The sequence below is a fragment of the Anabaena sp. 54 genome, from assembly GCF_017355725.1.
Taxonomy (GTDB): Bacteria; Cyanobacteriota; Cyanobacteriia; order Cyanobacteriales; family Nostocaceae; genus Dolichospermum; species Dolichospermum heterosporum.
The window spans coordinates 172,287-229,957 of record NZ_JAAVWA010000002.1; the positions used below are offsets into that span (position 1 = coordinate 172,287).

A 57,671-nucleotide genomic window follows, 5' to 3' on the forward strand; every position below is an offset into this window, starting at 1 on the left:
AATAGTGTTACAAGAGTAACCTAAAAGACATTATTCCTCAAAAACCTCAAAGATTATCAGTTAATAACACGATTCTTTGAGCGATAAAATGGGCGTTTCACAACCACCGCAGGGTAAGCTTTACCGCGAATTTCCACATCTAGCTGCTGCTTAAGCTTTGCTAATTGGGTGGGAACGTAAGCTAAGGCTATGGGATAACCGAGTGTCAGGGAGATAGTACCACTTGTCACTTCTCCTACGACTTGTTTAGATGATAATACGGGGTAGCCATGACGAGGAATATTGCGTCCTTGTGTTTGCAAACCGACCAGTTTACGAGATATTCCTTGGGCTTGCTGCTGGATTAAAACCTCTCTGCCAATAAAATCACTTTTGGTATCTAAATGTACCAACCAACCTAAGCCAGCTTCTAGCGGTGTGGTGGTATCGTCAATATCTTGCCCATAAAGTGCCATTGCAGCTTCTAAGCGAAGGGTATCTCTACAACCAAGTCCGCAGGGAATAACACCAGCATTATATAAACTTTGCCACAAATCTATCCCAACGGAGGCATCCACCATCACTTCAAAACCATCTTCGCCAGTGTAACCTGTGCGGGCGAGGAATGCGTGTTTGCCAAAAATGGTCGTTTCTAAATGCCCAAAAGCCTTAATGGGTGATAAGTCTGTTGTGACTAGGGATTGCAGATGATGAGTTGCTGTTGGTCCTTGAACGGCAATTAAGATTTTATCCCGTGATAGGTCTTGAAATTGGACTACATCAAGATCAAGATGTGCCAATAGCCATTTTTTGTCTTTGTCGGTAGTTGAGGCGTTGACGATGATGACTAAATTTTGCGTACCAGTGCTGTCTATATCTTGGTAATAAATAATGATGTCGTCAATGATTCCGCCTTGGGGGTTAAGCAATACGGTATATTGTGCTTGTCCAGGTTGTAACCGACTTAAATCGGAGGGAACTAAATACTCCAGTTGGGAAATCAGGTTTTTACCTTGGAGGGTAAATTTGCCCATGTGAGAAATATCGAACATTCCAGCGGTATTCCTAACGGCATGGTGTTCTTGGGTGATACTGCTATATTGTATGGGCATTTCCCAGCCCCCAAAGCTGGTAAATCTGGCTTTGAGTTCTACACTCATTTGATATAAAGGGGTTCGTGTCAGAGATTGGGAAGCAGGGAAATTTTGGGGGGTTTCCCCATGAGCAACTGGCAACGAGGTAATATTTTCTTGATTAGCCACAGGTAGTTATTTATATTGACGTTTACGTGCGATCGCATCTCAACATTTATCTATCCTACGAGATCGTTGTTAATTTAGCAGAAAATCACTTCTGCATCCTTCCTGCGGTTTAATGATTAATGGTGGAATTGTTGAGATTTATTAAGCAAAAATTATGAAGTATCGCTCAATCTTGGCTAGTGTGATTTTAGCTCTAGTGTTGTTTGTGTTTCCCTTATCAGCGCAAGCAGCAAGTTCTTCTAGTGTTACTAATTCTCTTGTAAATAAGGGAGTCGGGGGGAAGGACTTTTCTGGACAAAGTTTAATTGGGATTGAGTTTACAAGCGTGAAATTAGAAAATACTAATTTTAGCACTGCTGATTTACGTGGTGCTGTATTTAACGGTGTTTTATTGGATACTGTAAATTTTCATGGTGTGGATTTTAGTCAAGGAATTGCTTATTTATCAAGATTCAAAGATGCCGATTTAAGTGATGCAGTTTTTACAGAGGCGATGATGTTGCGTTCTACTTTTGATGCAGTTGATGTCACTGGTGCTGATTTTACCAATGCAATTTTAGATATGCTACAGGTGAAAAAGCTCTGTGTTAATGCCAGTGGTGTAAATTCTAAAACTGGTGTAGATACTCGTCAATCTTTAGGATGTAAGTAAAAACCCCATATCCCCTTCATTAATCAGAAGGGGCGTTAAGAATAATTGAGTAATTCTTAAATTCTTGTATCTATGCTAAAAGGATATTTTACAATTTTTATACCTTCTAGTCTGTGGATAATCCACATAAAATTCCATGTCTAAAAAAGCTGTATTATCTTATGTCGTAGATCGGAATACAGGTCTATGGAAAGCCTTAAGCGGTTGCAGTGCTTCCCAACAACAAATTTCCGGTTCTCAAGTTTACGGGATAGATCGGAAAGTTTGAAAGCCCCTGAGAAACAGGAACGAAGTTCCGTCTTTCGTGCTTTAGACAGGGGATGAAAAACGGCACGGGCGGTTTTAACCGCCTTCAATATTTCACCATCAATCACCTTGACAATCTTAATGCACGAAATGTAAGTAGGTAAACAGAAAAATTTAAAGGTATATAACGGTATGTAAAGTTGTCTCAATGCGAGATTCTGATTGAGTTTCAGCCATTTTAAAAAATGCAATACCCCTCATTTTTATTTTGTTTACCTACTTAGGTAGTCCTACTCTCAATAATCCTGGTTTAGTGGCTGGGAGTACAGGAGTTAAATTTGACGGTGTTAATGATGGAATTGCTATTCCCGATCATAATAATATTAACCTTCTAGCCACCACCGCCCGGAGTATTGAACTTTGGTTTAAAGCCGATGATCTCACAGGTAAACAGGTTATCTATGAAGAAGGTGGCACAGGAAGTGGTCTCAATATTTATCTCGATGGTGATCAATTAAAACTCAGTGCATGGTCTGGAAATGCAGGAGAATGGTTAGCGACTCAAGTAGTTAAAGACAATAAATATCACGTTGTCTTGAGTTTTGATCAAGGTAACTTAACAGGTTATCTCAATGGGGCATCATTTGGGACTGTCACCACCAACTTTACCAGCATACCTGTCCATAGTGAGGATATTGGTATTGGTTACATGAAACAAGATACCCGTTTATCCGATACTGTGAGGCTTACGGGTGATGGTAATTATTTTAATGGCGTAATTGATGAAGTAGCCCTCTATAATGTGGGGTTATCTCCTGAAAGAGCGATCGCTAATTATGCAAGCGGATTTACCCAAGGCTTAAAAGTTGAAACTTTTAATAATATTAATTTAGCAGGTGATCATCCTCAAGGATTAAAAACCATTGTGGATCAAAGTTCTAATCACAACAATGGTTATTTTCGAGGTGTTGTATCTCCTGATCAATCTCAAGTAAATTCTTGGAGTAGTAAACTTGTAGCTTACAAAAATGACTATAGCAGTGTTTTCACTCCTACTACCCAATCAGGTACAAATACCATTGATTTAGTAGCTGGAAAACTCTATAAAGTTGAATTAGATGCACAAAGTTTAAATGGAGTTAGCACACCTCAACTGCAATGGAATTATACTGGAGTAAGTAATCAAATTATTCCTACTTCTGCTTTATTTACCGATGCTCAAGTAGAGACAGATTGGAAAGTTAGTGGTGGTAAAATCGGGACTAGCTTTCTTAATACTGATGCAGATGGAGCGTTAGAATTTTTCAATACCACAGGCGATCGCTATGCCATTTCACAGCCTTATGATCTTAGTCAAGGTGGAAACCTAAGTTTTAGTTTAATTTTAGGTGGTAACAGCACCATTAATAACGTAAGTGGTGTTCAGTCAGTTGCCAATGGTTCAACCAATGGAGATACTGTAGACGACAATAAGGCCATTAAACTGGAATATTCTATTGATAATGGCAATACCTGGGTATTGTTGGATAGCTTTACTTCTAAGTCAGAGGGCGGAAACTGGCATAATGTCGTTATAGACTTACCGACGAAAGCGCAAACTCAATCTACTCGGTTTAAATGGTCACAACCTAGTTATGTCCTAGATAATTGGGCAATTGATAATGTTGGTGTAGTCACCAACTCCAATAATGTATGGGCGGATATCAAAGGTGCAGACGTATTAAAAGCACAAAAAGATAATGGAACTACCATCGGTAATGGCGAAGCCCTTTATTTTACTGGTAAACCCTTTGCAATTGTCACTCCTCTGCCAGATGTATCTCTATCTCTATTAAAAGATTCCTTTGCTAACTTGATTACGGGAGACTTTAATGGTGATGGTAAAACAGATTTTCTTCGTCAACAAAAATTCCAATGGAGTTATGATAACCAATTAGTTACGACTTATCTTTCTCAAGGTGATGGTACTTTTAATACTGTAAATACTAATTACCCGTCCTCTGTTGCTAATGACTTTTCAGCTATAATTCAAACAGGGGATTTTAATGGAGATCCCTATCAAGATTCTTTACGGTCTGATCCAGGCGTAAATATCATTACCGGATATTGTAGGAGACTACAACGGCGATGGTGCAGGTGACTTTCTCCGTCAAGAAAGAGGGACTTGGGGTGATGACTATGCTAATACTTACCAAACCTATCTTTCTAAGCTAAATCAAACAAATCAGCGTTATGCTACTACCCAATCTTTAAATACCACTGACACAAAAGCGTTACAGTTTGACTTTGTTTTTGGACAAAAATATACAGCGGGAAATCCTTTCAGTTACGAAGGCTCTACCTATGGTGATGAAGATGTAATATCAACCACAGGAGATGCACCAGAAGCAGGGGAAGATGTGTTAGTTTCCTATTCCACCAATGGCGGTCAAACTTGGACGACTTTAACCACCTTATTAGCTAGTAATTACGCCACTAAATACACTAATTGGACTCCCCAAGCGATCGCTTTACCCGATGCAGCTAAAACTGATCATACTCAATTCCGTTGGCAACAAACTAATTTTACCAATACGGGTGATGATACTTGGGCGATTGATAATATTACCCTAGTGGTCTGTCATTTTTCTATTTGTGGATAAAGACGCTTAAGACGGATACGGGCATCTGCGGTTGTGAACAATCAGGAAAAACCTATATTTGTAGGGGTAAAGCAAGAGCTTCATTGGTGTCAACTTAAGCTCAAATCCCTACCACATCTCGTTCCTAGTCTCTGACTAGGAATGCAGTTGATGAGGCTCTGCCTCTAGGTAATTTTGGCGATCGCTCAAATTAGATCATTTCTGAGTAGGTGAACACAATAAAACCAATCTATGTAAAGAAAAGTAAAATCGCCCAAACCCTCTTCACTCTTGCATGATTGCCTCTTGCCTTGCCATAACGACGATTTTCAATGCTAACCTACTTATAGCAACCTCGTTGATAAATAGAAAAGATTATCAATTAATTATTAAGAAAATCTAAAGGCAATTGCTAAAACTTATAAATATCAAAAGTATTATTAATTTTATATAATTCAAGCTTATCATATAGCCATTATGAATAATCTATCTGATAAATAGCATCTAGGATAAAACTAAGAGCATATTATTAGATTATAGTTGTGCGATAGCGAAGCTATCCAATCTTGTGGGATGTGGGATGATGGGCATACTATGGCTAACGCCACGCTACGCTAACGACAAGCTCAGTACAAGTCTTGCCGGTCCTCACGTGAGTTCGACATAACGATAATTTGTGGAAAACTCACCCCACGTAGGAGTCTCAAGCCCTTATTCTCTCGTTGAAAAAATCATAACTCCGTTCGCGTAGCGTCTCCGAAGGAGAAACTCCGAACTCCTAACTCACGTGTCCTCGTATTATTAGCGGGCAAGATGCCCGCACCACAAGAAATTTTGGGATATTTTTTTAATTGGAAGTCTCTAATAGCCATTATACTATATATTAATACTTAAGTTTATTGGTAATTTGTGTTATTTATTTAACTATTGTTAATGAGATTTTAGAACCTTACGCATATTACATAATGAAGTACGGAAAGTCAGGGTAAAAAAATTTTGCTTATTGACTTTTATTCTTAAAAAGTTTATAGTTTTTGATGGAGTTAATTGCAAGTAATTTGCAAAAGTATTGAACATAATTCTTAGTGGGGTAAAAAAATGGTAGTGGGTAAAAAAAGCTTTTGGGGTGTTGGTGGCGGATTGTTAGCATTGACAGGAATAGTGTTGAGCGGTTTGGATTCTCCGCATCTAGCCATAGCTAACCCTTTGCAAAATCAACCAGCACCACGCTTAATTGCTCAGAAAATCAACCCTTTAACTATAGTTTTTCCCACTCGCTCTGATTCTACTGACTTGCAAAATAAAGCTAATAATGTAGCTGCCTTTTTGTCTAAGGAATTAGGCATACCCGTTAAAGCGCAAGTAGGTGATGAGACAGCCGCAGTAGAAGCTTTAAGAGCGAATCGGGCTGATGTAGCATTTTTAAGTAGTCGTCCGGCTTTAAAGGCTGAACAATTAGCAAATTCTCGGTTATATTTGGCAGAAGTTCGCAAAAATTACTCTGGTAGATATACTTATAATTCTATTTTTGTTGTTCCTAGTAACAGCCAATTGAAAAGTAAAAATTCTCCAAAAGCAACTTTAGAACAACTCAGAGGAAAAACTATTGCTTTTACTTCTCCTACATCTGGTTCCGGGTTTCTTTTTCCAGTGAGTGAGTTAGTAAAACAGGGTTTCGTGCCTAACCGCGATCGCTTGGAAAGCTTCTTTGGTAAAGTTAGTTATGGTGGAAATTATAGTAAAGCTTTAGATGCTGTAATTAGAGGTCAAGCGGATGTAGCTGTAGTCTCAGAATATGCTCTTTTCCCTCCCTATTTGGCGGCTGAAAATAGAGATAAAGTCAGGATATTACATAAAATTTCCGGTGTTCCGGCTCATGGTATTGCCATTGATGATGATGTTCCAGTTGTTACAAGAGAAAAGCTAATTAATGCTTTGTTGAAGTTAAATAAATCAGAAAATAATCAATTACTAAGCAGTTTATATAATTCCACAGAATTGGTAAGAGTTGATCATAATCGTCATCTTCAACCAGTGCGAGAAGCACTAAAAAATGCGGGAATGGAATAATACTTTAGAGGTCAGCATTAAGAATTAGGAATTAGGAATATTGCCAATAAAATTCTTAATTCTGACGAAATTATGATTTTTTGATGAAACTTTCACAAAACTAGCTATGACTCTTGACTCTCAAGTAATTACAAATTATCATTTATCCACAAGTAACGTGAATTTTATTGAATGTTGTCATTTGCAAACAGGTTATATTTCATCTCTACAGCGACCAATTTTAAATAATATTAATTGCCAAATTGATCAAGGTGAATTTGTAGTCTTGCTAGGATTGAATGGGGCAGGTAAATCAACATTATTAAAATCACTTGTGGGTTTAGTTCCCTTGATTAAGGGGGAAATTAAAATTAATGGTGTGTCTGTAAGTGAGCAAAACTTACCGCAAATCCGTCGAGATGTGGGAATGCTATTTCAGGGAGGGGGGTTAATTCGCCAATTATCAGCAATTGATAATGTTTTGTGTGGCAGGTTGGGGGTGAGAAAAACGAGGCAAACTTTATGGGGATTTGGGCAACGCGATCGCCCATTAGCCTTAGAATTATTAACACAACTAGGTTTGCAAGAACAAGCATATCAAAAAACTAGTAAATTAAGCGGTGGACAACAACAAAAAGTAGCGATCGCTAGAGCATTAATGCAATCTCCACAAATACTTTTAGCCGATGAACCCACCACAGGTTTAGATGTGGTAGCCTCACAACAAGTCATGGCAACTTTATCAGAATTGCATCAACAAGGATTAACTATAATTACCGTTTTACATGACTTAGCTCTAGCTAAAGAATACGCTCAAAGAGCGATTATTTTAGATAATGGAAAAGTAGTTTATGATGGCAAATGTGAAAATTTACAACAGCGATTTTTATCAACTAAGTAGGTTGGCGTTGAAAATTGTCGTTATGGCAAGGCAAAAGGCAAGAGGCAAGAGGCAAGAGTGAAGAGGTTTTGGGCGATTTTACGTTTCTTTACACAGTTTGGTTTTATTGTGTTCACCTACTTATCTAAATAGGGTTTGCTGAAAACCCACATTCAGCAGGTGTTTTTTGAATTTTCGGAATTATCCATAACCCAATGATAACAAGGCTTTCAGACAATGACACGCAATTCTATATTAGGGCGATGCCTTCGGCGCGGCGTAGCCATCGCCGATATACTTAAAGTTAGAATCAAGTTTATTGAGAATAATGTCAATAAATTAGTTGGTTTGAGATTAAATTCATTGAATACCTCCATGTATGGCAAAAAGCATAAAGTGGTTATTATGATTGGGTTTTAGCTGTTTTATGAAATTCTTTTTTTGACAAAATAACCTGCTGGGGAAAATATTTTGAGTATATTTACTCATGCTGAATGTGGGTTTCAAACATCCTCTAAGGGACTTCCAATTAAAAAAATACCCAAAAATTTCTTGTGGTGCGGGCATCTTGCCTGCTAATCATCAAGGACAGGCAGGATGCCCATCCCACAAAATTGGGTAATTTATTTTTTGGTGTTCCCTAACGCCACGCTGCGCTATCAGCAAACCCTAAATAAAATAATTAAAATTATATGGAGTAATTTAAAAAATGAAAAAATTTTCTAATTCACAAATTTTTCATCGTTATCCTTGGTTTATGCCTTCACTTGTCTTCCTATTAATGATAGGAGTTTACACTTGGGCATTACAAGGATTAAAAGTTGATCTGAAATTATTAAAAGATAGCTGGCCTTTTATCACAGACTTCATTTCTCGGTTATTTCCTCCCAACTTGCAAGTTTTAGACATTGCCATTAAAGGATTAATTGAAACCGTGCAGATGTCCGTCTGGGGAACATCCATAGGTGCAGTTTTATCCTTACCAATTGCCATAGCCAGTTCTAATAATATCGCCCCTTTATGGTTAAGATGGATAGCAAACTTACTGCAAAATGCTGTGCGTTCCGTACCTTCAATTATCTTAGGTTTAATCTTTGTAGCTGCTACAGGTTTAGGCGCACCCGCTGGAACATTGGCATTATCAATATATACTATTGGCTATCTTGCTAAATTTTATCAACAAGCGATAGAATCAGTAGATTATCATTCCTTAGAGTCTTTACAGGTAATTGGAGCATCAAAAATACAAATTGCTCAGTATGGGATATTGCCGCAAATATTACCTTTAGGATTAGGTTATACCCTATGGATGTTTGAATATAACATTCGTGCTGCTTCAGTTTTAGGAGTAGTTGGTGCTGGGGGAATAGGATTTCAATTAAAAAGCTATATAGATGGTTTTGAATATACCAAAGCCACAACCATGATGTTAGTGCTATTAGTAGTAGTCACAGTTATTGATTGGTTTAGTAGTAAATTACGCCGATACTTAGAGTCAATTTAGTATTTATCTGCGTTTATCTGCGTTTATCTGCGTTCAATTATTCCAAAAATCGGCGTTGCTGAATTAGGGTATGAAATTGAAAAATCAATGATTTCAAACTCTTACTCTCTGCGACTGGAGCGCCTCTGCGTGAAACAAAATCATACTCTTAACCAGCAACGCCCAAAAATCTTACCAATTCTTCCTTCTTCCTCCTGACTCCTGACTCCTGACTACTGATTAATAAAATCCCAAATAGCTTCAGCGACAACACTGGCACAAGTTTCTGGTAAATTACTTTCTCCATGAGCAATATTATGTAACTGAACTTCGGGAATTAATCGGGCATAAGTATTACTTTTTGATATAGCAGATTGTGTATCTTGACCACCTTGCAAAATCAAACAGGGAACATTGATTTCCGGTAAGCGTTTTTCTAATAATTCTGCTGCTATTTCTGGTTGCTGGCGATTAAAAAGTAATTGACAAGCTGTGGAAGATTGTAACAATGTTTGTCTTAATTCTAAATCTCTAGCAATTTTTCCCTCCCAACCAATCAATTTGATAAAAGGCATAATTAAGCGTAAAAATTTAATTATTAAGGGTGAACAATTAAATAACCGCCGTTTTTTTTGCCATTCCTCTTTTTTATCTTCCGCTGCAACACCCTCTGGTGATAACAATATTAAGCCAGATATTTGTTCTGGATATTTTAAAGCATAACTAGCCGCAATCCAACCTCCTAGAGAATTACCAGCTAAATAGACCTTTTCTAATTTTAAAGCTTTTAAAAAATCAGCTAAACACTCGACTTGTAAATCTATGGAATGGTGAATTTTAGGATTTGCTGATTCACCAAAACCTAACAAATCAGGTGAAAAGCAATGGATGTTTTCAGCTAATAATTCCATTGTGGATACCCATTCGCTACCATCATTCCATGCACCATGTAGAAAAACTACGGGTATTCCTGTACCAACTTCACGCCAAAACAATACCCCTTGACTAAGTTTTATTCGGGAGTTACGAAATAAAATATTCATTTATTTTAACTTACTAATTTAGGTGTCTAAGTTGTGCAATTTCCAATTATAGACTTTAGAGTTAATTTCCCAACCCAGAATTTTAAATTTTCCATCTTTTACGCAAGTGTTGTTAAACCATTTAAGTAGTCTTGTAACTGACGAAAATGATCATGAGACATATCTGGTTTTGGCAAAGAACTAGGAGGAAAAGCTTGAATTTCCATAACTTCTAAAGTATCTTTGACTGCCATTTCTCCTTGAACTTCAGCTTCAACAGTAATACAGATAGAATGAATCCGAGGATCACGATCTGGTGAAGAGTAAACCCCCACTAAACGGCGGATTTTAACTACTTCTAACCCTGTTTCCTCTATCAATTCCCGACGGACTGCATGAGGAACATCTTCTCCCCAATCCACCATACCACCAGGTAATGACCAACGACCATCATCCTTTCTCCTAATGAGGACAATCTGACCATCAGGTAAAATAGGAATAATACTTGTACCAGTAATGGGGTGGCGGAATATAATACCCAGTACCGTTTGTCCAAAATGCCATAAACTTCGTGTGGACTGAATCATTGGTGTAAAAAAAGCAAGAATGTTCAAGTTGAAAATTACTTTGTTGTATTCTAAGTAGGTTAACATTGAAAATTGTCGTTATGACAAGGCAAAAGGCAAGAGGCAAGAGGGTTTGGGCGATTTTACGTTTCTTTACACAGTTTGGTTTTATTGTGTTCACCTACTTACGAATTACGAATTCCGGCGTTGCTGATTAAGGGTATGAATTTTAGTCTCACGCAAAGGCGCAATCACGCTTCGTGATCTCGAAGAGTAGACGCAAAGGTAAGATTTTTAAAGGTTCAATTTGGAAATTTCATACCTCGATTCAGCAACGCCCGAATTCCAAATTACGAATTACGAATTAATGTTGTTTCTGCAATCTGGAAAATTATTTCTTCTAATGTCCGTAATAATTCTTGCTCATTGTACGGTTTAGAAAAATAAGCTTTTGCTCCTAATTGCATAGCTAACTGACGATGCTTACTACTACTACGGGAGGTTAACATAGCGACAGGAATATTTCTCAACTCTGTATTGTTGTTGATTCGCTCTAAAAAGCTATAACCGTCAATACGAGGCATTTCAATATCACAGATCACTGCTTGGACTTGCAAACCACTTTCTAGCTTTTCTAAAGCTTCTTGACCATCTTTAGCCTGTTCTACTTGATATCCACCTTTTTCCAGGGTTAGTGCTAGATAACGACGGACATTAATGGAATCATCAACAATCAAAATTATGCCTTTTTGGCGACTAGGTTGATTGATAGTGGGTACTTTTGGCGGTTTGAGGAATGCAGTTTGTAGTCTTGTTGTTGGTAATTTATTACTGATGTGGGGACGTTCATTTTTTGTAATCCATGATATTAAATCATTAGTGTTAATGAGGGGAACTACTCGACCATCACCCAGAATTGTACAGTTGTTAAAACCACTGGGAAGGGGAATATTACCTTCTACTTGACGAATAGCTACTTCTTGTTCACCCCAGCAACGTTCTACTTGAACTGCGACTTGTTGATGATCATGTTTGACTATCAATACACTTATAGCATTAATGATCGGCAGAGTTTCTAATTCCAGGTTATTGTAGCGGGAGCAATTAAATTCAAAGTAACTATTGAGACGCAGTAATGGTAATTGATTGTTTTGCCAGTTAATAAATTCTTTCCCGTTTTGGGAGAAGATTTGTTCCTGTTCTAGCAAGAAAATTTCCTCAATTACGTCTGTAAAAAATGCTAACACCAAGCGATCGCTCTCAACCAATAAAACCCGCGCAACTGACAAGGTAAATGGGACTGATAGGGTAAACTTCGTCCCCACTCCAGCTTGGGTGTCAACATTCACATCTCCTCGCGCTAATTTCAGGTTATTACGGACTACATCCATGCCTACACCCCGACCAGACAACGCTGTTACCTGTTCTGAGGTGCTAAATCCTGGTTCAAAAATTAATGATAGTAGATCTTCATCACTAGCGCTCGCTAATAAAGAATCGTCCAAACCCATTTTTAAGGCGCGGTGACGAATTTTTTCTAAAGAAATACCTTGACCATCATCACGAATAGTAATAATCGTGCGGTTACTATGGTAGACAGCTTTCATTTCAATCAAACCTTGTTCACTTTTTCCTTGCTTTTTCCGAGTAATAGGATCTTCAATTCCATGATCAAAAGCATTGCGTAACAAGTGCATTAAAGGCTCATTTAAAGCCTCCAAAATACCTCTTTCAATTAAAGTATTTCCACCCTCAATTTTTAATTGCACATTTTTTCCATACTCAACGTTTAAATCCCTAATAGCTCTAGGAAAACGTTCTACTAAATCGGAAAAAGGACGCATTCTCACCTGGGTTAATTGTCTTTGTAATTGTTTAGAAGTTTTATTTAGTTTTCTTGCTATTTGGTCTGTATCGTCCACACTTAATTGGATATCACTGGTAACTTCTGCAACTTGGACAATAGTTTCCATCACATTTTGAGATAATAAATTCAATTTTTGATAGCTATCTTGTTCTATAAAATTATTTTCTACTTCTTGATTACCATGATTATGAGTTATTATTTTTGCGTAAGCTGTTCGCAGTTCTTGATTTTCTTGATCAAGAATTTGGACTCTTTGACTGAGATTACGCACCAATTTACGTAATCTTTCCATTTGCACATTTAACCCATTACGTTGAATAATAACTTCTCCAAATAAATCATTAATTTTTTCTAAATGTTTACTAGGAACTCTAACTGTATTTTCCTGGTTTTCCCTTTCTTTAGGCGGTGAATTAATATCACTTTTACGTTCAGTATATTTATAATCTATGGGGATATTTTCTGAGGTTGATACTCTATCAGCACTTTCTGGAGATAATTCAACATTTTCTAATAAATCAAAATCAGAAATAGCTGATTTATACAATAAATGATCTTGCTGATTTGCTAAAATCAGAGGACGATCATGAATAACTTCACCAAAATCAATTCTAGTTGGTAAATTATCTCGTTGATTACTTAATACTAAATTTTGAGATTGTCGCCATGCTTTTAATGCTAAATTAGCAATTTCTAAACAACTATCAGGGTAAGTTTCTAAATAATGGCTAACTGATTGACATAGTTGGGTAAAAGCTGTTAATTGCAGCATTTCTCCTAACCCACCTAACTCAGTTGCCATCATTACCAACTCTGCTCTTAATCCCGATTTATTACTATTTTTTAATCTAGCTTCTAGGTGTTGTAAATACTCTTCAACTTCAGTTTCAAATAATAAAGGGATAATTTCTGTATCATCTTCGGATGATAGCAAAGTTGTGATATTTTCTGGAGTCGGTTCACCTAAACGCTCATAAAGTTCGTCAAAAACGGGATAACAAAATTTTCTTAACCAACTATCATCCAGATTATTACCCTTTGCCAGTAACTCAACAATCTGTCGTAGCCAATCAACACTAGATAGTAATAAACTTTGTAAATGAGTATCAAGTTCCAAAGAATCTTTTTGAGTCTTTAAAACTTTAAAGGCATCTTCCAATTTATGAGCTAAATCACTTAATACGCGAAATCCCATCATTGCTGCTCCACCTTTAATAGAATGGGCGGCTCGCATTGCAGCGTTGATATGTTCTAATTCAATACGTTTGCTGATGTCAATTTCCAGTAATACCCCTTCTAAAGTATTGAGATAATCAGTTGCTTCTTCCAGAAATTGCATCTGGATTTCCAATTCTTTATCTTTAGTCATTAGTCATTAGTCCTTAGTCATTATTTATTAATTCAGAACAAATGAGAATATCAATTAGGTGGGAAAGTCTCAATAGTATCTTTTAACTCTTGAGAAATATCTACTGCTTTTTGTAAAGATTGGGAAACTTGACGCGAATTATGAATATTACGTGCTGATACAAGGGTAATATCTTTAATAGTTTGACTCACAATTTGTGATGTTTGAACTTGAGATTGAGTAGAACTTAAAATTGACTGAACTAAGGTATATATTTGCTGAGATACATCAACGATTTGTTGTAAATTATGCTTGGCATTTTCAATAATATTGCTGCTTTGGGTAACTTGATTAGTTCCCATTGACATAGTTTTTAATACTTCACCTGTTTCTTGTTGAATTTTGGCAATTATTTCCTCAATTTCTTGAGTAGCGGCTGCACTTCTGGCGGCTAATTCGCCAACTTCTTCAGCTACCACTGCAAAACCTTGACCTTCTTCTCCGGCTCTTGCAGCTTCAATTCCCGCATTAATTGCTAATAAATTAGTTTGCATGGAAATTTGATTAATTATGGAAACCACACGAGAAATTTGTTGAGAGGAGTCCCCTAAACGTCTTACTTTTTTAGTTATTTCATCAACCGTTTCTTGGACATAGCCAATATTTTGCAGTGTTAAATCCATCTCTGCTCCAGTTTTAGTAGCTGTATGGTTAGCATCATTAACAATGATTGCAGCTTGCTGTGCTATATCAGCGATAGATTGAATAGCAATGGTCATATTTTCAATAGTTTCTAAGCTTTGGTGCATTTTTTCAGGTTCTATGATTGCCTCTGTGGTGAATTTTTCTAAATAACCATTTACTTCACTAACAGCTTGTTGAATTTGGTTAACAATTGGCTGAATACTATCCTGAAAATTCTGAAGTTCTAGAGAGTCTTGATTAATATTTGTTTGACTATTAGCTTTCAATTTTCTAATCTCTACTAACAGATGAGATTGTTCTAAAGCATAGCCGACTTGGGTAGCAATTTGGGTTAAAAAATTAATTTCTTCAACTTGCCAAACATGAGGATGATGACAATGATGAGCAATCAAGAATCCTTGAATTTCTCCATGACTTAAAATTGGTGCTGTTAAACTACTTTGTACAGAAAACTTCTTTAACCACTCGATATAACTATTAGTTAAATTTACCTCTTGTTCAACGTCTGATATGGCCTCAAATTGATGATTTTTGCCAAGTTCTCGCCAGTGGGAATCATTGTTATATACACCGAGCATTTTTTGACAATCATCAATTACCGATTCAGCAATTACTTTGACAGCTTGAGTTTTCCGGTGGAGTTTATAAATGATAACTCTATCTGTTTTTAGAATATGACTAACTTCAGAAATTGCTGTTTGATAAATAGCTTCAGACTGAAGATTTAGCCGAATTTTTCTAGTTACCTCTAGCAGTAATTTTAACCATTCAATTTCTCTTGCTTGATCTTCTTGTTTGTTAAATACACTTAGATTTATTTGCTCCTGAATTGCCTCACCTTCTGTAATGGATGTATTAGCAATCTTAGCATTAATCCGCTGACTTAACCAAGCTACAAGCAACGTCATTAATAATGCGATTAATGGTGTTGTACTAGCAGTTAATGTCAAAAATTCTCTTTGTTGCTTAAATGCGATCGCTATATCTTTTTCTACGATTAATTGCCACTTAATATCCGGTAAACCTGATATTTGGGAAAATGGTATGTAACTAATAAGTTGCTGTTTTTGATTATTTTTGGCAATGGCTGTAAATGTATCAATATTTTTTGCATTCAAAACATTAGTTAAACTCGGATATATATTGACCAATTTTTCATCTAATACATCCTCATAAGAACTAATTAAAATTTTTCCTGTTGCATCTAAAAAATAATATTGATGAGTCTCATCTATATAACCTTTGATTACTTTTTTTAAAGCCTTTATAGGCAAACGGGTTCTGACTATACCAATAGTATTACCCGCCACTGCATCCTTAATTGGTGCAGCTATGTAAATCACTGTGCCGATATTTTTAACTATTTCTGGTTGACTAATAATAGGAATATTCTGTTTAATTACCTCTTGAAAATAGGTCAGTTTTTTTTCTGGAGTTAAAGATTCTCCTGATGATTGCATCATCACTTGTCCATTAAGATCAAATATGGCTACACTATCATAAACATTACTATTTTTGATCAAGCTATCTAAGGAGGCTTTTGTTTCTATATTAATTGTGCTGGTATCAACTTTCGATATTTGCCTAGATTTTTCTGTTCCTGCTTTTTTGCGAGCTTTCATCGGACTTGAAAAAGATATATTAGATAGGATCTGAATATCTCCATAGCGTTGTCCAATAAAGTTATTAACTTTATCACTTAAATTAATTGCTGTATTTTCTTGGGATGTAATAATTTGCTTTGTAATTAACTTACTACCAAACATATAAGCGATCGCACCAATTCCCAAAACTGGTAAAGTACCAATAGCGATAGACAAAATTATAGATTTGGTACTCAAATTAAATTGTCGCAAATATTCTAATCCCTCATACCAAAACCTCTGATAGCTGGAACTTTTTCCTCTATTATCAACAACTTTAGCTGGAGAAATTAAAGATGCTTTATTTTGAGAATTGCTACTTTGTTTGATATCAGTCTTATTCAACATATATTCCTCACACCACAACTATAAAATAAAAAATTACCACTTTTTTCGAGTATTAATTATTAGTTAATACAAAAAACATCTGAACTTAAAATATGTACTGCATTTAATACCAATAAAATTTCTTCTTGTTGTACCACACAACCACATAAGTAAGGTACTAAACTAGATGCTACTTGTCCCACAGGGGAACGGATATCATCAGCAATAAACTTGGTTGTACCTTTAATTTCTTGGACAACTAAACCTAAAATCATTGATTCTATTTGAATAACAATAATATTATACTGATGCAACCGGTGATCAAGACATTCTAGATTAAACATCTTCGGTAAATCAACTACCCAAATTATATGACTGCGCCAATTCATCAATCCTAATATACAAGCAGGCATATTCGGAATAGCCGTAACCGATGTCACAGGTACAATAATTGCTTCCTGCGTATGAGCAATGGATAAAACAGCACCAGTTTGTTGATTAAGTTGAAATTTGAGATAGCCATCTTCTCGACTATTATGTATGGCTTGATGGTTAAAGTCAATTTGCAACTTTTTCATAAGTAAATGTAAATATAATTAAAATCAGTTTATTTTCGTTTTATGGGATAACCATAAGTTTCCATAATCCATAAGAGGATGTTTGAAAGGTTTCCGGCGATTAGAAATCGCTACTACACAAACAAAGTCCACCTGCGTGGACTAAGGAAAAATCAAGGTCTTTGAACCCACGAAGGTGGGTTTCGTCTGTGTAGCCGCGACTTCTAGTTGCCCTTGCAAGTAATAAATTAGACTTTTCAAATACCCTCTAACTTTCTCCCATACTACCTTACCTGTGCCAAGTATACGGTAGGATTGTCTCTTCCAGAACTGAACTATGGGTTACGCCACGCTACCCTATTAAGTAGGTTGGCGTTGAAAATTGTCGTTATGGCAGGGCAAGAGGCAAAAGGCAAGAGTAAAGAGGTTTTGGGCGATTTTACGTTTCTTTACACAGTTTGGTTTTATTGTGTTCACCTACTTAGTTCCGGGCGGATTATGTTTAGAATGAAACAGCCCTGGCTATTTTCTCTATTTTCTCTATCTCATATTTTGCTTTTTCTCCGCTTTGGGATCACGATTGGCTACAGCGGCTAATTCCGCATCCATTAAGGTTTTTCCGGTGGCTGCTAGGTAAACATCATCTAAACTAGGACGAGATTGAGCGATGCCAAAAATTGGTAAATTGGCATGATTTAACGCCTGTTGAATCGTGATCAAAACGTCATTTTGCGGAGTAACTACTAAATTTAGAGAGTTACCTTGGGCGCTGTTGATGATGATTTCTTGAACAAAAGGTAAGGCTGCTAACAGGTTTTTGGCGGTTTCGGCTTCTTCTAGAGGTGAAAATTCACGGATTCTTAAGGTGATGCGATCGCCCCCCACCTGATCTTTTAACTGAGAAGGTGTACCATTAGCAATAACCAAACCTCTATCAATAATTGCCACCCTGTCAGCTAAAGCATCAACTTCTTCCAAATAATGACTGGTAATTACCACAGTAGTTCCCCCAGCCCGTAATTGCCGCAGGAAATTCCAGACTACAACCCGGCTTTCAATATCCAATCCTACCGTTGGTTCATCTAATACCAACACATCAGGGGCATGAAGTAAACCAGCCGCTAAATCTAGCCGTTTGCGTAAACCACCGGAATAAGTGCCAGTTTTTTTGTCTGCGTATTCTTGTAACCCCAGCAAATCCAAAATAGTATTAATTCGCTGTTTAATCAGCGCACCAGGAAGATGATACAGTGCCGCTTGTAATTGTAGTAACTCCCGTCCAGTTAGCACCTTATCCAAAGCTACCTCTTGGGCTACATAACCCAGCTTTTGCCTAGCCAACTTGGGGTGCTTTAAGACAGAAATGCCGGAAACCTCAATTTTCCCAGTATCAGGCGTTGTTAGCGTACATAAAGCCCGGAGAGTGGTCGTTTTCCCAGCCCCGTTGGGTCCAAGTAACCCAAAAATTTCTCCAGGTTGGACTTGAAAGGAAACATCCTGGACTGCAACTAGATTACCGTAGCTTTTTTTGAGATTTTCGATGAAAACAGCGGCAGTCATGACAGCTATAATCCTTAACTATACAATTCGCAACAATCTATCTTTCATTGTACAAGTTAGGCGATCGCCATGATGAGTTGAATATTTCATTTTCAGATAATTCTCAGTACAGATTTAGCCAAATGATAAATTATAGTTGCCGATAGCGTAGCGTGGCGTTAGCCATAAACTGTTCAAACACTTTATTACTGTACTGTTAACCCTATTTTTATTTTTTGACAATTCCTAACTTAAGAATGATTGTTATATTTATTGCTCCTTATTGAGAATACATTTGAGCAATTTTTCTATCCAAAATCTATTTTTTTTGAGCCAAAGGTAATTTTTTACTCCTTTCTCATGAAGTAAATTCCGTAATAACCGATTGTGACAGTTAAGGGTGCGGAATGTGGGCTTTATCAGTTCTGGTTTTGGAGCAACATCAAACATGAGATCATAAGAATTATGAATAGTCATTAAATCTAAATTACTCATCCTCATCAAATTCATCAATTATTGGTTTTTGAGCAGCGTGTCTTACAAAAACAATCTGAACAGTATCATCTAAAATAGTAAAAAGAATCCGATAAATATTTCGTCCTTTCCCATAAATAATCTGTCGAATTTCTTGATCCAAAAAATCATTTTCAAATGCCAAAGAGCAACGAAAAGGCATTATCTCTAGTGATAAAATAACTTTATATAATCCCTCCAACCACTTTCTAGCCTGACGAGAAGAATCATTGCTAAACCAAAAATATGCTTCCTCTATTGCTTTTTGTGCTGCGGGTTGGATGACAACTTGATATTTTTGATTCATTAGTCAATATCTAACTTATCAAATAGTTCATTAAAAAAATCCTCTGCTTTTTTTCCCTTTCTTTCCTGCATCTGTTCCAAACCAAGTTTAATTCCCTTTAATGTTTCTACCAACTCAGCAGCATCTAAAAGTTCCTGGTAAGATTCGGCATCTTGAACAACTAATTCTGCTTTACCATTGACAGTTAGAACCAGAGGATGTTTTGTTTGCTTAATCCGCTGTAAAAACTCAGTCGTATTCCGTTTAAACTCTGTTAAAGAATGTATATCTTTTGAAAGATTGATCATGACTTAACATTTGATTAGCATTTAATTGAATGTTAATATATATTTGCTGTGTTTGTCAACAATCGTGAATTAAGTAGGTTAGCATTGAAAATCGTCGTTATGGCACTAGGCTTGAGGCACTCATGCAAAAGGCAAGAGTGAAGAGGGTTTGGGGGATTTTACTTTTCTTTACATAGATTGGTTTTATTGTGTTCACCTACTTAGGAACGCAAATTTAATAACCTGCAATTCTGATGTAACCTGGAATGGTGCGTTACGCTGTCGCTAACACACCCTACTTTTGCACCTTATTTAATTCACATTCCTTAGAAAAAATCAGGATAAGTAGGTTGGCGTTAAAAATTGTCGTTATGGCACTAGGCTTGAGGCACTCATGCAAGAGGCAAGAGTGAAGAGGGTTTGGGCGATTTTACTTTTCTTTAAGTAGTGAGACAGAATTAATTACACAATATTATTGCGTAAGCGTTGCGTGGCGTTAGCCATATGGAACGAAGTGAAATGAAGCAATTCCAAGGGTTGTGATTGCTTCCCTTCGCTCGCAATGACTGTAAATATTTTTGTCCAATTACTTATAATAAACGATAGGGACAAGGTCATCCCTATCGTTATTGTTGATACTTCAGCTATACAGTACGTCTATCACCTCGACTTAGTTGTTAAAAGATCAACAACTACCAGCCCAAGTTATCCATTTATGGGATAAACCTATATGCAAAATTTCTCCAGTTCTCTCCAATTCCGTGATAATTGTTGTTGTTAAATCAACGCCCATTAATTCGGCTTCATTGACATTACTATCAATTAAATTGGCATGATGGAGATTAGCACCTGTAAAGTCAGCACCACTCACTTCTGCTTGGTTGAGATTTGCGCCGACTAAGTTTGCTGAAGTTAAATTTGCAGTTCGCAAATCAGCACCACTCAGGTTAGTTTTTCTGAGGTTGACTCTAGTTAAATCAGCACCAATTAAGTTAACTTCACTTAGGTTGGCATTTTCTAAATTTGCTCTACTTAAATCAGCATTAGTGAGATTGGCTCTACTGAGGTTACACCCACTCAAATTTGCTTGAGTAAGATCCGCTCCGCTTAAATCTGCTGCTTCTAAATTTATGCCTCTCAAATCGGCACGTCCTAACATAGCTTGGTGCAGATTTATTCCTGGGAAATTCTTTTCTCCTGATTTATAAGAATTCAGAAGTTTTTGAGTATCCATATTTCCACCTCATTGTGTCTACAGGTGAGTTATTACACTTCCCAAACCACAGACAATTACTTGAGATTCTAGCGATCGCACTTTTAGGTGACATACTCCACACACTCCCTTATGCCTTGCGGCACGCTTGCGCGAACAGGTGAGTGTGGGCTTCTCGGCGACTCTTCTATGAAGACATTAACCGAGCTTTAAAGCCCTATGCCCTAGGGACTTTTTGAGATAATTTTTAACTTTTTTGATAGGCTGCTTTTGGTGCATTTAATTGAGTTACACCTACTGTTGAAAATTATATCAAATATTTGAAAAAAAAATCAAGAAAGTGTTCATTCCGCACTTCGTGCCGCTGCGCTAACATCGCCCAACAACACTGATTAAGCTGCGCTTAATTTTGCTCTTTGGGCAATTCGTCACTTACGCATATTCATCTCATCACCTCCCTATTGGGTAGGTGAGAGGCTTCTACTGTTTAAGCTAAAAACATGGAACTATACTTAATCCGTCATGGTATCGCCGAAGAACATCAACCGCAACTAAAAGACGAAGAACGACAACTCACCCCAGAAGGACGACAAAAAACCGAGAAAGTCGCTCAAAGATTAGCAAAGCTAGAATTACACTTTGATCTCATTCTTACCAGTCCCCTAGTTCGCGCTTATCAAACAGCAGAAATACTCATTGCGGCTGGATTGAGTTCCCAGTTAGAAACATCAGATCATCTGAGCTTTGATGGTAATATTCAAAATTGGTGGCAAGAATGGCTTCAACCCAGAAAATATCCCCAAAAAACCAAACTAGCATTAGTCGGTCATGAGCCTAGTTTAAGCCATTGGGCAGAAATTCTCCTGTGGGGAGCAGCAAAAGAGAGCCTCATCCTCAAAAAAGCAGGTATGATGGGAATAAAACTACCAGATGATGGTTCAGCTTGGGGTCGTAGTCAACTGTTTTGGTTAACATCACCCAAGTACCTGCTGTAATAGTTGTTACATCTGCAACTATTGTGGTGAAAATAGTCTCTAGTAGGTTAGTGTGAGCAGATATTTTACAAAGTAAATGGTGTTGCCATGACGGTATGCGAATACAAGCCTGGTTTAGAAGGCATTCCCGCAGCCCAGTCGAGCATTAGTTATGTAGACGGGCAGAAAGGAATTCTAGAATATCGTGGTATCAGGATTGAGGAATTAGCCGAGAAAAGTACATTCCTAGAAACTGCATATCTGTTAATTTGGGGTGAATTACCAAATCAAGAAGAACTAAAAGCATTTGAGCATGAAGTTCTCTTCCACAGGCGCATCAAATACCGCATTCGGGACATGATGAAATGCTTCCCTGAAAGTGGTCATCCGATGGATGCACTTCAAGCCTCGGCTGCTGCTTTAGGTTTATTCTATTCTCGTCGGGATTTACATAATCCGGTCTATATTCGGACTGCGGCTGTTCGTTTAATAGCGACGATTCCCACAATGGTAGCAGCGTTCCAGTTAATGCGAGAAGGTAATGACCCGGTTAAGCCTAGAGATGATTTAGGCTATGCGGCTAACTTCCTGTATATGCTCAACGAGAAAGAACCTGATCCTTTAGCAGCCAAAATATTTGATATCTGCTTAATTCTTCATGTTGAACATACAATGAATGCTTCAACATTTAGTGCTAGAGTCACAGCTTCTACTTTAACTGATCCCTATGCTGTCGTTGCTAGTGCGGTGGGTACTTTAGGCGGTCCATTGCACGGTGGGGCGAATGAAGAAGTAATTCAGATGTTGGAAGCAATTGGTTCTGTAGAGAATGTTGTCCCCTATGTGGATGATCTTCTCAAACGCAAAGCTAAAATTATGGGCTTTGGGCATCGTGTCTACAAAGTCAAAGATCCCCGCGCAACAATCTTACAAGGCTTGGCAGAGCAGTTGTTTGATAAATTTGGCTATGACGAATACTATGAAATAGCCGTGGAAATGGAACGGGTAGTTTCGGAAAAACTGGGTGACAGAGGGATTTATCCTAATGTTGACTTTTATTCCGGTTTAGTGTATAGGAAAATGGGAATTCCTACAGACTTGTTTACACCAGTATTTGCGATCGCTCGTGTAGCTGGTTGGTTAGCACACTGGAAAGAACAACTGGTAGAAAACCGGATTTTCCGTCCTACCCAAATTTATAACGGTCGTCATGAAATCGCCCACACTCCCATTGACCAACGTTAACTAACAAATAAATTAACTCTAGATTTTGGATGTTCAATTCAAGTCCTCTAGTGGGCAGATTGATAACTGTCCTATCTACCATTGAGGCTTGTCGTCCAAAATCAAAACCCGCTAAAATTGGCAACTTGACAACAGCAGCCAGTGTGGGAAAATCAGACAATTTGTAGACCATAGACAACCGTTACCAACTGGGAAGCGGCTAATTTGTCTTGTTTAACGACTTAATGGGGAAACTTTTGCCCATTTCCTCACCCACCAATCATCAATTCCCAATCCCAACCATAAGTAGAAGTTGTCTTGTGGAGTCTCATGGTGAAAACCATCCAAGGATATACTAGACTCATGAATTGGCAAATGTATTGAACTTCAATCGGTCATCATCTCAGCAGAGATTATTACTAAAGCTGAAGACAAAAGATGAAAATTAGAATAACTGATTTCATCCTTCACAGTTCATCAGCACGTTGACTTAAAGAGCAGCAAACATGAATCCAGGAATTGACCTCCAAGGAACTTTTATTCAATCTGTCAAGGACTTAGGCGTACCCCCAGGAGCGGCCAAAGCCCTATGGATGCCATTACCAATGGTATTGATGCTGATTGGGGCTACAGTAGGTGTCCTAGTGGCCACATGGCTAGAACGGAAAATTTCTGCGGCAGCACAGCAACGGATTGGTCCTGAATACCAAGGACCATTTGGATTGTTAGTGCCTGTGGCAGATGGTCTGAAGCTGGTATTTAAAGAAGATATCATCCCCGCTAAAGCAGATCCTTGGCTATTTACCATTGGTCCAATTATTGTCGTTTTACCAGTATTTCTGTCCTATTTAATTGTGCCATTTGGACAGAATATTATCATTGCTAACGTCGGTATGGGCGTATTCTTGTGGATTGCATTATCGAGTATTCAGCCCATTGGCTTATTAATGGCGGGTTATGCCTCCAATAATAAATATGCCTTGTTGGGAGGTTTACGGGCAGCAGCGCAGTCCATCAGTTATGAAATTCCCTTAGCATTGAGTGTACTAGCGATCGCCATGATGTCCAATAGTCTTAGTACCGTTGACATCGTTAATCAGCAATCTAACTTTGGCATTCTCGGCTGGAATATTTGGCGACAACCATTAGGTTTCGTGATCTTTTGGATAGCCGCCCTAGCAGAATGCGAGCGCCTACCCTTTGACTTACCAGAAGCAGAAGAAGAACTAGTTGCCGGGTATCAAACTGAATATTCAGGCATGAAATTCGCCCTCTTCTACCTCAGTTCCTACATTAACCTGGTACTTTCTGCCTTACTAGTAGCAATTTTGTACCTTGGTGGTTGGCATTGTCCTATACCCCTGGAGATGATCACTGGTTGGTTAGGAGTCAGCGAAAGTGACCCAGCAATTCAGGTAGTCACAGCGGTTATAGGTATTACCATGACCGTAATCAAAGCCTACTTACTAGTATTTTTCGCCATCCTCATTCGTTGGACAGTACCACGGGTACGGATTGACCAATTGCTAGACTTAGGATGGAAATTCCTCCTACCAATAGGCTTGGTAAATCTCCTATTAACTGCCGCCTTCAAACTAGCCTTTCCCTTCGCCTTCGGTGGGTAAGGCAATTTTAGATTTTAGATTTTGGATTGAATCTGAAATCTAAAATCCAAAATCCAAAATCCAAAATTGTAAAGAGAGAGACACAAAAATGCTCAAATTCCTCAAACAAGTTGGTGATTACGCCAAAGAAGCAGTCCAAGCAGGTCGTTATATTGGTCAAGGATTATCTGTTACTTTTGACCACATGAGACGGCGACCTGTTACCGTTCAATATCCCTACGAAAAATTGATTCCTGGGGAAAGATTTCGCGGTCGCATTCACTATGAATTTGACAAGTGTATTGCTTGTGAAGTCTGTGTGCGTGTTTGTCCCATTAATCTTCCTGTCGTTGACTGGGAAATGGACAAAGGCACTAAAAAGAAAAAGCTCAAACACTACAGTATTGATTTTGGAGTTTGTATCTTCTGTGGTAACTGTGTGGAATACTGTCCCACCAACTGTTTATCCATGACAGAAGAATATGAACTAGCCACTTATGATCGCCATGAACTTAATTACGATAGTGTAGCCCTGGGACGATTACCCTATAAAGTTACAAACGATCCAATGGTGACACCACTGCGCGAACTTGTTTACCTACCTAAAGGCGTAATGGACCCTCACGGAGTCCCCGCCGATGCCCCCCGTGCAGGTTCTCGTCCAGAAGACCTAGTAGTCTGTCAACCCGAAAATGACGGGTGAAGGCAAGCAGGGGGGGTAGGGGAGGTAGGGGAGGTAGGGGAGGTAGGGGAGGTAGGGGAGGTAGGGGGGGGAGGGGAGGGAAGAACAGAAGTTTTTTCCGATCATTACCCGTCAAAATAAATTTGACGAACTACTAGTAGAAACAGAAAAATAATTAGTTATTAGTCATTAGTCATTAGTCATTAGCAAAGATAATTTACAACTGACAACTGACAACTGACAACCAACAACTGACAACTAACAACTGACTAAGGACAAAAACAGTGAATCTAGCAGAAGGAGTACAGTCTGTATCACTTGGCATTCTTGGTGTAATGATGATTGGGACAGCGCTCGGTGTAGTGTTATTCTCTAACATTGTTTATTCCGCCTTTTTGCTGGGAGGTGTATTCATCAGCATGGCGGGAATGTACCTATTGCTAAATGGTGATTTTGTCGCATCAGCACAAATACTAATTTATGTTGGTGCTATTAACGTTTTAATTCTGTTCGCCATCATGTTGGTAAACAAAAGACAGGATTTTTCACCATTACCTAGTGCTGGATTAAGAAAAGTATTTACAGCTATAGTCAGTTTTGGACTATTTGCGCTTTTAAGTACAATGGTATTAGCTACACCTTGGGCTTATACAATTAATCCCGTAGTTAATCAAAATTCCATCGTTGTCATTGGTGAGCATTTCTTCAGCGACTTTTTGCTACCCTTTGAATTAGCTTCCGTCCTCTTGCTAATAGCGATGGTAGGCGCAATTATTTTGGCGCGTCGGGAATATCTCCCTGACCAAGTACCAACCACTGAACTACAACAAACAATTTTAACCCTACCAGAACGTCCCAAAGAACTCATCTCCACTGGTAGCACCACTACAAATGCCGAATAGCAACTGGAAAGAGATATCAAGGTTAAAAAACTTCTGTCTTTTGCCTTTTAACTCTTGCCTCTTGCCTTTTGCCTCTTGCCTATTCCTTGACAACTGACAATCATGCAACTCCAATACTTTTTATTACTAGCCGCAGCTTTGTTTTGCATTGGGATTTATGGCTTAATTACCAGTCGGAACGCAGTGCGGGTACTCATGTCAATTGAGTTATTGCTAAATGCCGTTAATCTAAATTTAATGGCATTTTCCAACTTCCTGGATTCAACCTTAATTAAGGGTCAGGTTTTTACCGTTTTCGTGATTACCGTAGCAGCAGCAGAAGCAGCAGTAGGTTTAGCGATCGTTCTGACTATTTATCGCAACCGCGATACCGTTGATATGGAGCAGTTTAATCTTCTGAAGTGGTAATAGTTAGTGCAACTCAAGCAGGTAATCATTGCTTATAAAGCCCGAGATCCCCAGAGTCAACGCTGGGCTGAACTCTGTGCTAAACAACTAGAAAATCGTCAGTGCCAAGTATTGATGGGACCTAGTGGACCAAAAGATAACCCCTATCCGGTTTTTTTGGCCTCTGCTAATCAACCAATTGATTTAGCTTTGGTACTCGGTGGTGATGGTACTGTCTTAACCGGCGCTAGGCATTTAGCTCCAGCCGGCATTCCCATTCTCGGAGTCAATGTAGGCGGACATTTGGGGTTTTTAACCGAGTCAGTAGATGAGTTTCAAGATCCAGAAATAGTTTGGGACAGGCTGTTAGAAGATCGTTATGCTATCCAACGGCGGATGATGTTACAAGCAGCGGTATATGAAGGAACTGGCTCAAATTTAGAACCCGTGACTGAAAGTTACTTGGCTTTAAATGAGTTTTGTGTCAAACCCGCTTCTGCTGACAGAATGATCACCTCAATTCTAGAAATGGAAATTGATGGTGAAATAGTAGATCAATATGTGGGAGATGGGTTAATTATTTCTACTCCCACAGGTTCTACTGGTTATACTGTTTCTGCCAGCGGACCAATTATCCATGATGGGATGGAAGCAATTACTATCACTCCCATTTGTCCCATGAGTCTTTCTAGTCGTCCTCTGGTTTTACCCCCTGGTTCTGTGGTTAGTATTTGGCCTTTGGGCGATTATGATTTAAGCACCAAACTCTGGATGGATGGTGTTTTATCTACTTCTATTTGGCCAGGACATCGTGTTGATGTGCGAATGGCTGATTGTCGCGCTAAGTTTATTGTCTTACGGGCAAATAATTCATATTATCAAACATTGCGGGAGAAGTTACTGTGGGCGGGAACAAGAGTTCGTTACAACAATAATCACCGCAATTGATGTTTATGTTTATTTTCTAAACTTTCACCCCGTCACGCTTGTAATCCTCAATCAATTTTCGCCCCCAATTGCAATTTATTTGGGGGTTTTTTATGTCTACTCTTAGAGGGTGTTTGAAAAGTATTAAGTAGGTTGGCGTTGAAAATTGTCGTTATGGCAAGGCAAAAGGCAAGAGGCAAGAGGCAAGAGTGAAGAGGGTTTGGGCGATTTTACGTTTCTTTACACAGTTTGGTTTTATTGTGTTCACCTACTTATACTCAAAAGGGCTTGATTGTTTGATTCTTAACGTAAAACATCTATCCCGCAAAGAACTTAAGTCGTCTCGTTCCCAGTCTCTGACTGGGAATGAATTCTAGAAGGCTCTGCCTTCAATGATATTAGAGGCAGAGCCTCATCAACTGCATTCCTAGTCAGAGACTAGGAAAGAGATGTGGTAGGGATTTGAGCTTAAGTTGACACATATCAACACTGCTAAACCCCTTGTAAAAGGGGGAAACAATAAAAATCCAGTTCCCTCCCCTTTATAAGGGAAGGGTTAGGGAGGGGTAAAACAATGTACACAAAAAATGCAAAAAATCGTCTAATTAGATACAATTTATGAACATTAGAAGAAGTTTTGGAGAATAACATGGTCTTATTAAAAGGCTTTGAGATTGAGATGTACACTGGCACGCATCAAGGTGACATTGTGGGACTATCGGACAAAATTGTTACAAACTTAGATGGATTTATGCGTGAACCGGATAGCCGGAATGTGGAATACATAACTCAACCATCTATCAATTATGACAGTTTGCTGTGTGCTTTATTGCGTCCTAGAAAGACGTTGCGGAATTATCTCCAAGGTTTAGATAATTATACTTTGATACCAGGTAGTACATTATCTTTGCAAGGAAGCCAAAGCTTTTTGCGTTCTGACCCTACGAATCCCTATCATGATTACATTGAACAAACCTATGGCACAAAGGTAGTTACAGCCAGCGTCCATATCAATATTGGTATCAGTGACCCAGAAATATTAATGCGTGCCTGTCGGGTCATCAGAATGGAAGCACCTCTATTTTTAGCCATGAGTGCCTCTTCTCCTTTCCTGGATAGTAAAACCACAGGTTATCATTCCACTCGCTGGGGACTATTTCCCCAAACCCCTGATTATGTTCCCTTATTTGCTAGTCATGCTGATCATATTCAATGGGTAAATGAACAGTTGGCGGCTGGAACAATGCAAAATGTCCGGCATTTGTGGACATCAGTGCGTCCAAATGGCGATCGCCGACCTTATGATCTAAATCGGTTAGAATTGCGAATTTGTGATTTAGTGACAGATCCTATTGCCTTGTTAGCGATGACAGCAATGCTGGAAGCGCGGTTAATCCAAATTATTGACAACCCCAGTATTGATCCTTTAACTCAAAGCCCGTTTTCTCCCGAAGAACTGATTACCTTAACCAGAAGCAACGAAATGGCTGCCGCCACTGACAGTCTGGATGCAAGATTACAGCGATGGCAAGATGGTAGCAGTATCCTGGCTAGAGATTGGATAGCACAAATCTATCAAGAAGTTTGGAGTATCGCCAAACAACAGGGCTTTAGTTGTTTCTTATCCCCCTTGCAAAAAATCCTGCGAGAAGGCAATGAAGCTCAACAATGGTTGCAACTGCATAAAGTAGGCATTGATATTCAGCGTGTAATTGCTCAAGCTATTATTGCCACCCAAGAACGGGAAACCGAATTAGAAAGCAAACTATGTTCATCTGTGAGGTAATAGGCAAGAGGCAAGAGGCAAGAGGCAAGAGGCAAGAGGCAAGAGGCAAGAGGCAAAAGGCAAGAGGCAAGAGGCAAAAGGCAAGAGGCAAAAGGCAAGAGGCAAGAGGCAAAAGGCAAGAGGCAAGAGGCAAGAGGCAAGAGGCAAGAGGCAAGAGGCAAGAGGCAAGAGGCAAGAGGCAAGAGGCAAGAGGCAAAAGGCAAGAGGCAAGAGGCAATTTTTTAAAGTCGAGAACATTCTTCCTGATTCCTACTCCTTCTTTCCCTCCTGACTCCTAACTCCTGAATGATTTAAAAAAATAATCACAGGGAAATACTTCGTACATATTAAAAAAAACTATATATCGCCTCTACATTTTGGTAGATTTTTAGACAGTAAGAAATTTCCTAATATACAATTTAGAGCTGAGAAAGATGCCCCAGATAGTTTTAGTCAACCCACAAATTCCTCCTAATACTGGCAATATTGCCCGGACTTGTGCTGCTACAGGTACGGAATTACATCTAGTTGGTCCATTAGGATTTGAAATTAGCGATCGCTATCTCAAACGAGCCGGGTTAGATTATTGGCCTTACGTTAAATTCCATTATCATAATTCCATAGAAACATTTCAAAACGTACATAAACAACGTGGAGGTAGATGCTTAGGTTTTAGCGTTCGTGGTAATTTTAATTACATTAATTTTGAATTTCAACCAGATGACTGGCTACTCTTTGGCAGTGAAACAGCAGGATTACCAGATCCCATTCTCTCCACTTGTGACTCCACCTTATATATTCCCATGTATGAACCCGGTGTGAGGAGCTTGAACCTCTCAGTCAGCGTAGCCATAGGTTTATTTGAGTGTCGTCGTCAGTTAGGCTATTTACAATAATTCATATTCACCAACAGAAATTTAGGATTAACTGTGATAGAAACATATTGATCAGAATCAACCATGCCAGAACTCCTGAAAACAATGTTGCATAGAATACAGAAATAAAAGATTAATCATGGTAAATACTGATAAAGTCTGCTAACATGACATAAGAAATTTGTATAGATATTTTCAGGGTGATCTAACCAACAAGGATAGATTTTAGTTAATTCTCAGCTTATGACTCAAAAAAGCCAAAACTCCCCAACACCTTGACTCTCAATGAATCAGACAACATTGTATCCAGAAATACAACAAAATCATGCAAAAATCGCGGATGTTGTATACGGTTGTTTTTTAGGGAAGAATAAAAGTAAAATCTCGTATTGATAAAACGGATTTAGTCAAAAAATCTTGAAAACGTCTACAGCGGGATCATTGCTATTGTAGAAATTGTCCCAGATCATGAGCTAACGAAGACAATAAACCTAGCCAAGTTATGATATTTGTTTAGTTCTGTGTTTTTGCAGCAAAATAACTGAGGATGAATCTCAACAGTGAAAATTTCTAGGTTGTGAGGAGTGACTTAGACAAGACAGCACCAAAAACTTTAGGGTTTACAAAAGTGTGGAACTTGTTTAAATCAGAGAAGCACGTTAATCTTGCGTAAGTGTCTCTGGTGAATGTGATCTTGATGTATGGTTTAATGTGATATCAATCATGGATTAATATCCAAACTTAAAAATCAAGATTCAGTTAAACGCTAGTGATCATTAGGAGGTCGTCTTTGAAACGAGCATTGAAAAAAAGAGATAAGGCTGTGTTGAACAATACCCCCAGCGGCGATGATGCCCCGGTAGAGCAAACAAATTATGAGATCAATCCCAAAATGACTCGCCGGGCGCGGACTCATCGGGCAGCCATGATTGGCTTGGCAATATCCATGGGGGCAACCAGCCTTTTGGTGACTCGACAAAGCGATCAAGCCCAAGCAGCGGCTCCTGTTGGCAGTCAAAAAGCAGCTTCAACAAATCCATTTGTTGCTGAGACTGAGATGAAATTTGCCGCCACTAAACTGGAAGCCCCAACCGTCTCACCCACAGGTGAGTTAGGCAATCCAGTGATATTGGAACCAACAGTAGTCTCACAAGTACCTGGGCTTGAAGCTAAATGGCAAATTGCAACCAACAGCACAGCCGTCGAAGGCACTGCATCCAACGTAATTTCCCCAGCCAAATCAGTTGACAGAAATTCTGTCCACTCACAATTAGCGCCGGGAGTAAGCTATAGCCCAATTCAGGCGACATTACCAACAAATAACCAACAGCCTGAGACAGCATCAAAGTTGTCTACAGTGGAAGAGGTTACTGGCAGTACCCAAAATTTGTCAGCAGGCGAGTTAGCCGGCGGTAATGTTGATGCCCAATTAAAAGCACAGCAGGAATTTGCCCTGAATCGCTTACAGGAAAAATCAATCCGCTTAAGAAATAGTTTGGCAGACTTACGGTCTGAACAAACTCAAGATTTATTAAAAACTGGTATTCAAGAAGCACAGCCAACCACTGTAGCTAATAGATCCGTACCAGAACAATCGGAGAACTTGACTGATTTCCAACAATCCGATCTGATTTCTCGGTTGAAACAGAACAAAGAAACAAGTGCGACGATACAGCAAATACCTGTTCCTGCATCAGCCTCAACAAAAGTTGTTGCACAATTGTCTGCTTCAACATATCAAGTGAAGCCCGGAGACACCTTAGCGGAAATTGCTAACAGTTATGGTACTTCAGTTTCTGAGCTAGTTAGAACTAACAACCTGAGTGATCCTAATCAACTGCAAATTAATCAAAGGTTAATTATTCCTGCCGACAAGATATTAGAAGCCTCCAGCCAGGTAGATAATTCTTCTTTAAATAACCCTAGTTTTAACCCTAGATCATTTGTTGCCAACAATACCAGTGTAACAATTCCTGCCCCAAAAATAAATGAGCAGGTAGAAGGGATTGAAACTCCGGCTACCAATAGCGTGGCTATCCCAGTCCCAGTGGTGACACAAGAGCAAGAACAGACTAATTATCCTACTATTGCTAACCGAATAAATGTTCCTGCACCAATAGTCCCAGATAGCCAAGGGCAGCCGACTATTCCTATTGTTATTCCCAAAGCCTTACCTACTCCCAGTAACTCTTACGGCTTAGGCGGTGATGCTCCATTACCAAGAGCTTTTTCCCAAAAGCAGGGTTCACAAAAACCCGTGCAAAAGGTATCTAAAGCCAAAGGTAATGAACGTATCCGTAGCTTGCAAGCAGAAATTGAGAGATTGCGTTATAAATACCGCGCTCAACAATCTGGTGTAGCTGTTACAGCCCCTGAAAACAATATTCAGTCTGTACCTGTTGCTATTGAATCATCTAATAACTTCACAGTATCTCAAGCGAATGCCATCCAGATTGCCGTACCTCAAGCAATATTGCCCAGCTACAGCAATCAACCGCTTAAGACTCTGGTAACAGCATCCGCTCCCACCAACGAGCCAATTAACCCAGAATTTCTGCCTAGCAAAACTGGCGCTAGATGGAATTCTCCCCCCAAATCATCTGGCATTAAGTTAACAGTACCTCCTGCTCGTACTAGTGCCTCTGACTCTTTAGGAAAATTGCGAGGAACTTCTGTTTCTCCCGCTTTACCACCTATAGCCGCAGTGGATATCCACTTGCCTCAGACCACTGAAGACAATCCCAGTTTCCCAGCTAATTCTTCCACCACAGGCTACATTTGGCCTGCTAAGGGAGTTCTGACATCTGGTTATGGCTGGCGCTGGGGAAGAATGCACAGGGGGATTGATATTGCTAACTCAACCGGCACACCTATTTACGCTTCATCTGCTGGTGTAGTGGAGAAAGCTGGCTGGAACAGCGGTGGTTACGGTAACGTTGTGGATATCCGTCATGATGATGGTAGCCTGACTCGCTATGGACATAACAGCCGAATTTTGGTGCAATCTGGTCAAAGAGTGCAACAAGGTCAGCCAATCGCGGCTATGGGTAGCACTGGTTTCAGCACTGGACCTCATAGTCACTTTGAAGTTCATCCATCTGGCAAGGGTGCTGTTAACCCTATCGCTTTCTTACCCAATCGCATTTAATTCTCGCTGGTTGGGGATTTAGTGATTTTTTGGTTAATCGAGGGAGGTGAACTCCCTCTCTTTATTTTGAAAGTAAAAATCTGGAAATTGATAGTTGTCAAATGCAAATTGGTGTGCTATCTTAAGATAAGTTGATAAAACAACGTGGCTCAGTAGCTCAGTTGGTTAGAGTACGGGACTCATAAGCCTGGGGTCGTCAGTTCAAATCTGACCTGAGCCATTAAAAACAATATGATATATAAGGGTTTTCGTGATTTTACAAAAGTCCATGTCCCAACTGTTTTGAGTATAATTTCCTGACTATCCTTGGTTTAGCTATCCCGACAGAAGCCCCACGTCTCACTCTTAGGGTGTCAGCTTAACTTAAAACCTCTATCCCGCAAAGAACTCAAGTCATCTCATTCCCAGTCAGAGACTGGGAATTAATTCCAGAAGGCTCTGCCTTCAATGATATTAGGGAACACCAAAAAATAAATTACCCGATTTTGTGGGATGGGCATCCTTCCTGCCCGTCCTTGATGGTTAGCGGGCTTTTCGTCCCGCACCACAAGAAATTTTTGGGTATTTTTTTAATTGGAAGTCCCTTAGAGGCAGAGCCTCATCAACTGCATTCCTAGTCAGAGACTAGGAACGAGGTTACGAGGTGTGGTAGGGATTTGAGCTTAAGTTGACACCTGTGAGCTTTGACTTTACCCCTACCCGGAGAATCAAATAATTAAGCCGTGTTGGGTAGACAATGAGAGTGTCAAGGCTTTAACTTGTCACCAATGGATATCCTCCATATCATATACTATAAAAATTGTCAATCCGTTAAAGATATTAAAGTCTTGTCTATCCTCTTTGGGATGCGGAGCAAAAAACTATTTGGCACGATAAAAAAAGTTTCTCTGGTTGCCTAATGCTCTTTCATCACACTGGGTTGAAACCTTATGGGAAATACACCTCATCATATCACAATACCTTAGCCAAATTACGAGGGGTAGAAACAGCGAGCAATAATCAATTACAGTGAAAGTCCTGCCAGAGAGGAAGCGTAATAGCGATGACCATTAATCCATCTGAGCAAAGGTTATTAGAACATTTTGAAAGAAAACGTTGGATGATCACCATTGCCGCTGTCATCATCCAGTTATGCTTGGGAACTGTCTATGCCTGGAGTGTCTTTAAAAACGACCTCGTTGCCAATCACGGATGGGATGAAGTACAAACTTCTGCTACTTTCATGATCTGTATTGGCATGATTGGACTAGCAGCAGCCTTTGGAGGAATTCTAGTAGATAAAAAAGGTCCAAGGTTAATTGCTACACTAGGCGGACTGCTGTTCGGGATAGGAACGATTGTTGGGGGAATCGGAGTTCAGACGGAAAACATCCTGATTCTCTATCTGGGTTATGGACTTTTGGGAGGTTTGGGGAACGGTTTCGGTTACGTTACCCCGATTGTCACTCTTATTCGCTGGTTTCCCGACAAAAGAGGTTTAGTTACTGGTTTAGCCGTTATGGGATTCGGTGCTGGTGCTTTTTTTATGGGGAGGGTAGCACCAACTAATATTGCTGCTTGGGGAGTACCTGCTACCCTCTATATCTGGGGTGTCATCTTTTTGGTTTTGGTAGTTGGTGCAGCTATGTTTTTTGACAACCCTCCCCATTGTAAATTGCCAGTTCAATCGAATTCTCAAGCAGATGCCACTCCTGATGATGACCCCTTTACTTTTGAAGAAGCCATTCATACGACCCAATGGTGGCTGGAATGGACAATGCTGTTCTTAAATGTGACAGCAGGGATTGGTTTAATCTCTCAGCTTTCTCCCATTGGTAAAGAACTTTTTCGTCCCCTAGCTAACAGTAGTTTATCACCTGAGCAACTCATTATAGCCATTGATGATGCTGGGGGATTAGTGGTGGCTATTGCTTCTATTTTTAATGGTCTGGGAAGACTTTTCTGGGCGTGGCTGTCCGATGGAATTGGCAGAAAAGCTGTCTTTTCGATTATGTTTTTGTCTCAAGCTGTACTTTACATAATAATTCCCCATCTTGATAACTATTATGTATTTATAATTTTTGCTTGCTATCTCCTAGCCTGTTATGGAGGAGGCTTTGCGACAATGCCTGCCTTGGCTGCGGATTCTTTTGGTTCTGAAAACATTGGCAGGATCTATGGCACGATGTTGACGGCTTGGGGAGTGGCTGGAGTTATTGGTCCATTGATCTTTTCTTATATCAAAGAAGTAACTGGTAGTTTTGTTTGGGCATTGTATATTGCTACTGGTCTTTTGGTCATTGGATTTATCTTGTCTAGACAATATCAAAGACCGAGACATAAGGCATGGGTTCGTCTCACAAGTTAATAATGCCCTAAGTGGGCATATATAAATGTAAAAACGCAAGTTATTACCTTCTCAAGTATACCCAGCGTCGACACTCCCCGGTCTAAAGACGCGGGGATTATATAGAGAGTTTCAGTCTATATCTCTCAGTTATCCCAGCTTCAGGCAGGGTTCCTTAAATATTTGGGTTCTTGCCCTGATCCTGTTTGCCATTACTGGCAGAATCATCTCTGCTTGCGGTGAGCGAAGCCGAACTGACAAGCGTAACTTTCCGAGAGTCCCCCGGTAGGTTTTTAATGTCTTTGCTGACAATTTAATTGTCTCACGAATATGGATTAAAATTTGAAATAATTTCAAATTTTTAAATTAATGTCAATGCAGGATAAAGGAAAGCCTCTAGCCTTCATCCCTTGTCTAAAGCACAGATGTAGCTGACTTAGGAAGCTACATCTTCAAGGGTTTTCGGCATTTCCCTTATAAAAGCCAGAACAATGGCTCAACAAAGTTCATTTACTTGAGATTATGAAAATGCCGAGACGCTACTGGGAAACTTACAACGGGGAGACATCACCTCTGTTACAGATCCACGACTATCTTCGTTCTCAGAAAACTGCTCTTGAGACATCGGACATCAAAGCATTGGCAGAGCAGGTAAAATTACCAGAAGCAACAGTACGAGGTGTAATCTCCTATTACGCTGATTTGCAGGATCATCAGGTTTCGACGCGAGTCTGTCAAGGAACATCCTGTATGCTGGCTGGTTCAGGTAATTTATATGACAACCTCCAGAAGTATTCAAAGTGTCAAGTAGCTTACTGTCTTGGGTATTGCGATCGCTCACCAGCCGTGTTAGATGCTCAAGATCGGCTATTATTTCACCAGGAAGCCCGAAATTTACCAGATAAATGTTCAGGATCAAAGGTTGAACAACCTCAGCTTTCTGTGCGCTGTCTTGCCCAAGAACCCCTAGTCACGGTCCGTTTAGGAGATGACTATTCCCAGTTAGAAAAAGCTAGAAATGCAGGAGTTTACTCGACATTTTTGCAAGCCCTTCAAAGTAGTCCAGAAGATATCTTATCCACCTTAGAACGCGCTGGTGAACGGGGACGTGGGGGCGCAGGTTTCCCCACAGGCAAGAAATGGCGGAGTTGCGCCCAAGCCAAGGGAGAACCACGTTATGTTATTGCTAACGGTGATGAAGGCGATCCAGGCTCTTTCATTGATCGGGTACTCATGGAAAACGATCCTCATGGGGTTGTTGAGGGAATACTGCTGTGTGGATATGCAGTAGGCGCAAATCAAGGCATTGTGTTTATTCGTTCCGAATACCCCAAAGCGATCGCACGGATGCGAGAGGCGATCGCCCAAGCCCGTGCTGCTGGTATTTTTGGTTCTCAGGGATTTTTTCCCTTTGAAATCTCCATTTTCCCTGGCATGGGTAGCTATGTCTGCGGCGAAGAAACTGCCATGCTGAATGCGATTGAGGGGTTACGAGGCGAAGTGCAAATTCGTCCTCCTTATCCCACAGAAGCAGGACTCTATGGCAAACCAACCATAGTTAATAATGTAGAAACCCTAGTTAATATTGCCCCTATTCTCGAAAAAGGTGCTGAGGCTTATGCCGCTTTAGGCACAAAATTTAGTTCTGGAACCAAAGTCATCTGTTTAAATCATGGTTTTGCCCGTCCGGGGATTGTGGAAGTAGAGTTTGGAACTACCGTGAGAGAAGTAATTACCGAAGCGGGGGGCGGTGCTGATGGTAAACCCCTAGAAGCGGTATTGTTGGGAGGTCCAATGGGCAGTCTGTTACTTCCTGATCTGTGGGATGTGCCAATTTGCTATGAAACAATGGCTGAACAGGGGATTCAGTTAGGACATGGGGGCATAGTGGCACTGCCAGCGGGTACAGATTATCACGCCTTGTTAGAACATTGGCTCAAGTTTATGAAGGATGAATCCTGCGGTAAATGTGTTCCCTGTCGTTTAGGTTCTCAAAAGGCTTGGCATTTGGTACGCAATCAAATTCATCAACCACAATGCCAATCGCAACTGGAACGACTATTTGAGGTAATGGAACAAGGAAGCCTCTGTGCCTTTGGACAATATATGCCAGATCCAATGCGCCAGATGATTGAACATTTCGGAGACCGGATTTTTCAGTCAGGAGTAGGAGGATCATGAATTCACCACAGGCAAAGATTAACGGACAGATTGTTGACATCAAAGACGGTGAAACTATTCTCCAAGCAGCAAAACGACTGGGTATGGAAATTCCTACTCTCTGTTACGCTGATGGAATGCACCCGGAAGGGGGATGTCGGATGTGCTTGGTAGAAAGTAACCAGAAAAACCGTCCTTTGGGTGCTTGTCACACCCCTATCCAAGCGGGCATGAAAATTCAAACTCATACACCCAAACTGGAGGCATTGCGGCGGGATATTCTCTCCCTTTACCTAGATAATGAGCAACCTGTTTTTCAAGGTAATGGACAAGAAACTAAGTTTACTCGGTTGCTTCAAGATTATCAGTTAACAGCCATTGCCAACGCTCACCCTGCCAAGGTAGATGAAAGTCATCCCTACCTCAGATTCAATCCTAATACCTGTATCACCTGTCGTCTTTGTTTAAATGCTTGTGAACAAATCCAGGGGCAGTTCGTTTATAGTGTTGCCGGTCGGGGTTCAGAAAGCCATCTGATTTTTGGTGCAGGAAAAAGTTTTGCCGAAAGCCCTTGTGTAGCTTGTGGTGCTTGTGTAGATCAATGTCCTACAGGGGCAATTAGCGATCGCGATCGCTTTACAGCCTCTCACATCGAAACAGTGACTCAGACAGTATGTGGTTACTGTGGGGTGGGTTGTCGTCTGGAAGTAAGTACAGCCCAAGGAAAAGTAGTACAGATTACTGGCGTTCCCACAGCCGTGGTCAACCATGGACATTTATGCCTGAAGGGACGCTATGCTCATACTTACCATCACTCTTCTGAACGCCTGACTCAACCCATTAAGCGGGTTGGTCAGGAATTTCAACCCATTTCTTGGCAAGAAGCCATTGAATTGATCGCCGGTGAATTATTGAGAATTAAGGCAGAATATGGCAAGGATGCACTAGGGGTCTTTACCTCTTCACGCTCGACTAATGAGGCTGCCTATCTCCTCCAAAAACTGTTCCGCACTATCATCGGCACAAATAATATTGATTGCTGTGCGCGAGTCTGTCACTCCTCTACCGCTACCGCCCTACAAATGGTAACTGGTGCCGGAGCCGCCACTGCGTCCTATCTCGATATTGAAAAAGCTAAATGTATCGTCATTGCTGGAGCTAACCCTACGGAAGCGCACCCGGTCATTGGGTCGAGAATCAAGCAAGCGGTGCTAAAGGGTGCGCGGCTGGTGGTCATTGATCCGCGTCGCATTGAATTGGCAGAATATGCAGATATACACCTACAACTTCTCCCTGGGACAAATGTTCCTTTATTGAATGCCTTAGCCAAAGTCTTAATTGCAGAAGACTTGATCAACCACGACTATCTTAACGAGCGTGTCGAAGGCTATGAGGAATTTCGCGCCTTTGTCAATCATCTTTCTCTCGATGAAATCGCCAGTATTACCACTGTTGAAACCAACCTGATCCGGGAAGCTGCCCAGTTAATCGGTAGTTATGGTCAAACCCTATTTGTGCATGGTCTTGGCTTATCGGAATTAACCCAAGGGACTGCTTCTGTGATCACCCTATGTAACCTGGGAATGCTCACCGGTAGTATTGGCGGCGAAGGTGCGGGAATGTTGCCCTTGCGAGGACAAAATAACGTTCAAGGTAATGCAGATATGGGCAGTATGCCTAACTTGATTACCGGATATCAACCGTTAAATGATCCTGCACTGCGGCGGCGTTTAGAACGACTTTGGGGAGGATTACCACCAGAACAACCGGGACTGACCAGCCAGGAAATGATTGATGCTGCTGCACGGGGCGAAATCCGCGCTCTCTGGTGTCAGGGGGAAGATATGGTTCAAAGCGATCCGAATGAAACTCACGTCAGGAAAGCACTCTCTAACCTAGATTTTATGGTAGTCCAGGATTTATTCTTCTGTGAAACAGCCCGCTATGCTCACCTTATCTTACCCGCCGCCGCCGCTTTAGAACAGGAGGGAACTTTTACCAATGCTGAACGGCGCATTCAATATGTTAGACCCACAGTACCATCTCCCGGAGAAGCACGACCTGACTGGGAAGCTATCCGTGATGTTGCCGTGAAAATGGGAGCTAATTGGCATTACCAACATCCTGGAGAGATCATGGATGAAATTGCCCAGGTTGCACCCCACTATTTTGGTGGTGTCAGCTATGCTCGTCTGGCAGGGGATGGCTTACAATGGCCTTGTCCCTCTCCTGACCATCCAGGAACGGTTACGGTACACGCTGATCGCTTTATGGGAGGTAAAGGGCAATTGGTGGCGATTGACTACGTACCCAGTCCTGAACATGGGGTCAAAGGATATCCGTTCCTTTTAATTACTGGGCGGCTGCTGGAACATTATAATGTTGGTACCATGACCCGTCGCACGGCGAACCAAGAGTTAGTTCCTGAAGATGTCCTGGAAATTCATCCTGGAGATGCTGATCAGGAAAACATTGCTGATGGGGAGCAAGTCAATCTCGAAAGTCGTTGGGGAAGTATCCAAGTTAAAGTCAAGAAGTCTCGACGCATTGCTCCTGGAACTTTGTTTCTCTCTTTCCACTACCCAGAAACCCACACCAATCGCATCACTGGTCCTCATTTAGATCCCCAATCTAAGTGTCCCCAGTATAAAGCTGTTGCTGTTCGCCTTCAGCCAAATAAATCTTAATTTGGTTACCGCGAGGTCCTATGAAAACCTTCAATAAAAGCAAAATCAAAATGCCAGTCTGGGTAGTCGAGAATGGTAAAAAGCGACTACGACAAGACTATCTCACCACTGAAGAACCGTTAGAAATTCGCTTAGTCTCCTCACGTTGCACCGTAGCTATTACCATGCGTACCCCAGGGGCAGATTTTGCTTTAGCGGCTGGCTTCCTCTATAATGAAGGTGTGATTAGTTGTAAACAAGATATTCAAACCATCAGCTATTGTGTAGATGAAAATATTGATGGTGAACAACGCTACAACATCGTTAATGTAGAATTACGTCCAGGGTTAATTGTAGACTTACAACCTTTAGAACGACATTTTTACACCAATAGTGCCTGTGGAGTCTGCGGTAAAGCCAGTATTGAGGCTTTGAGGCTGCGGGGTTATCCGATGATTGCTGCTGAAATGATGGTGACACCTAAGTTACTCTACAGTCTACCTGATCAGTTGCGGGCTGCTCAAGGTGTCTTCAATGCTACAGGGGGGTTGCACGCTGCGGCGGTTTTCGATATGCAAGGACAACTTTTAAATTTACAAGAAGATATAGGCAGACACAATGCTCTAGATAAATTAATTGGCACTGCTTTATTAAGTTGTGATTTACCTTTTCATAATCATATTATTATGGTTAGCGGACGTTCTAGTCTTGAAATTTTACAGAAGTCTATAGCGGCTAGAGTACCTATTGTTTGTTCTGTGTCTGCTCCTAGTAGTTTAGCTGTGTCTATGGCGCGGGAATTTGGTATTACTTTAATTGGTTTTCTGCGTGGGGAACGATTTAACGTTTATTCTGGCATAGAGAGAATTTTTACTACCTAAGGGACTTCCAATTAAAAAAATACCCAAAAATTTCTTGTGGTGCGGGACGAATTGCCCGCTAATCATCAAGGACGGGCAGGATGCCCATCCCACAAAATTGGGTAATTTATTTTTTGGTGTTCCCTAACAGTGTACTAGTATGTTAATTTTGTGTGTTTTGGAGCGATTTCCTGGGAAATTATTGGTGTTACCGTAGTTTAAACCGAAAACATCTGTTCCAGGCACTTTCTCATAAAAATATGGCGACATATTTTGTGCGTGAAGTCTTATGGGATAAGGGATTCAGAATTAACACACTAGACTTGACCTGCACCTGTGGTATAATATTTCATCCAATAGTCTTTTGTTGTTGATATAATTGCTTAAACAGAGCTTGCTGTTGTTTATGATCAACAATGGGCTGGGGATAATTTGTTCCATAATAATCTAACGGGGGAATTTTCCCAGTTACCAAGTATTCTGGAGATACATAACGCAATTCAGGTATCCACTGACGAATATATTCTGCTTCGGCATCAAATTTTTGGGTTTGACTCGCAGGGTTAAAAATCCGTAATGGTTGAGGGTCCATACCACTAGAAGCACTCCATTGCCAGCCTCCATTATTAGCAGATAAATCACCATCAATGAGTTTCTGCATAAAATATTTTTCTCCCCATTGGGGGTTAATAATTAGATCTTTAGTCAAAAAACTGGCAACAATCATTCTACATCTGTTGTGCATCCAGCCAGTTTCATTTAATTGACGCATGGCGGCATCTACTATAGGATAGCCTGTTTTTCCTTCACACCAAGCTTGAAAATAATTTTCGTTATTTTGCCAAGGGAAGGTTTTAAAAGTGTCTCTATATGCACCCTTAGCTAATTCTGGAAAATGGTACATAGCGTGTTGATAAAATTCCCGCCATGCTAATTCCTTTTGCCATGTTTGGATACTGGCATTTACTTCTTCACTGTTACTATTTGCCAGTGCTTCTATCGTAGTTTGCCAAATAGTTCTCATACCAATGACACCAAACTTCAAAGCGGCACTTAATTGAGATGTACCATCAATTGCGGGGAAATTCCGCTGTTCTTGGTATTCATTAATAGCAGATTTGGCAAAATTATCTAATTTTTCTTGTGCTGCTAATTCTCCGGGAGAAATTATTAATTCTGCATCCCAAATAAAACCTAAATCTGCGGCAGAAGGTAAATTAATAGTTCCTGTGAGTTGAGAAATTTCTTGTTCTTCCGCTGTTAAATTTTCCAGATTTGCTAAAGTTTTAACTGGTTTAGCTTTAGATTTAGTAATCCAATTTTTCCAGAAAGGAGTATAAACAGTATAGGGAGTTTTTGCACCGCTAAAAATTTCTGTTGGTGAATGCAATAACTGATCCCAATTGTCGTTAAGAAATTCAATTCCTTGAGTTTCCAAAGCCTCAATTACTGCTAAATCTCGTGTTTGGGAATAGGGTTCAACATCCCAATTCCAAAATACGGCTTTTGCTTTTAATGCTGTTGCTAATTTGGGAATTGCAATCACAGGATCATTTTGCAAAATTAATAATTGACTACCTGCTTGCTGATATCTTTCCTGAAGAGATTGCAAACAGCCAATCATATATTCTACCCTAACGGGGGCAATATCATCACTTTGGAGAATTTGGGGATCTAGACAAAATACACCTACAATCTTCGCACTTTTTTCTCTAGCCGCAGCTAGTCCTGTATGATCAGAAATGCGTAAATCTCGACGATGCCAAAACAGAATTAAATCAGACATTGAGTATTAATATAGTTCTGATGTACTAAAATAGATTATACCAATTTTATATGAAACTGCTCAGAATAATTATCATCCGTATTCATCGGCGTTTATCCGCGTTTATCTGCGGTCAATTATTCTTAAAATCTTACTTTCCGCAGCCTCAATTTAAATTATACTACATTCCTAGTCAGAGACTAGGAACGAGGTGTGGTAGGGATTTGAGCTTAAGTTGACACCAATGAAGCTCTTGCTTTACCCCTACAGATCTGGGTTCTTTGTCATTTGGCAAAAGTTTAAATCTCACCCGTATTTAGTATAGTATGACACCAAACTTGCACAGTCCGACCTGTAACTTCTTGACCAAACCAAGGGGTATTATAAGCAAGTGTCTGGAGGTTTGCCTTGTTTATATGCCAAGTTTGCAACGGATTAAATAAAGTTAATTCGGCTATTTCCCCGGCTTGAATGGCTTTAACTTCTTGTTGCAAACAAGCTGCTGGTTGATGACTCAAAACGCGCCATAATTCTGAAGCTGTAAATTCTCCAGTGGTGACGAGATTTTGCCAAAGCAGGGGTAATGCTAATTCTAAACCAATTGCCCCCGGTGGTGATTCCCCAAAGGCTTGAACTTTTTCTTCATAAGTATAAGGTGCGTGATCAATAGCGATCGCATCTATGATCCCAGTTCGCACAGCATCCCGTAAGCATAACATATCTTGGTGGTTTCCCAAGGGCGGATCTAAATGTAAGGATGTGTGATAGCTTCTAATAGCTGTTGTATCTAATAAAATGTGCATCCAGGTGGTACTAGCGGTAATGGGAAGACCTTGAGCTTTAGCTTTAGCAATTAATTCTACACTACGAGCAGTAGAAACACGCATAATATGAACTGGTGTACCAATATCCGCGACTAATTCTAATAAAGCGGCAATTGCTGTTGTTTCCGCACTAACTGGAATGGGAGATAAACCTATTCGCAAGGCTTCTGCACCGTCTCTGATTTTACCATTAGCGGCCAAATGGCGATCGCAAGGCCAAAAAGCCACAGGTTTACCAAAGGGTTGAAGATACTCCAAAATCCGTCTGACTATCCCCAAATTCTCCCAAGGTTTAGCATCAGTAAAACCCACAACCCCCGCTGCGGCTAAATCTGCTACCTCTGTTAATTGTTTACCTGCTAGATCTAAGGTAATTGCTCCCCAGATATGCAAATGGGGAGAAGCTTTTCCTCTATCTCTCTGTTGCTGTAACTGTGCTACTAAAGCAGGTTTATCAATGGGTGGTGATGTATCTGGTAAAACACCCACTCTAGTAAAACCACCCGCTGCGGCAGCTTGTAATAAAGAACTTAAAGTTTCTCGTTCTTCAAATCCAGGTTCACCTGAATGACTATATAAATCAACTAATCCAGCCCCAAGAATTAAGCCTTGACAATCACGAATAGAAGTATCAGCACTAAAATCTGTAATTTGCGGAGCGACAGCTTGGATATAGCCATCAATAATTAATACATCTGCTACGGTATCAGTTTTCTGAACAGGATCAATTACTCTTACTTGTTTTAATAGTTCTTTAGTCATTGGTCATTAGTCATTGGTCATTAGTCATTGGTCATTGGTCATTGGTCATTGGTCATTGGTCATTGGTCATTGGAAAAATTCTTTCTCACTCCCCCTACTCCCCCTACTCCCCCTACTCCCCCTACTCCCCCTACTCCCCCTACTCCCCCTACTCCCCCTACTCCCCTACTCCCCTACTCCCCTACTCCCTAAACCAGGAGTTTAAAAGAGGTAAATACAGATTTACAACCTATGCAGCAAATTCAAGCCATGCGAATCAGTACCACAGGTGCTAAATAAATTAAATTTTTCCGCTAATTGTTGAACTTCCTCAGTTTCCACCACACTAGGTTTCCAAGGTTTGGGGTTATTGTAAGCGTAGAAAGTCTCAACACCATCAATACCATCACCCGCAGCCGCAGGAATGAGGTCAAAATGCGATCGCCTATATCGGGCTGGGTGAGCAAGTACCGCTAGTCCTCCCGCTTCATGAACAGCTTTAATAACATTAACTGCTTGATAAGCCTTACCTGTACTAGGAATTTTTTGTAAATATGGCTGCATACTGGGATGTTCTAACTCAAAAGCATAAGCCAAAATGTGAACTTCATTATCCAGCAGATTGGCGTTAATTTCTACACCACTCCACAGATATGGAGCATGAGCATCAGGATTACGCCATTTCCAATCTTCTAACCAAACCAGGGCTTCTTGGTAGCCACTAATACTATGATGATCAGTGATAGCTAACCCTTTTAAACCAATTGCGATCGCTTGACCCATCAAATCACCCGGTTTTAGTTTGCCATCGGAGTGAACCGTGTGCATATGAAAATTAAATAACTGGGGACAACTTTGTGCATCAATGCGTTGGAATACTTGCTTTAGTAGTTCCTTAGAAACAGTAGTCCGGGCAAAATTTATAACCATAACCCCTCTACACAAAAATTACATTCTTCTCAAAACACCAACACGCCACACTTGTAAACGAGATATAACTAATACCACTAACCAGTAAATACAGATACTTCCTCAACGGCACCAATTGATTTTTGCAATATGTTAAGACTACGTTAGCAAATATTAACGCTGATGGCGATGAGTATTTTTGATTACTTCCATCAAGAGAATATAAATTTTGCGTATAGTTTCTATCTGTTTACCGCCATTGTCACCACAAACTGATCAATTCACCTGCTCCATTGATCACTTCACCAATTACATTAGCAGAGATATCCTGAGATTGAAAATGAGTAATTACCTGTTCTGCTTGCTGAGGTGGAACTAATAACACAAAGCCAATACCCATATTGAATGTATTATACATAGCCTCAGCACCTACAGAACCAGCCGCAGCTAACCAATGGAATACAGGGGGAACAGTCCAACTATCAGGAATCATCTTAATTGATTGACCCTTGCTTAAACATCTTGGTAAATTTTCTGGTAAACCACCGCCAGTAATGTGAGCCATGCCATGAACTTCTAAACCTGATTGCAACGCAGCTAAAACAGATTTTACATAAATGCGTGTAGGTGTAAGCAAAGTTTCTCCAATAGATGCACCATTGAATAAGTCTGGGGTATCAGTCCAAGCAAAACCACCATCACTGACAATTTTTCTGACCAAACTCAAACCATTACTATGGACACCTGAACTAGCTAAACCGATAGCTACGTCCCCCACCTGCACCTGAGAACCATCCAACATTCGGCTTTTTTCCACAATTCCCACGCAAAAACCAGCCAAGTCGTATTCACCAACCTGGTAAAAACCGGGCATTTCCGCCGTTTCTCCCCCCAATAAAGCCGAACCCGCCAATTTACAACCAGTAGCTATCCCCGCTACCACCTGAGTTAATTGTTCCTTATCTAACTTACCTGTAGCCACATAATCTAGAAAAAACAGCGGTTCTGCACCCGATGTCAACACATCATTAACGCACATCCCCACCAAATCTATGCCCACAGTATCATGACGGTTGAGAATTTGAGCTATTTTCAGCTTTGTCCCCACACCATCTGTCCCCGAAACCAAAACTGGTTCTTTGTAACCTGTAGGCAGTTGAAAGCAACCACCAAAGCCACCCAGTCCCCCCAAAACCTCTTTTCTAAAGGTGCTGTGAACCAAATTGCGAATTTGATCTACAAAAGCTCTACCTGCTTCCACATCAACGCCTGCATCCCGATAATCCATGCCTAACTACACCGTTATCAATTCATAACTTTAGGTTATTATTATCACACAATTTAGCTGATAAAACCTCTTCTGATCAGGAAAATGCCATTCGTACGACCCAATTCATTCGCAATCAAGCGATAAGACATTGCATTGAACATAATTTAAAACCTGATACAGCACCTCTTGATGTTATGAGGTACAGTTTTTTATCGCCAAACTCGTAGGGGCGCAGGGCCTGCGCCCTCCATTATTGTTGTTGTCAAAAAATCTCCATGAAACTAGCACCGCAAGGCGGAAGTCAAAAGTCAAAAGTCAAAAGTCAAAAATAATATGGCGTAAGCTTTTTAGTGATTGAGAATGGTTGTTTTATTTACGCCGTGCTGTACTAGTAGTTCGTCAAATTTATTTATTTTGACGGGTAATGACCGGAAAAAACTTCTGTTCTTCCCTCCCCTACCCCCCCTACCTCCCCTACCCCCCCTACTTCCCCTACCTCCCTACCCCCCCTACCTCCCCTACCCCCCTACTTCCCCTACCTCCCCCTACTTCCCTCCACCCGTCATTTTCGGGTTGACAGACTACTAGAATCCCCGTCTTTTTAGCAATACAAAAGAGGGCGGGGTTTCCCCGCCCCTACAGGCTTTACGATTTGCTAAGAGACTTCCAAGAAATAAATTATCCTAAGAAACGAACCACAGAGGCACAGAGTACACAGAGAGAGAATTTCTGCATCAGTTTTGGGACATTTTTTTATTTGGAAGTCTCTAAGTGGATCTCACAAAGAGTGCATACCGCTATAACCAATTACCGACCACCTATTTGACAAACTTAGGCATAATTTCCGCAGCCGTAAATAAGCCAGAAATGCCCCGTTGACGCAATTCTTGAGCAGCTTTAAGATAACCGAAGGCAGGACCACACACATTGGCAGCCATACTAGTTTCATCCCCTAACGTGAAGGTATGAGTAGATATTTTTCCCTCAAAAGTGCGTCCAGTGATTTTCACATTTGTACTCAAGGGCTTTTTGGGGTTACGGGTATCAACTACACCGCCAACCGTGACTCTATCCCGTGAACAAATTCCCGCCACCTCTAACATCACATCATCGGCGTGTTCCATATTTTCCAAGGTTAACACCCCATCGGTCTGATCAAGTAGCGCTTCTACCTCTGCGTCAGTCATGGCTCTAGCGGCTTCTACACTATAACCGGGCATATGACCAATATCTTCTCTCACAGTGGCGCGGTAGGCTTCCCAGTTAGCAATTCCCACACCAAAGGTAATGACCACATTGTGAATTTCCGCATAACTTTGGGCAGCTAAGGCGGCAGCAGCGGTTAATAGCCCAGGAGTAGCACCACAGCCAGTCATGTAGGTAATTCCAGCGGCTTGCAGTTCATCTTTCATGGATAGGAGTTGTTCGACTGCACTGGTGCGTTTAATGGCATCTACCAGAACACCCTGCCAACCGGCTTGAATAAATTCTTTGGCAACAGAGGGGATAAAGTCGTTGGGGAGGTTAGGTAAAGCCAGGAAATAACCATCTACAGTGTCACCAGTGACTTGAATTAAATCCTGAATACTGTTGTTGCTTAATGTACCAAATGCTTCTAAATGACCGATTGTACCTTGATTTTGGTAAGTAGTAATACAAGATTGGGTGTTTAAGCCCTCAGTGGAGTAAGCATAGCCATTTTGGTCGGCGACGGCGACAAGAATCATTTCTCGTTTGCTGGAAAGGAGTTTTGCGGCTGCCTGTCCAAGTCCGCCAAAACCCAGGACTCCAACGCGGATAGGTTGGTTTGTTAGTGGTGTGTTCATAGTGATTTTTGTAAGGCGTATAAACCTAAATTTCCGTATAATAGCTAGTTATGTTGGAAAAATCTAGAGGTTTCCAAGTAAACGAGGTTCATGAAGGCTGTTCTATTTTGCTTCAATCATCTAAACGTAATAATTTGCGGTAAAAGGATTTAGAAAAATCCGTGATTTTATTCCGCTTATAGTTTTCCATTAGTTCAATTAAAAAACTAATAAATTCAAAACTTGGCATCATGACTTCATAGGTTAATTCAGACGTAGAATCAAACTGTAACCGGCAAACGGTTAAGTCGGAGGGTAAGGTAGGATCATTCCAAGTGGCAACGAAGGGAACATTTTCACTACCTTCTATTTTGCGGTGTCCTTCTAACTCACGTTTTTTATAAAGAGTGATGGCATAGGGTAACAAATTCCGCTTATTACCCTGAATATAGGGTAGATACACGATAGACTGTTGCTGACTTGCAGGTTGGAGTTTATCAAAAAACGTATTACCAGTCATTGTTATAGATTCCTTAAGTTAGCATGATATGGGGCTATTTTAGCCTTGATATTAGAGGCAGAGCCTCATCAACTGCATTCCTAGTCAGAGACTAGGAACGAGATGTGGTAGGGATTTGAGCTTAAGTTGACACCATTGAGCTTTTGCTTTACCCATACAAATCTAGGTTTTTCGTAATTTCTTAAAAGTCCATATCCCAACCGTGTTGAGTATATTTTAAACTACAGATGCTATTGCTTTGAGGGCAAAAATTTTCTCAATTATATCTTCAACTACCTTATCTGGTGTTGAAGCACCAGAAGTCACACCAACTTTAATTTCTCCTGCTGGTAGCCAATTTTCTGCAATTACTAATTCTCCTGTTAACTGCCGATGTTCAATGTTATTAATTGATTGAATCCGTTCTCCACAATCAATGTGATAGGAGGGAATACCTCGATCAAAGGCAATTTGTTGTAGTTGGGTAGTATTGGATGAGTTAAACCCACCAATAACTATGATTAAATCTACATTTTCTTCGACTAATTCTAACATAGCATCTTGACGTTCTTGAGTGGCATCACAGATGGTATTGAAATTTTGAAAATGCTGATTCAATTCTGTTGGTCCATATTTCTGCATCATTGTATGCTCCAGCATTTTACCGATTTGTTCGGTTTCACCTTTGAGCATGGTTGTTTGGTTAGCAATTCCTACTCGTTGTAAGTCTTGATCAGGGTCAAATCCTGCTGAACAGGCTTTGGAAAATTTGGCTAAAAATTCTTCACGATCGCCACCATTGAGAATATAATTAATGACATATTCTGCTTCTTTTATGTTTAAAACAATCAAATATTTCCCGGCAAAGGAACTGGTGGCAACTGTTTCTTCATGCTTATATTTTCCGTGAATAATTGAAGTATAATCACCTTTTTTGTGCTTTTCTACGGTGTTCCATACTTTGGATACCCAAGGGCAGGTAGTATCAACAATTTGGCAACCTTTATCATGCAATATTTGCATTTCTTGAACACTTGCACCAAAGGCTGGTAAAATTACTACGTCACCACTATTAACAACAGAAAAGTCTTTCAGTTTGTCAATAACGGGAATAAATTCTACTTGCATTTCTTGCATTCGTTTATTCACAGATGGATTGTGAATAATTTCGTTGGTAATCCAAATCTGTTCTGTGGGAAAATGTTGCCGGGTTTCATAAGCCATAGCTACAGCCCTTTCTACACCCCAACAAAAACCAAATGCTTGTGCTAGTTGGATGGTGACATTACCACGTTTGATGGTGTAGTTGCGATCGCGGATTTCCTGAATTAAGTTACTCTGAAACTCAGATTGTAACTTGGTAGCAACTTCCGCTTGATGACCAAAACCTTTGCGATTGTAATTGTCTGAATGTTGGAGGCTACGTTTAAAAGCTTTTGTATCCATTTTAGATTGACCACTAATAATTACTATCTTTGATTTTCTCGTGTTTCGAGGTGATTTAGATGGAAAATTTGGATTTATATCCTAGTTTTTGAGTTGATATTTTTAGGTTTAGTTGCTTGGGATGTTATTTGTTGGTTAGTATACATCTGTAAGGCAGTCCGCCAAACGAGATAACCTGGGGGACTCAGATGCAAACCATCGGTGGTAAAATCTGACCGAAGATTACCTTGTTTATCGGTGAATAAGGGATGTAAATTCAGATATTTCACCCCTTTTTCAGTAGCGAGATTATTCAATTCCTGATTCAAATTACGAATCCGAGGATTGGGAATTGCTAGGAGTTTTTCTTTTGCTTCCCAAGTTATCCCCTCCTCACCATGGGGCAAAATTGACTGAACGACAATTTCTGTTTGGGGGTGTTTTCTTTGCAAATAACTGATAATTTGCTGATAATTAGCTAAAATTTCCTGATCATCTAACCCGCGAATTAGATCATTAATGCCCACCATAATGAAAATCTTTTCCGGTTTGGTGCGATCAAAAAAATCTAATCTTTGCAGTAATCCATTGCTAACTTCCCCGGATATGCCCTGATTTAGCCAGCTTCTATCCTCAGGTAATAACTCCGGTGGAAACCATAAACTCAGAGAATCTCCCGCTAGTATGGTTAATCGCTGGGGATTTTTCCTAGCAGTTATTTTAGCTTCTTGCTTGAGAATATCCAACCATTGGGGATAACTGAGTTTATGACGGGGTCCTAATTCTGGTGCTACATATTGATTTTTCCAGTTCAGGTTAACTGGTTCTGAGGGATCTGGAATAGCTGTGGTTGCTAACACAGGGGTTAGCTTTTGCTGTCGCCAAATCAATAAGACGACCGCTAACATTAGGATAATATTAGTTAACAGTGCGAATAGTCCCCAGACAGGAAAAGTTTTTACACGATTAGACACGACGAAGAAACATTACGGATATTGAGTTTAATTGTAAATCTGTCAGTTGTCAGTTGTTAGTTGTTATTGGGAAGAAAAATATTCTCCCCTACTCCCCTGCCTTTTACTTATTAGAAATCCGATCTGCAAATTCGGAGTTATAACCTTCTTCCCCGTGTTCGTTGATATCCAAGCCTTGATCTTCGGTTTGATATGGGACTCGTAAACCAACTGTAGCAGCAATAATTTTCAGAATGATCCAAGTTCCTACACCAGCAATAATATAGGCTATGGCGATCGCTGCTAGTTCCACAAATAATTCACCGAAGTTACCGCGCAATACCCCATCTTTACCACCGCTATTCACTTCAGTTGTGGCAAAGATAGCTGTTAGAATCGCCCCGATAGTACCTCCAACACCATGTACAGGATAGGTATCTAGAGCATCATCAACCCGCAATTTGTGCTTGAAACTGACAGCATAGAAGCAGACGACGGAGGTAATGAAACCAGTTAAAATTGCGGCTACAGGGGTGACAAATCCTGCCCCTGGGGTGATTCCCACTAAACCGGCGACTGCACCTGTGGCTGCGCCAACTGCGGTGGGTTTTCCCCGTAATGTAGCTTCTAGAATCAACCACATCAACGCCCCGGCGGCAGCGGATGTATTAGTAGCAACAAAGGCGACTGTGGCTACCGTGCCAGCGGATAAGGCACTACCAGCATTAAAGCCAAACCAACCAAACCAAAGTAAGCCGGCACCCAACAAAATAAAGGGGACGTTATGGGGAGGGCTAAGACGATCTGGATAGTTTTTTCTCGGACCGAGGACAATTGCGGCTACCAGTGCCGAAATACCGGAACTAATATGCACTACTGTACCACCAGCAAAGTCTAGAGCGCCGATCCCGCCATATAAACCTAAGAATCCTCCCTTTGCCCAAACCATGTGTGCTAGGGGTGTGTAGATAAAGGTTGACCACAGAACTACAAATAGGCAATAGGCACGGAAACTCATGCGTTCGGCGATCGCTCCCGAAATTAAGGCTGGGGTGATAATTGCAAACATGGCTTGATAGATCATGAATGCTTGGTGGGGAATTGTCGGGGCATAGGAAACCACTTCCGCAGGGGCTGAACCTTGCAGATAACCTGTGGTTTCTACACCAACACCATTTAACCCTAGCCACTGTAAACCACCAATGAAGGGTAAACCAGGGGCAAAGGAAAGACTATAACCCCAAAGAACCCAGGTGACTCCCACAATCGCCATCAACACAAAACTCATCATCAATGTGTTGAGAATATTGTGCGATCGCACAAACCCACCATAAAAGAATGCTAATCCCGGTGTCATTAGCATTACTAAAGCTGAGGAAATCAGCATAAATGCTGTGTCACCTGTATTCGGACTAGGCACGGTTGCTGAGGTTTCTGCCCAAGCATTTCCTGTTAACAACCCTACCAGTAAAAATAGAGTTAAACACCCAATGATAGTCAATTTTCTGAACACTTATTTTCATTCCTCTGTGTCTACGATATTTGTCTTCATTCAATACAATTCGTAGTATTTGCTACTTTTTTTTTCTGTCTTAAAAGCTACTCAACTTCTAATTTTCCAGTAAGTTTAACAAAAATCTTATGTTTTATGCGGGTTATATTTACAAAGTTATTTATTTTCTGATGCAATAGCCACATATTGCACTGACGCAGACTACAGTCCGGTAACAATTTTATTCTTCTTTCTTCTTCTTTCTGACTCCTGATAGCGCAGCGTGGCGTTAGCCACACTCCTGACTGGGCGCAGGCCCTGCGCCCCTACCTCCTGACTGCCCCTATATAGCAACTCAATTGTTGGCAGATTCTTGAATATCGGATTTAGGTACAGCACTAGGTATTAATTCAGAAATTGGAGTTGAGTTTACTGGTGATGCTAATTTAGGTACTTCTTGGGATATTTCCACAGGTGTAATTACACTAGCATTACTGACATAATAGCCAAATATTTTATCATAATTAGAGGCAACTGCTAAAAATACCCCACCTAAAATATATATTGGTAACGGAACAGGAACAGAAAAACCTCGTAACCACTTAAAAAATTCCGCCAAAGCAAACAGAATAAAAAAACATATAAGCCAAACACTCATCATTGCATCTGCTCCATACCAAGTCATCTTTTCACTTAATTTTAGTTGGAAATTTGTTGGGTTTCCTTGTGCCAACCCAACTTACAATAAATTAAGGGCGTTGCTGATTAAGGGTATGAATTTTAGTCTCACGCAAAGGCGCAAAGACGCAAAGGTAAGATTTTTAAAGGTTCAATTTGGAAATTTCATACCTCGATTCAGCAACGCCTTAAGGAATCAAAACTTGTAACTCAAAAGTTGAACTTCCGTTTTTTCTGGCAAACTCTGAGAATTAACTAATACAGAATCATTGTTACTGCGGCGGACATTAATATTCACACTCTGCATCAAAGTTAGAAAATCATCTACTGGAGTAATGTCGCACTTGCCACTTTCAGCAGCTTGAGTCCGATAATGGGTAGGAATAACTAACTTAGGATTTAAGACATCAATTGCCTGTTTTGCTTCTTGATGATTATACGCTTTATCACTGCCGCCAACAGGAATAAATAATACATCAGGACGACCCATGAGAATTTTTTGTTCTAGGGTAATCGGTGCAGCAGAACCCCCCAAATGTAGCAGATTAATGCCACCTTGGTTTAATTTCCAGGCTATATTTTGCCCAAATTGTTTTCCACCCTTACGATCATGGTCTGTGGTAATTCCCTGAAATTTAACGCCCCGAAATTCATAGACACCCGGTTTATAAACTAATTTGGGATTTCCTGGTATTTTATCTATTGCCCCTTCATCCAATAATTGACTACTAATTAATACCAAATCTGATGCAACATTTGGGAGACGATATTTAGCTGTACAACCCAAATTGCTAAAGGGATTAATCAAAATTTTGACCTTACCATTGGTCAATAAAAAGCAGGTATGACCTAACCACTGAATTGATCCACCACTAGATTGGGCATTTACTGGAACTTGATCACCTAAATTAGTAACTATAGCCGTTATTAAACCTGCTCCAGCATAGCCTATCAATTGTCGTCGTTTCATAAGAATACTGCCTTACAAAGTTCGCAAAAAATTTCTCAGCAATTCCTTACCCAAGGCAGTTAGGACACTCTCTGGATGAAATTGGACTCCTTGAATGTGAGGATATTGCCGATGTCTCACGCCCATAATTGTGCCATCTTCTACCCAAGCTGTAATTTCCAATACTTCCGGGCAAGTTTCCCGCTCAATCACTAAACTATGATATCTGGTAGCGGTTAAAGGATTTTCTAAACCTTGAAAAATTCCTATGCCTGTGTGCGAAACCTGAGAGGTTTTTCCGTGCATCAATTCTGGGGCGGAGACAATTTTACCACCGAACACCTGACCAATACTTTGATGTCCTAAGCACACGCCTAAAATCGGTAGTTTATCTCCTAATTGGGCGATCGCACTGAGGGAAACCCCCGCATCATCTGGACGACCAGGACCCGGTGAAATTACCACTGCATCCGGGTTTAATGCCCTAATTTCATCTATAGTAATCTTATCGTTTCGTACCACTTGCAGGTCATCAGCAACTGGGAAATCTACTGCTAATTCTCCCAGATATTGTACTAAGTTATACGTAAAGCTATCGTAATTATCAATGACTAATATCACAATTTTTACCTAATTTTATTTAAAAATATCCAATACGTTCCCTGAAAACGTCTCTAAGTAGGTGAACACAATAAAACCAAAGTGTGTAAAGAAAAGTAAAATCGCCCAAAGCTTCTTCACTCTTGCCTCTTGCCTCTTGCCTCTTGCCTTCCCATAACGACAATTTTCAATGCTAACCTACTTACTATTCACAATCTACCATCTAGAAAGTAGATAGAATTAATGTTGCTAAAGGAGGCAATATTAATGTAGAGGCAACCAATAATGCTACTAAAGCAGAAACAAGTACAGCACCAGCAGCACAGTCTTTAGCAACTTTTGCCAACTCATGATAAGACTGTTTGACCGTTAAATCTACAATTGACTCAATAGCAGTATTCACTAACTCTAAGGTCAAAACTAAACCGCTGGTAACAGAAATTATGGATACTTCTACTGTTTCTAACTGTAGAAATACACTTAATCCAATAGCCAAGGCGCAGACGGCTACATGAATCCGAAAATTCCTTTGAGTCTGAAAAGCGTAGGTAATTCCAGCCCAAGCATACTTAAAACTAACAAATAGATTAGAGGCAATCTGCCAGGAAAGTTCCCTATCTTTGGACACGAGTGTTGGTAAGCTATTATTGGTTGATGACGATGAGACTTTTGGGGGCATAGAGATGAGAGTGGGGGAGGTGGGGGGTGTGGGGGATGTGGGGGGTGTGGGGGATGTGGGGGAGGTGGGGGAGGTGGGGGATGTGGGGGGAGTGGGGGATGTGGGGGAGGTAGGGGATGTGGGGGAGGTGGGGGAAGATTAATATTTATGGTTTTTATGGTTTTTATGATTCATTAACCAGCGTGATGGGTTATTGATCATAGTCACTAAACCAGATAAAACTTGATTATAATTACCATAAAGTTTACGTCCCGTTTCAATATCGAAGTAATTACATTTAACTGTAAATTCTATCCATGTTTGAGTTTCAGCAGATTCAGCTTCACAATCATTTAATTTAGCAACAAAAGCAGCCTCATAACGACGTTTACGCCAAGCTTCTGCCATATTCGCACAAACAGAACGAGAAGAACGACGAATTTGATCTGTTAGAGAATATCTTTCTTCAACAGGAAAATTTTTTGATAACCCAAAAATTTTAATTGCTGCTTCAAAAGCAATTTGATAAATTCCCAAGTCTCTATGAGATTTAACCATTGATATTGAGTTTGATTCTTCTAAGTTACCAATCATCTTCTTTCTCACCTCCTTTACTCCTTTACTCCTTTACTCCCCCTACTCCCCCTACTCCCCCTACCTCCCCCACCTCCCCTACTCCCCCTACTACCCCTACCTCCCCCACCTCCCCTACCTCCCCTACCTCCAACTCTAAGTTAATAATAATACCTATTTTCTTCAGTAATACAACTTGCTCGTTTAACATTTCCATCAAACTCTCTTCGTCAGGATGATCCCAACCTAACAAGTGTAGTAAACCATGAGCCGTTAACCAAGCCAACTCTGTAGACAAACTATGTTCCTGCTGTTGTGCCTGACGTTGTGCTGTATCTATAGAGACAATTATATCACCTAGATACAAGGGCATGGCATCCAGCATTTCTTCACTTTGTGGTAAATCTGCTTCTAGAGATGCAAAGGCTAAGACATCTGTAGGTTTATCTTGTTGGCGATATTGGGAATTAAGGGTTTGAATTTCTGTGTCGGTTGTCAAACGCAAACTGATTTCATAACTAGGTGCAGTTGGTAAGTAATCCTCAAGAATTTCCAACCATTGCCAAAACCAGTTTTCCCAAGTTTCGAGAGGAATTGGGGAAGAGTCATCAAAGCAATTTTCTAAATATAATTCAACCTGTAGCGGCACAAGTTTTCCTCTCTTAGCGAGTAAGATATGCCAAACCCACGAGGACAGATAACAGTCCTACGGCAGTTAACGCAAAGTGTTTGAGGGAAGTGCCGCCTTTTCTAACCATGTTTCGCATGGCGAGTTTGACATAGCTAGGCTGGGGTTCTTTGGCAGGGGATTTTTCCATAATTAATTCATTATCATCTCTTTTCTTACTGTAACCTGTGTCAGGGAAATATAGCAAAGATCCCCGACTTCTCAAAGAAGTCGGGGATCTAAGTTACGCTTCAACTATCTGGTTTTCTTGCCGGAGATAGGCTTGAATGAACATATCAAGTTCACCGTTCATGACAT

At 40.2% G+C, this 57,671-nt stretch carries 49 protein-coding genes, 1 tRNA gene and 1 pseudogene (1 of these 51 only partly in view); 24 read left to right on the plus strand and 27 right to left on the minus strand.

Features of this window, described 5'->3' with window-relative positions:
- Positions 1–56: 56 nt before the first annotated feature.
- A complete protein-coding gene (gene gcvT / locus HEQ36_RS03320) occupies positions 57–1,214 on the minus strand; it encodes a glycine cleavage system aminomethyltransferase GcvT (protein WP_205748657.1) in 1,158 nt (385 codons plus the stop codon).
- Between the two features lie 181 nt (positions 1,215–1,395).
- Here gcvT and HEQ36_RS03325 point away from each other — a divergent pair, with 181 nt between their 5' ends.
- From HEQ36_RS03325 to phnE, 8 genes are all read left to right on the plus strand, one after another.
- Positions 1,396–1,893 carry a pentapeptide repeat-containing protein gene (locus HEQ36_RS03325; protein WP_053538230.1) on the plus strand — a complete coding sequence of 166 codons (498 nt, stop codon included), beginning with the start codon at positions 1,396–1,398 and terminating at the stop codon, positions 1,891–1,893.
- 136 nt (positions 1,894–2,029) lie between these two features.
- Entirely contained in the window at positions 2,030–2,161 is a 132-nt protein-coding gene (locus HEQ36_RS03330) for a hypothetical protein (RefSeq protein ID WP_267902216.1), read from the plus strand.
- 246 nt (positions 2,162–2,407) lie between these two features.
- Entirely contained in the window at positions 2,408–4,279 is a 1,872-nt protein-coding gene (locus tag HEQ36_RS03335) for a LamG-like jellyroll fold domain-containing protein (RefSeq protein ID WP_053538229.1), read from the plus strand.
- The gene (locus tag HEQ36_RS25970) at positions 4,245–4,781 is read left to right on the plus strand and encodes a hypothetical protein (RefSeq protein WP_325064642.1); all 537 of its coding nucleotides are present in this window, start codon (positions 4,245–4,247) and stop codon (positions 4,779–4,781) included. The genes HEQ36_RS03335 and HEQ36_RS25970 overlap by 35 nt, the downstream gene beginning before the upstream one ends.
- A 1,077-nt stretch (positions 4,782–5,858) precedes the next feature.
- On the plus strand, positions 5,859–6,830 hold the full coding sequence (locus tag HEQ36_RS03345) for a phosphate/phosphite/phosphonate ABC transporter substrate-binding protein (protein ID WP_053538227.1): 972 nt from the start codon (positions 5,859–5,861) through the stop codon (positions 6,828–6,830).
- A 106-nt stretch (positions 6,831–6,936) separates the two neighbouring features.
- Positions 6,937–7,710 (plus strand): phosphonate ABC transporter ATP-binding protein, encoded by a 774-nt coding sequence (locus tag HEQ36_RS03350; protein ID WP_053538226.1) that lies wholly within the window; start codon positions 6,937–6,939, stop codon positions 7,708–7,710.
- A 216-nt stretch (positions 7,711–7,926) separates the two neighbouring features.
- Positions 7,927–8,109 (plus strand): hypothetical protein, encoded by a 183-nt coding sequence (locus tag HEQ36_RS03355; protein WP_199924385.1) that lies wholly within the window; start codon positions 7,927–7,929, stop codon positions 8,107–8,109.
- A gap of 289 nt (positions 8,110–8,398) precedes the next feature.
- Entirely contained in the window at positions 8,399–9,193 is a 795-nt protein-coding gene (gene phnE, locus HEQ36_RS03360) for a phosphonate ABC transporter, permease protein PhnE (protein WP_053538224.1), read from the plus strand.
- Positions 9,194–9,405: 212 nt separating this feature from the next.
- Here phnE and HEQ36_RS03365 read toward each other — a convergent pair whose 3' ends face one another.
- From HEQ36_RS03365 to HEQ36_RS03405, 9 genes are all read right to left on the minus strand, one after another.
- Complete coding sequence (locus HEQ36_RS03365; RefSeq protein ID WP_053538223.1) at positions 9,406–10,215, minus strand: alpha/beta hydrolase; 810 nt, start codon at positions 10,213–10,215, stop codon at positions 9,406–9,408.
- 98 nt (positions 10,216–10,313) lie between these two features.
- Entirely contained in the window at positions 10,314–10,808 is a 495-nt protein-coding gene (locus tag HEQ36_RS03370) for an NUDIX hydrolase (RefSeq protein WP_053541190.1), read from the minus strand.
- Positions 10,809–11,110: 302 nt separating this feature from the next.
- Positions 11,111–13,996: a hybrid sensor histidine kinase/response regulator gene (locus HEQ36_RS03375; RefSeq protein ID WP_053538222.1), complete on the minus strand. Its 2,886-nt coding sequence runs from the start codon at positions 13,994–13,996 to the stop codon at positions 11,111–11,113.
- A gap of 50 nt (positions 13,997–14,046) precedes the next feature.
- Positions 14,047–16,671, minus strand: coding sequence for a methyl-accepting chemotaxis protein (locus HEQ36_RS03380; RefSeq protein WP_168637229.1), 2,625 nt, complete (start codon positions 16,669–16,671; stop codon positions 14,047–14,049).
- A 59-nt stretch (positions 16,672–16,730) separates the two neighbouring features.
- Positions 16,731–17,228 carry a chemotaxis protein CheW gene (locus HEQ36_RS03385; RefSeq protein WP_053538220.1) on the minus strand — a complete coding sequence of 166 codons (498 nt, stop codon included), beginning with the start codon at positions 17,226–17,228 and terminating at the stop codon, positions 16,731–16,733.
- Positions 17,229–17,747: 519 nt separating this feature from the next.
- The gene (locus tag HEQ36_RS03390; RefSeq protein ID WP_053538219.1) at positions 17,748–18,767 is read right to left on the minus strand and encodes an ABC transporter ATP-binding protein; all 1,020 of its coding nucleotides are present in this window, start codon (positions 18,765–18,767) and stop codon (positions 17,748–17,750) included.
- 466 nt (positions 18,768–19,233) lie between these two features.
- Positions 19,234–19,566, minus strand: a complete 333-nt coding sequence (locus HEQ36_RS03395) for a type II toxin-antitoxin system RelE/ParE family toxin (RefSeq protein WP_039203533.1) — start codon at positions 19,564–19,566, stop codon at positions 19,234–19,236.
- Positions 19,566–19,853, minus strand: coding sequence for a type II toxin-antitoxin system Phd/YefM family antitoxin (locus tag HEQ36_RS03400; RefSeq protein WP_039203534.1), 288 nt, complete (start codon positions 19,851–19,853; stop codon positions 19,566–19,568). The genes HEQ36_RS03395 and HEQ36_RS03400 overlap by 1 nt, the downstream gene beginning before the upstream one ends.
- A 664-nt stretch (positions 19,854–20,517) precedes the next feature.
- A complete protein-coding gene (locus HEQ36_RS03405; RefSeq protein WP_027402450.1) occupies positions 20,518–21,066 on the minus strand; it encodes a pentapeptide repeat-containing protein in 549 nt (182 codons plus the stop codon).
- A 479-nt stretch (positions 21,067–21,545) separates the two neighbouring features.
- On the opposite strand from HEQ36_RS03405, the gene sixA reads away from it, so the two are divergent.
- The 15 genes from sixA (at position 21,546) to fdhD (ending at position 41,566) form a co-directional block, all read left to right on the plus strand.
- Entirely contained in the window at positions 21,546–22,040 is a 495-nt protein-coding gene (gene sixA, locus HEQ36_RS03410; protein ID WP_168637230.1) for a phosphohistidine phosphatase SixA, read from the plus strand.
- 87 nt (positions 22,041–22,127) lie between these two features.
- Complete coding sequence (locus HEQ36_RS03415; RefSeq protein ID WP_168637231.1) at positions 22,128–23,264, plus strand: citrate synthase; 1,137 nt, start codon at positions 22,128–22,130, stop codon at positions 23,262–23,264.
- A gap of 485 nt (positions 23,265–23,749) precedes the next feature.
- Positions 23,750–24,868: an NADH-quinone oxidoreductase subunit NuoH gene (gene nuoH, locus HEQ36_RS03420; protein WP_015080283.1), complete on the plus strand. Its 1,119-nt coding sequence runs from the start codon at positions 23,750–23,752 to the stop codon at positions 24,866–24,868.
- An 88-nt stretch (positions 24,869–24,956) separates the two neighbouring features.
- Positions 24,957–25,550 (plus strand): NAD(P)H-quinone oxidoreductase subunit I, encoded by a 594-nt coding sequence (ndhI, locus tag HEQ36_RS03425; RefSeq protein WP_027402454.1) that lies wholly within the window; start codon positions 24,957–24,959, stop codon positions 25,548–25,550.
- Between the two features lie 263 nt (positions 25,551–25,813).
- The gene (locus tag HEQ36_RS03430; protein WP_039200070.1) at positions 25,814–26,431 is read left to right on the plus strand and encodes an NADH-quinone oxidoreductase subunit J; all 618 of its coding nucleotides are present in this window, start codon (positions 25,814–25,816) and stop codon (positions 26,429–26,431) included.
- 102 nt (positions 26,432–26,533) lie between these two features.
- The gene (gene nuoK / locus HEQ36_RS03435; RefSeq protein WP_015080280.1) at positions 26,534–26,839 is read left to right on the plus strand and encodes an NADH-quinone oxidoreductase subunit NuoK; all 306 of its coding nucleotides are present in this window, start codon (positions 26,534–26,536) and stop codon (positions 26,837–26,839) included.
- A gap of 6 nt (positions 26,840–26,845) precedes the next feature.
- The gene (locus tag HEQ36_RS03440) at positions 26,846–27,766 is read left to right on the plus strand and encodes an NAD(+) kinase (protein WP_027402456.1); all 921 of its coding nucleotides are present in this window, start codon (positions 26,846–26,848) and stop codon (positions 27,764–27,766) included.
- Between the two features lie 628 nt (positions 27,767–28,394).
- A complete protein-coding gene (gene gshA / locus HEQ36_RS03445) occupies positions 28,395–29,531 on the plus strand; it encodes a glutamate--cysteine ligase (protein ID WP_168637232.1) in 1,137 nt (378 codons plus the stop codon).
- 413 nt (positions 29,532–29,944) lie between these two features.
- Positions 29,945–30,406, plus strand: a complete 462-nt coding sequence (locus tag HEQ36_RS03450) for a tRNA (cytidine(34)-2'-O)-methyltransferase (protein WP_053538214.1) — start codon at positions 29,945–29,947, stop codon at positions 30,404–30,406.
- 769 nt (positions 30,407–31,175) lie between these two features.
- Positions 31,176–33,533 (plus strand): peptidoglycan DD-metalloendopeptidase family protein, encoded by a 2,358-nt coding sequence (locus tag HEQ36_RS03455; RefSeq protein WP_168637233.1) that lies wholly within the window; start codon positions 31,176–31,178, stop codon positions 33,531–33,533.
- Positions 33,534–33,679: 146 nt separating this feature from the next.
- Positions 33,680–33,753 (plus strand) — tRNA-Met (locus HEQ36_RS03460).
- Between the two features lie 822 nt (positions 33,754–34,575).
- Entirely contained in the window at positions 34,576–35,880 is a 1,305-nt protein-coding gene (locus tag HEQ36_RS03465) for an OFA family MFS transporter (protein WP_168637234.1), read from the plus strand.
- A 507-nt stretch (positions 35,881–36,387) separates the two neighbouring features.
- A complete protein-coding gene (locus HEQ36_RS03470) occupies positions 36,388–38,040 on the plus strand; it encodes an NADH-ubiquinone oxidoreductase-F iron-sulfur binding region domain-containing protein (RefSeq protein WP_168637235.1) in 1,653 nt (550 codons plus the stop codon).
- Positions 38,037–40,706 (plus strand): formate dehydrogenase subunit alpha, encoded by a 2,670-nt coding sequence (fdhF, locus tag HEQ36_RS03475; RefSeq protein ID WP_168637236.1) that lies wholly within the window; start codon positions 38,037–38,039, stop codon positions 40,704–40,706. The genes HEQ36_RS03470 and fdhF overlap by 4 nt, the downstream gene beginning before the upstream one ends.
- A gap of 20 nt (positions 40,707–40,726) precedes the next feature.
- Complete coding sequence (gene fdhD, locus HEQ36_RS03480; protein ID WP_053538183.1) at positions 40,727–41,566, plus strand: formate dehydrogenase accessory sulfurtransferase FdhD; 840 nt, start codon at positions 40,727–40,729, stop codon at positions 41,564–41,566.
- A 328-nt stretch (positions 41,567–41,894) separates the two neighbouring features.
- On the opposite strand, the gene HEQ36_RS03485 is transcribed toward fdhD, so the two are convergent.
- The 13 genes from HEQ36_RS03485 to HEQ36_RS03545 all read right to left on the minus strand — a co-directional run bounded on the left by HEQ36_RS03485 (position 41,895) and on the right by HEQ36_RS03545 (position 56,134).
- Positions 41,895–43,331: an FAD-binding domain-containing protein gene (locus tag HEQ36_RS03485; protein ID WP_168637237.1), complete on the minus strand. Its 1,437-nt coding sequence runs from the start codon at positions 43,329–43,331 to the stop codon at positions 41,895–41,897.
- A gap of 278 nt (positions 43,332–43,609) precedes the next feature.
- A complete protein-coding gene (locus HEQ36_RS03490; protein WP_168637238.1) occupies positions 43,610–44,896 on the minus strand; it encodes a dihydroorotase in 1,287 nt (428 codons plus the stop codon).
- Positions 44,897–45,118: 222 nt separating this feature from the next.
- Positions 45,119–45,805: a PHP domain-containing protein gene (locus HEQ36_RS03495; protein WP_168637239.1), complete on the minus strand. Its 687-nt coding sequence runs from the start codon at positions 45,803–45,805 to the stop codon at positions 45,119–45,121.
- 241 nt (positions 45,806–46,046) lie between these two features.
- On the minus strand, positions 46,047–47,072 hold the full coding sequence (purM, locus tag HEQ36_RS03500; RefSeq protein ID WP_053538179.1) for a phosphoribosylformylglycinamidine cyclo-ligase: 1,026 nt from the start codon (positions 47,070–47,072) through the stop codon (positions 46,047–46,049).
- Between the two features lie 800 nt (positions 47,073–47,872).
- Positions 47,873–48,880, minus strand: a complete 1,008-nt coding sequence (locus HEQ36_RS03505) for a saccharopine dehydrogenase-like oxidoreductase (protein WP_039204720.1) — start codon at positions 48,878–48,880, stop codon at positions 47,873–47,875.
- A gap of 112 nt (positions 48,881–48,992) precedes the next feature.
- Entirely contained in the window at positions 48,993–49,379 is a 387-nt protein-coding gene (ebsA, locus tag HEQ36_RS03510; RefSeq protein WP_027402523.1) for a type IV pilus biogenesis protein EbsA, read from the minus strand.
- 216 nt (positions 49,380–49,595) lie between these two features.
- Positions 49,596–50,804, minus strand: coding sequence for a 4-hydroxy-3-methylbut-2-enyl diphosphate reductase (locus HEQ36_RS03515; RefSeq protein WP_053538177.1), 1,209 nt, complete (start codon positions 50,802–50,804; stop codon positions 49,596–49,598).
- 74 nt (positions 50,805–50,878) lie between these two features.
- The gene (locus tag HEQ36_RS03520) at positions 50,879–51,691 is read right to left on the minus strand and encodes an SGNH/GDSL hydrolase family protein (RefSeq protein WP_205748651.1); all 813 of its coding nucleotides are present in this window, start codon (positions 51,689–51,691) and stop codon (positions 50,879–50,881) included.
- Positions 51,692–51,860: 169 nt separating this feature from the next.
- Positions 51,861–53,249: an ammonium transporter gene (locus HEQ36_RS03525; RefSeq protein ID WP_168637241.1), complete on the minus strand. Its 1,389-nt coding sequence runs from the start codon at positions 53,247–53,249 to the stop codon at positions 51,861–51,863.
- 334 nt (positions 53,250–53,583) lie between these two features.
- Positions 53,584–53,886, minus strand: a complete 303-nt coding sequence (locus tag HEQ36_RS03530) for a hypothetical protein (RefSeq protein ID WP_053541188.1) — start codon at positions 53,884–53,886, stop codon at positions 53,584–53,586.
- 216 nt (positions 53,887–54,102) lie between these two features.
- Positions 54,103–54,876, minus strand: a complete 774-nt coding sequence (locus HEQ36_RS03535) for an MBL fold metallo-hydrolase (RefSeq protein ID WP_168637242.1) — start codon at positions 54,874–54,876, stop codon at positions 54,103–54,105.
- A gap of 12 nt (positions 54,877–54,888) precedes the next feature.
- Complete coding sequence (locus tag HEQ36_RS03540) at positions 54,889–55,476, minus strand: aminodeoxychorismate/anthranilate synthase component II (protein WP_168467436.1); 588 nt, start codon at positions 55,474–55,476, stop codon at positions 54,889–54,891.
- Positions 55,477–55,678: 202 nt separating this feature from the next.
- On the minus strand, positions 55,679–56,134 hold the full coding sequence (locus HEQ36_RS03545) for a diacylglycerol kinase family protein (RefSeq protein ID WP_053538174.1): 456 nt from the start codon (positions 56,132–56,134) through the stop codon (positions 55,679–55,681).
- Between HEQ36_RS03545 and HEQ36_RS03550 the strand changes: the two genes are divergently transcribed.
- Complete coding sequence (locus tag HEQ36_RS03550) at positions 56,076–56,276, plus strand: hypothetical protein (RefSeq protein ID WP_290706827.1); 201 nt, start codon at positions 56,076–56,078, stop codon at positions 56,274–56,276. The two genes, HEQ36_RS03545 and HEQ36_RS03550, sit on opposite strands and share 59 nt — an antisense overlap.
- Here the strand turns inward: HEQ36_RS03550 and HEQ36_RS03555 are convergent.
- From HEQ36_RS03555 to prfB, 4 genes and pseudogenes are all read right to left on the minus strand, one after another.
- Positions 56,273–56,707, minus strand: a complete 435-nt coding sequence (locus tag HEQ36_RS03555; protein WP_290706726.1) for a four helix bundle protein — start codon at positions 56,705–56,707, stop codon at positions 56,273–56,275. The genes HEQ36_RS03550 and HEQ36_RS03555 overlap by 4 nt on opposite strands.
- A gap of 133 nt (positions 56,708–56,840) precedes the next feature.
- Positions 56,841–57,335: pseudogene (ybeY, locus tag HEQ36_RS03560) on the minus strand (rRNA maturation RNase YbeY); the annotation flags it as partial.
- 13 nt (positions 57,336–57,348) lie between these two features.
- Positions 57,349–57,504, minus strand: coding sequence for a DUF3285 domain-containing protein (locus HEQ36_RS03565; RefSeq protein ID WP_071992792.1), 156 nt, complete (start codon positions 57,502–57,504; stop codon positions 57,349–57,351).
- A gap of 93 nt (positions 57,505–57,597) precedes the next feature.
- Positions 57,598–57,671, minus strand: a protein-coding gene (gene prfB / locus HEQ36_RS03570) for a peptide chain release factor 2 (protein WP_168637243.1) (it continues 1,040 nt past the right edge of the window). Within the gene, positions 57,598–57,671 belong to an annotated coding region that runs on past the window's edge; the region does not span the whole gene.

What these genes read in the sequence shown, in the direction of transcription:
- HEQ36_RS03325 (WP_053538230.1), top strand. Translation starts at nt 1,396, where the DNA reads ATGAAGTATCGCTCAATCTTGGCTAGTGTGATTTTAGCTCTAGTGTTG.
- HEQ36_RS03330 (WP_267902216.1), top strand. Translation starts at nt 2,030, where the DNA reads ATGTCTAAAAAAGCTGTATTATCTTATGTCGTAGATCGGAATACAGGT.
- HEQ36_RS03345 (WP_053538227.1), top strand. Translation starts at nt 5,859, where the DNA reads ATGGTAGTGGGTAAAAAAAGCTTTTGGGGTGTTGGTGGCGGATTGTTA.
- HEQ36_RS03350 (WP_053538226.1), top strand. Translation starts at nt 6,937, where the DNA reads ATGACTCTTGACTCTCAAGTAATTACAAATTATCATTTATCCACAAGT.
- HEQ36_RS03355 (WP_199924385.1), top strand. Translation starts at nt 7,927, where the DNA reads ATGACACGCAATTCTATATTAGGGCGATGCCTTCGGCGCGGCGTAGCC.
- phnE (WP_053538224.1), top strand. Translation starts at nt 8,399, where the DNA reads ATGAAAAAATTTTCTAATTCACAAATTTTTCATCGTTATCCTTGGTTT.
- HEQ36_RS03365 (WP_053538223.1), bottom strand. Translation starts at nt 10,215, where the DNA reads ATGAATATTTTATTTCGTAACTCCCGAATAAAACTTAGTCAAGGGGTA.
- HEQ36_RS03375 (WP_053538222.1), bottom strand. Translation starts at nt 13,996, where the DNA reads ATGACTAAAGATAAAGAATTGGAAATCCAGATGCAATTTCTGGAAGAA.
- HEQ36_RS03380 (WP_168637229.1), bottom strand. Translation starts at nt 16,671, where the DNA reads ATGTTGAATAAGACTGATATCAAACAAAGTAGCAATTCTCAAAATAAA.
- HEQ36_RS03385 (WP_053538220.1), bottom strand. Translation starts at nt 17,228, where the DNA reads ATGAAAAAGTTGCAAATTGACTTTAACCATCAAGCCATACATAATAGT.
- HEQ36_RS03390 (WP_053538219.1), bottom strand. Translation starts at nt 18,767, where the DNA reads ATGACTGCCGCTGTTTTCATCGAAAATCTCAAAAAAAGCTACGGTAAT.
- HEQ36_RS03395 (WP_039203533.1), bottom strand. Translation starts at nt 19,566, where the DNA reads ATGAATCAAAAATATCAAGTTGTCATCCAACCCGCAGCACAAAAAGCA.
- HEQ36_RS03400 (WP_039203534.1), bottom strand. Translation starts at nt 19,853, where the DNA reads ATGATCAATCTTTCAAAAGATATACATTCTTTAACAGAGTTTAAACGG.
- HEQ36_RS03405 (WP_027402450.1), bottom strand. Translation starts at nt 21,066, where the DNA reads ATGGATACTCAAAAACTTCTGAATTCTTATAAATCAGGAGAAAAGAAT.
- sixA (WP_168637230.1), top strand. Translation starts at nt 21,546, where the DNA reads ATGGAACTATACTTAATCCGTCATGGTATCGCCGAAGAACATCAACCG.
- HEQ36_RS03415 (WP_168637231.1), top strand. Translation starts at nt 22,128, where the DNA reads ATGACGGTATGCGAATACAAGCCTGGTTTAGAAGGCATTCCCGCAGCC.
- nuoH (WP_015080283.1), top strand. Translation starts at nt 23,750, where the DNA reads ATGAATCCAGGAATTGACCTCCAAGGAACTTTTATTCAATCTGTCAAG.
- ndhI (WP_027402454.1), top strand. Translation starts at nt 24,957, where the DNA reads ATGCTCAAATTCCTCAAACAAGTTGGTGATTACGCCAAAGAAGCAGTC.
- nuoK (WP_015080280.1), top strand. Translation starts at nt 26,534, where the DNA reads ATGCAACTCCAATACTTTTTATTACTAGCCGCAGCTTTGTTTTGCATT.
- gshA (WP_168637232.1), top strand. Translation starts at nt 28,395, where the DNA reads ATGGTCTTATTAAAAGGCTTTGAGATTGAGATGTACACTGGCACGCAT.
- HEQ36_RS03450 (WP_053538214.1), top strand. Translation starts at nt 29,945, where the DNA reads ATGCCCCAGATAGTTTTAGTCAACCCACAAATTCCTCCTAATACTGGC.
- HEQ36_RS03465 (WP_168637234.1), top strand. Translation starts at nt 34,576, where the DNA reads ATGACCATTAATCCATCTGAGCAAAGGTTATTAGAACATTTTGAAAGA.
- HEQ36_RS03470 (WP_168637235.1), top strand. Translation starts at nt 36,388, where the DNA reads ATGCCGAGACGCTACTGGGAAACTTACAACGGGGAGACATCACCTCTG.
- fdhF (WP_168637236.1), top strand. Translation starts at nt 38,037, where the DNA reads ATGAATTCACCACAGGCAAAGATTAACGGACAGATTGTTGACATCAAA.
- fdhD (WP_053538183.1), top strand. Translation starts at nt 40,727, where the DNA reads ATGAAAACCTTCAATAAAAGCAAAATCAAAATGCCAGTCTGGGTAGTC.
- HEQ36_RS03485 (WP_168637237.1), bottom strand. Translation starts at nt 43,331, where the DNA reads ATGTCTGATTTAATTCTGTTTTGGCATCGTCGAGATTTACGCATTTCT.
- HEQ36_RS03490 (WP_168637238.1), bottom strand. Translation starts at nt 44,896, where the DNA reads ATGACTAAAGAACTATTAAAACAAGTAAGAGTAATTGATCCTGTTCAG.
- HEQ36_RS03495 (WP_168637239.1), bottom strand. Translation starts at nt 45,805, where the DNA reads ATGGTTATAAATTTTGCCCGGACTACTGTTTCTAAGGAACTACTAAAG.
- purM (WP_053538179.1), bottom strand. Translation starts at nt 47,072, where the DNA reads ATGGATTATCGGGATGCAGGCGTTGATGTGGAAGCAGGTAGAGCTTTT.
- HEQ36_RS03505 (WP_039204720.1), bottom strand. Translation starts at nt 48,880, where the DNA reads ATGAACACACCACTAACAAACCAACCTATCCGCGTTGGAGTCCTGGGT.
- ebsA (WP_027402523.1), bottom strand. Translation starts at nt 49,379, where the DNA reads ATGACTGGTAATACGTTTTTTGATAAACTCCAACCTGCAAGTCAGCAA.
- HEQ36_RS03515 (WP_053538177.1), bottom strand. Translation starts at nt 50,804, where the DNA reads ATGGATACAAAAGCTTTTAAACGTAGCCTCCAACATTCAGACAATTAC.
- HEQ36_RS03520 (WP_205748651.1), bottom strand. Translation starts at nt 51,691, where the DNA reads ATGTTAGCGGTCGTCTTATTGATTTGGCGACAGCAAAAGCTAACCCCT.
- HEQ36_RS03530 (WP_053541188.1), bottom strand. Translation starts at nt 53,886, where the DNA reads ATGAGTGTTTGGCTTATATGTTTTTTTATTCTGTTTGCTTTGGCGGAA.
- HEQ36_RS03535 (WP_168637242.1), bottom strand. Translation starts at nt 54,876, where the DNA reads ATGAAACGACGACAATTGATAGGCTATGCTGGAGCAGGTTTAATAACG.
- HEQ36_RS03545 (WP_053538174.1), bottom strand. Translation starts at nt 56,134, where the DNA reads ATGCCCCCAAAAGTCTCATCGTCATCAACCAATAATAGCTTACCAACA.
- HEQ36_RS03555 (WP_290706726.1), bottom strand. Translation starts at nt 56,707, where the DNA reads ATGATTGGTAACTTAGAAGAATCAAACTCAATATCAATGGTTAAATCT.
- HEQ36_RS03565 (WP_071992792.1), bottom strand. Translation starts at nt 57,504, where the DNA reads ATGGAAAAATCCCCTGCCAAAGAACCCCAGCCTAGCTATGTCAAACTC.